Origin of the sequence: Pandoraea pnomenusa (assembly GCF_040391475.1) — a bacterium.
GTDB classification, from domain to species: domain Bacteria; phylum Pseudomonadota; class Gammaproteobacteria; order Burkholderiales; family Burkholderiaceae; genus Pandoraea; species Pandoraea pnomenusa_C.
Window position 1 is genome coordinate 173,015 of sequence record NZ_JBEBXS010000006.1, and the last position, 57,671, is coordinate 230,685.

45 protein-coding genes (2 of these 45 running past the window's edge) are annotated in these 57,671 nt (G+C 64.1%); 12 read left to right on the forward strand and 33 right to left on the reverse strand.

Translation table 11 applies throughout. The features are described 5' to 3' along the window. The 3 genes from ABWO90_RS09040 to ABWO90_RS09050 all read right to left on the reverse strand — a co-directional run. A protein-coding gene (locus ABWO90_RS09040) for a hypothetical protein (RefSeq protein WP_353190876.1) crosses the window boundary here: on the reverse strand, positions 1-961 show its 5' portion. Its footprint begins 62 nt before the window's first position; the window shows 961 of its 1,023 coding nt (coding positions 1-961); it begins with the start codon at positions 959-961; its stop codon lies off the left edge, out of view. Between the two features lie 454 nt (positions 962-1,415). Next, on the reverse strand, positions 1,416-4,433 hold the full coding sequence (locus ABWO90_RS09045) for a putative bifunctional diguanylate cyclase/phosphodiesterase (protein WP_353190877.1): 3,018 nt from the start codon (positions 4,431-4,433) through the stop codon (positions 1,416-1,418). Positions 4,434-4,651: 218 nt separating this feature from the next. Next, on the reverse strand, positions 4,652-5,536 hold the full coding sequence (locus ABWO90_RS09050; protein ID WP_353190878.1) for an N-acyl amino acid synthase FeeM domain-containing protein: 885 nt from the start codon (positions 5,534-5,536) through the stop codon (positions 4,652-4,654). Between the two features lie 365 nt (positions 5,537-5,901). Between ABWO90_RS09050 and ABWO90_RS09055 the strand changes: the two genes are divergently transcribed. Beyond that, a complete protein-coding gene (locus tag ABWO90_RS09055; RefSeq protein WP_353190879.1) occupies positions 5,902-6,390 on the forward strand; it encodes a MarR family winged helix-turn-helix transcriptional regulator in 489 nt (162 codons plus the stop codon). Between the two features lie 177 nt (positions 6,391-6,567). Next, positions 6,568-8,052, forward strand: coding sequence for a DHA2 family efflux MFS transporter permease subunit (locus ABWO90_RS09060; RefSeq protein WP_353190952.1), 1,485 nt, complete (start codon positions 6,568-6,570; stop codon positions 8,050-8,052). A gap of 57 nt (positions 8,053-8,109) precedes the next feature. On the opposite strand, the gene ABWO90_RS09065 is transcribed toward ABWO90_RS09060, so the two are convergent. From ABWO90_RS09065 to ABWO90_RS09075, 3 genes are all read right to left on the reverse strand, one after another. After that, on the reverse strand, positions 8,110-8,511 hold the full coding sequence (locus tag ABWO90_RS09065; protein WP_353190880.1) for a hypothetical protein: 402 nt from the start codon (positions 8,509-8,511) through the stop codon (positions 8,110-8,112). A gap of 96 nt (positions 8,512-8,607) precedes the next feature. After that, positions 8,608-10,128 carry a DUF1254 domain-containing protein gene (locus ABWO90_RS09070; RefSeq protein WP_353190881.1) on the reverse strand — a complete coding sequence of 507 codons (1,521 nt, stop codon included), beginning with the start codon at positions 10,126-10,128 and terminating at the stop codon, positions 8,608-8,610. Between the two features lie 72 nt (positions 10,129-10,200). Continuing rightward, a complete protein-coding gene (locus ABWO90_RS09075) occupies positions 10,201-11,646 on the reverse strand; it encodes a DUF1254 domain-containing protein (protein ID WP_353190882.1) in 1,446 nt (481 codons plus the stop codon). A gap of 523 nt (positions 11,647-12,169) precedes the next feature. Here ABWO90_RS09075 and ABWO90_RS09080 point away from each other — a divergent pair. Further along, the gene (locus ABWO90_RS09080) at positions 12,170-12,946 is read left to right on the forward strand and encodes a hypothetical protein (RefSeq protein WP_353190883.1); all 777 of its coding nucleotides are present in this window, start codon (positions 12,170-12,172) and stop codon (positions 12,944-12,946) included. A 54-nt stretch (positions 12,947-13,000) separates the two neighbouring features. On the opposite strand, the gene ABWO90_RS09085 is transcribed toward ABWO90_RS09080, so the two are convergent. The 11 genes from ABWO90_RS09085 to ABWO90_RS09135 all read right to left on the reverse strand — a co-directional run bounded on the left by ABWO90_RS09085 (position 13,001) and on the right by ABWO90_RS09135 (position 26,606). Continuing rightward, complete coding sequence (locus tag ABWO90_RS09085) at positions 13,001-14,242, reverse strand: GGDEF domain-containing protein (protein ID WP_353190884.1); 1,242 nt, start codon at positions 14,240-14,242, stop codon at positions 13,001-13,003. Positions 14,243-14,619: 377 nt separating this feature from the next. Further along, positions 14,620-15,468, reverse strand: a complete 849-nt coding sequence (locus ABWO90_RS09090) for an IclR family transcriptional regulator (RefSeq protein ID WP_353190885.1) — start codon at positions 15,466-15,468, stop codon at positions 14,620-14,622. A gap of 226 nt (positions 15,469-15,694) precedes the next feature. Continuing rightward, entirely contained in the window at positions 15,695-17,311 is a 1,617-nt protein-coding gene (locus ABWO90_RS09095) for an AMP-binding protein (protein WP_353190886.1), read from the reverse strand. Positions 17,312-17,326: 15 nt separating this feature from the next. Further along, positions 17,327-19,078 carry an ABC transporter permease subunit gene (locus ABWO90_RS09100; protein ID WP_353190887.1) on the reverse strand — a complete coding sequence of 584 codons (1,752 nt, stop codon included), beginning with the start codon at positions 19,076-19,078 and terminating at the stop codon, positions 17,327-17,329. Between the two features lie 69 nt (positions 19,079-19,147). Then, entirely contained in the window at positions 19,148-20,236 is a 1,089-nt protein-coding gene (locus ABWO90_RS09105; protein ID WP_353190888.1) for an ABC transporter ATP-binding protein, read from the reverse strand. Between the two features lie 34 nt (positions 20,237-20,270). Then, positions 20,271-21,353: an ABC transporter substrate-binding protein gene (locus ABWO90_RS09110; RefSeq protein WP_353190889.1), complete on the reverse strand. Its 1,083-nt coding sequence runs from the start codon at positions 21,351-21,353 to the stop codon at positions 20,271-20,273. Positions 21,354-21,489: 136 nt separating this feature from the next. Further along, positions 21,490-22,290: an enoyl-CoA hydratase/isomerase family protein gene (locus ABWO90_RS09115; RefSeq protein ID WP_353190890.1), complete on the reverse strand. Its 801-nt coding sequence runs from the start codon at positions 22,288-22,290 to the stop codon at positions 21,490-21,492. Positions 22,291-22,644: 354 nt separating this feature from the next. Further along, on the reverse strand, positions 22,645-23,070 hold the full coding sequence (locus ABWO90_RS09120; RefSeq protein ID WP_353190891.1) for a F0F1 ATP synthase subunit epsilon: 426 nt from the start codon (positions 23,068-23,070) through the stop codon (positions 22,645-22,647). Positions 23,071-23,206: 136 nt separating this feature from the next. Then, complete coding sequence (locus tag ABWO90_RS09125) at positions 23,207-24,259, reverse strand: Ldh family oxidoreductase (RefSeq protein ID WP_353190892.1); 1,053 nt, start codon at positions 24,257-24,259, stop codon at positions 23,207-23,209. Positions 24,260-24,286: 27 nt separating this feature from the next. Next, positions 24,287-25,777: a DASS family sodium-coupled anion symporter gene (locus tag ABWO90_RS09130; RefSeq protein WP_353190893.1), complete on the reverse strand. Its 1,491-nt coding sequence runs from the start codon at positions 25,775-25,777 to the stop codon at positions 24,287-24,289. A gap of 316 nt (positions 25,778-26,093) precedes the next feature. Then, entirely contained in the window at positions 26,094-26,606 is a 513-nt protein-coding gene (locus ABWO90_RS09135; RefSeq protein WP_353190894.1) for a hypothetical protein, read from the reverse strand. Between the two features lie 547 nt (positions 26,607-27,153). Between ABWO90_RS09135 and gor the strand changes: the two genes are divergently transcribed. Next, positions 27,154-28,515, forward strand: a complete 1,362-nt coding sequence (gene gor, locus ABWO90_RS09140; protein WP_353190895.1) for a glutathione-disulfide reductase — start codon at positions 27,154-27,156, stop codon at positions 28,513-28,515. Positions 28,516-28,520: 5 nt separating this feature from the next. Here the strand turns inward: gor and ABWO90_RS09145 are convergent, their stop codons facing one another. The 10 genes from ABWO90_RS09145 to ABWO90_RS09190 all read right to left on the reverse strand — a co-directional run bounded on the left by ABWO90_RS09145 (position 28,521) and on the right by ABWO90_RS09190 (position 39,624). After that, positions 28,521-29,912: a sodium-dependent transporter gene (locus tag ABWO90_RS09145; RefSeq protein ID WP_353190896.1), complete on the reverse strand. Its 1,392-nt coding sequence runs from the start codon at positions 29,910-29,912 to the stop codon at positions 28,521-28,523. Between the two features lie 135 nt (positions 29,913-30,047). Then, complete coding sequence (locus ABWO90_RS09150) at positions 30,048-30,809, reverse strand: phytanoyl-CoA dioxygenase family protein (protein WP_353190897.1); 762 nt, start codon at positions 30,807-30,809, stop codon at positions 30,048-30,050. A gap of 121 nt (positions 30,810-30,930) precedes the next feature. Continuing rightward, the gene (locus tag ABWO90_RS09155; RefSeq protein ID WP_353190898.1) at positions 30,931-31,299 is read right to left on the reverse strand and encodes a hypothetical protein; all 369 of its coding nucleotides are present in this window, start codon (positions 31,297-31,299) and stop codon (positions 30,931-30,933) included. 224 nt (positions 31,300-31,523) lie between these two features. Then, a complete protein-coding gene (locus ABWO90_RS09160; protein ID WP_353190899.1) occupies positions 31,524-31,775 on the reverse strand; it encodes a hypothetical protein in 252 nt (83 codons plus the stop codon). A 192-nt stretch (positions 31,776-31,967) separates the two neighbouring features. Beyond that, a complete protein-coding gene (locus ABWO90_RS09165; protein WP_353190900.1) occupies positions 31,968-32,201 on the reverse strand; it encodes a formate dehydrogenase subunit delta in 234 nt (77 codons plus the stop codon). Positions 32,202-32,228: 27 nt separating this feature from the next. Next, positions 32,229-33,167 (reverse strand): formate dehydrogenase accessory sulfurtransferase FdhD, encoded by a 939-nt coding sequence (gene fdhD / locus ABWO90_RS09170; RefSeq protein ID WP_353190901.1) that lies wholly within the window; start codon positions 33,165-33,167, stop codon positions 32,229-32,231. Positions 33,168-33,208: 41 nt separating this feature from the next. Next, entirely contained in the window at positions 33,209-36,112 is a 2,904-nt protein-coding gene (gene fdhF / locus ABWO90_RS09175; RefSeq protein ID WP_353190902.1) for a formate dehydrogenase subunit alpha, read from the reverse strand. 56 nt (positions 36,113-36,168) lie between these two features. Next, positions 36,169-37,809, reverse strand: coding sequence for an NADH-ubiquinone oxidoreductase-F iron-sulfur binding region domain-containing protein (locus ABWO90_RS09180; RefSeq protein WP_353190903.1), 1,641 nt, complete (start codon positions 37,807-37,809; stop codon positions 36,169-36,171). Beyond that, positions 37,802-38,293, reverse strand: a complete 492-nt coding sequence (locus ABWO90_RS09185; protein ID WP_353190904.1) for an NAD(P)H-dependent oxidoreductase subunit E — start codon at positions 38,291-38,293, stop codon at positions 37,802-37,804. Before ABWO90_RS09185 ends, ABWO90_RS09180 begins: the two co-directional genes overlap by 8 nt. Before the next feature lie 257 nt (positions 38,294-38,550). Beyond that, a complete protein-coding gene (locus tag ABWO90_RS09190) occupies positions 38,551-39,624 on the reverse strand; it encodes a substrate-binding domain-containing protein (RefSeq protein WP_353190905.1) in 1,074 nt (357 codons plus the stop codon). A 235-nt stretch (positions 39,625-39,859) separates the two neighbouring features. On the opposite strand from ABWO90_RS09190, the gene ABWO90_RS09195 reads away from it, so the two are divergent. The 7 genes from ABWO90_RS09195 to ABWO90_RS09225 all read left to right on the forward strand — a co-directional run bounded on the left by ABWO90_RS09195 (position 39,860) and on the right by ABWO90_RS09225 (position 48,624). Further along, positions 39,860-42,172 (forward strand): FdhF/YdeP family oxidoreductase, encoded by a 2,313-nt coding sequence (locus tag ABWO90_RS09195; RefSeq protein ID WP_353190906.1) that lies wholly within the window; start codon positions 39,860-39,862, stop codon positions 42,170-42,172. Beyond that, the gene (locus ABWO90_RS09200; RefSeq protein ID WP_353190907.1) at positions 42,165-42,482 is read left to right on the forward strand and encodes a helix-turn-helix domain-containing protein; all 318 of its coding nucleotides are present in this window, start codon (positions 42,165-42,167) and stop codon (positions 42,480-42,482) included. The genes ABWO90_RS09195 and ABWO90_RS09200 overlap by 8 nt, the downstream gene beginning before the upstream one ends. A gap of 200 nt (positions 42,483-42,682) precedes the next feature. Beyond that, on the forward strand, positions 42,683-43,765 hold the full coding sequence (locus ABWO90_RS09205) for a fatty acid desaturase family protein (RefSeq protein WP_353190908.1): 1,083 nt from the start codon (positions 42,683-42,685) through the stop codon (positions 43,763-43,765). 307 nt (positions 43,766-44,072) lie between these two features. Next, entirely contained in the window at positions 44,073-44,351 is a 279-nt protein-coding gene (locus ABWO90_RS09210; protein ID WP_353190909.1) for a hypothetical protein, read from the forward strand. After that, on the forward strand, positions 44,341-44,595 hold the full coding sequence (locus ABWO90_RS09215) for a hypothetical protein (RefSeq protein WP_353190910.1): 255 nt from the start codon (positions 44,341-44,343) through the stop codon (positions 44,593-44,595). Before ABWO90_RS09210 ends, ABWO90_RS09215 begins: the two co-directional genes overlap by 11 nt. A gap of 10 nt (positions 44,596-44,605) precedes the next feature. Then, positions 44,606-46,195 (forward strand): PepSY-associated TM helix domain-containing protein, encoded by a 1,590-nt coding sequence (locus tag ABWO90_RS09220; protein WP_353190911.1) that lies wholly within the window; start codon positions 44,606-44,608, stop codon positions 46,193-46,195. A gap of 278 nt (positions 46,196-46,473) precedes the next feature. Next, positions 46,474-48,624, forward strand: coding sequence for a TonB-dependent siderophore receptor (locus ABWO90_RS09225; RefSeq protein WP_353190912.1), 2,151 nt, complete (start codon positions 46,474-46,476; stop codon positions 48,622-48,624). 109 nt (positions 48,625-48,733) lie between these two features. Here the strand turns inward: ABWO90_RS09225 and ABWO90_RS09230 are convergent, their stop codons facing one another. Then, entirely contained in the window at positions 48,734-49,912 is a 1,179-nt protein-coding gene (locus tag ABWO90_RS09230) for an MFS transporter (RefSeq protein ID WP_353190913.1), read from the reverse strand. Positions 49,913-50,038: 126 nt separating this feature from the next. On the opposite strand from ABWO90_RS09230, the gene ABWO90_RS09235 reads away from it, so the two are divergent. Next, a complete protein-coding gene (locus ABWO90_RS09235; RefSeq protein WP_353190914.1) occupies positions 50,039-50,935 on the forward strand; it encodes a LysR family transcriptional regulator in 897 nt (298 codons plus the stop codon). Positions 50,936-51,076: 141 nt separating this feature from the next. Here ABWO90_RS09235 and ABWO90_RS09240 read toward each other — a convergent pair whose 3' ends face one another. The 5 genes from ABWO90_RS09240 to ABWO90_RS09260 all read right to left on the reverse strand — a co-directional run. Then, a complete protein-coding gene (locus ABWO90_RS09240; protein ID WP_353190915.1) occupies positions 51,077-51,847 on the reverse strand; it encodes a ferredoxin--NADP reductase in 771 nt (256 codons plus the stop codon). A gap of 236 nt (positions 51,848-52,083) precedes the next feature. Continuing rightward, complete coding sequence (galE, locus tag ABWO90_RS09245; protein ID WP_353190953.1) at positions 52,084-53,106, reverse strand: UDP-glucose 4-epimerase GalE; 1,023 nt, start codon at positions 53,104-53,106, stop codon at positions 52,084-52,086. Between the two features lie 306 nt (positions 53,107-53,412). Beyond that, complete coding sequence (pelG, locus tag ABWO90_RS09250; RefSeq protein WP_353190916.1) at positions 53,413-54,789, reverse strand: exopolysaccharide Pel transporter PelG; 1,377 nt, start codon at positions 54,787-54,789, stop codon at positions 53,413-53,415. Continuing rightward, a complete protein-coding gene (gene pelF, locus ABWO90_RS09255) occupies positions 54,789-56,546 on the reverse strand; it encodes a GT4 family glycosyltransferase PelF (protein ID WP_353190917.1) in 1,758 nt (585 codons plus the stop codon). Before pelF ends, pelG begins: the two co-directional genes overlap by 1 nt. Before the next feature lie 3 nt (positions 56,547-56,549). Further along, positions 56,550-57,671 carry the 3' portion of a lipopolysaccharide N-acetylglucosaminyl transferase gene (locus tag ABWO90_RS09260; RefSeq protein WP_353190918.1) on the reverse strand. 12 nt of this gene lie beyond the right edge of the window, so only the last 1,122 of its 1,134 coding nucleotides appear in the window; its start codon lies off the right edge, out of view; it ends in the stop codon at positions 56,550-56,552.

Here is a 57,671-nt window from a genome sequence, read left to right on the forward strand (position 1 = left end):
CGACCGTGGCGTTCGACACCGCTTCGTCCGGCTGGACGAGGCTCAGGTTGCGACGGCGCAGCGAGCGCCAGTCGACCTTCGCGAAGATGTCCTCACCGAGCGCGCTGACACTCGAGAGGTTCTCGACGCTCACGCCGCGAGCGCGCAAGACGCCCGCTGCGTGACGGAAGGACGGCTCGATGAGATCGGCGAATTCGGCGTCGAGGCGCGTCGGCGCCCGCGACTGCATGGTCTCGTAGAAGCGCGGCGTTTGCGATGCGTCGCGCAGATCCACGCCATGCAAATAAAGTTCGGTGAAACCCAGCCACGTTGCGACCTGCAGTGCGAAGTACGCCACCGTACCGCCGTGGAAGAAACCGTTGTCGATATCAAAGCTGAAGCCCAGCCGACCCTCGTCACCCAGGAACGCCGAACTCGCGGCGATTCGGCCATTGGCCCGCAGCGAGGCAGGCGTGCTGGCGGCCTCCATGCCACGCTTGAAGATGTCGTCCACCAGATAGAAACGGCAGCCGAACGCCGACATCGGGAACATCTCGAGCAAGCGAGCGAGTACCACGGGCGTCACGAACAGCACCAGGTCACGCGACACGATCCGACGTGCGAGATCCGGGCGCTGACGCACGAAGCCCGCGTCGAGAATGCAGTAGTAGTTGAACTTGACCGGTGCGCGATCGGTCAGCGCGATGGCCCCGTTCACCCCCATGACGTGGTGCATCGGCAGCGCATCGTAATCGATGTCCGCGATCGAGGGGCCGCTGGCAATAACGTGGCAGGCGAAGCGGCGCAAGCGCTGCAGCTCGGCACGACGCGCCAACGGCACGTCGCGACCACGCCACGTGAAACGTTCGATGACGCCCGTGGCATCGCGCTGGATGCGCGCGTACGGCCACAGCCGTTCGTTATGCCGCCACTTTGCCGAATGGCTATGGCGGTAAACGAGTTTCAGAAGGGTCGAGATCATTGTCTTTGTTCTGGTTAGGTCATCTGGTTCCGCCGCGCCCATCGTGTCGATGTCGTCGGTCCTAACCCCGTTGCTCTTCGCATGCCGGTCTTTCGCCGGGCGTGCAGCAAGCCTTGTCGAATCTCGTGTTTCCCCCCGTACGTGGAAACGGCTCGCTGAGGCATGGAGACTTTCCTCCATCACGTCGATGGTCAGATTCTGCCACCCGAGCTTCGCTGCGGACAAGATTTATTCCAAATGGAATTCTTACTTCGAGTTACGTCCCGATGACAGAAAAAAAGAAAATCCTTGACGCCGAAACGCCCTATCCATGCGGGTTTTCAGCGAATCACACGCTATCGGGAGGTGTCGGAATGGAAATCTGAAGGGAAATACAGCATTGCGGAAAATGCCCACAATTCGCGGCCAGATTGCCGATTGATGTGGCCTGCGAGCAGAAGCGCAACCTTGCGCGTCAGTGCAACGCGGTACTGCCGCCCGGACGGGAATAGAAGGACTGCCCCAACTGCACGAGCAACGAGGCCAGTTGCGGATCGCGAACGAAACTCGCCGCCGAATCGGCCGCAAGAATCGCTTCGGGTGTCTGCGGACGCGCAATCAGGAAGCCCTGAACGTAGTCGACGCCAAGCTCCGAGAGCGCTTCGAGCGTAGCCGCATCCTCCACCCACTCGGCCACACTGCGAATTCCCAGATTCTTCGCCAACGCCACGATCGCTTCGACGATCGCCAGATTGGCGGGATGCGCGGCCATGCTCTTGACGAACGCGCCGTCGATCTTGATCGCGTCGACCGCGAGATCCTTGAGATAGGAAAACGAACTGAATCCGGCACCGAAGTCGTCGAGCGCGATGCGGCCGCCCAGCTGGTGGATGCGATCGACAAAGCGTCGCGTGTTGTCCAGATCGTGCAACGCCACGGTTTCCGTGATCTCGATGCACAGCAACCCGACCGCACGCTCGTGCGCCGCCAGCGTGGCAAAGATGTCCCGCACGAAGTGCTCGTCGTTGAGCGAGGCGCCCGAGAGATTCACGCACACGAAACGCGTCTTCGTCAGGCGGTCGCGATGCGTATCGATCCAGGTGAGCGTATTCGTGAGCACCCATTTGTCGATCATGCCGATGGTGCCGTTCTCCTCGGCTGCACTGATGATGCGCGAGGCCGGCACGATGTTGCCATCCGAATCGCGCATGCGCAGCAGCACCTCGAAGTTCAGCGAATCGCCAGGCGACGCCATCTCCATGATCGGCTGCATCTCGAGAAACAGCGTGTTGGGCGTGAGCCCGGCATCGAGCGCGTCGATCAGACGCAACTCGGCCAACCGCTCGCGGAATGCCGCCGCCCCCCGCTCGTACACCACCAGTTCGCGACGTCCCTTCTTCGCCTCACGGCACGCCCGGTCGGCCGACGAAATCGCGTCCGGCACGCGCATGTCGGTCGTCAATTCGATCACCCCGGCCGACGCGCGCACCTGAAACGCACGCTCGCCAATCTGATACGGCTCCCCGGCAATCGCGTCGACCAGACGCCGCGTCACGGCGGCCGCCTCCTTGATCGTCGCGTCACGGAACACCACGATGAATTCGTCGCCGCCAGTGCGCCCCACACTCTGATCGGTCGACAGACGCGCGCGCATCCGGTCGCACGCCTGACGCAGGACTTCGTCGCCGGCGGCATGCCCGAACAGGTCGTTCACCAGCTTGAATCGATCCAGATCGAGGTAGGCAAGCGCCGCCGGCCGCGAGTCCGAAAGCGTGCGGATCGCCTCGGCGAGGGCCTTCTCGATGCCGCGCCGGTTCGAAACGCCCGTCAGCGGATCGTTCTCCGCCAGATAGCGCAACTGCTCCATCGTGCGTGCACGCTCGGTGATGTCCTGCAACGACCCTTCGATGCGTCCGTCGGAGAAGATCGCCTTGACGAGATAGCGGCTCACCCGACCGTCGTCGCGCGGCAGCGAAAGGATTTCGAGCTCGGATTCGTCGCTGTGCTGGGCGACGTCGAGCAGCATGCGCCAGGTGCTCTGCCCGAAGTATTGGTCCCAGCGATAGGTGCGCCCTTCGGTATTGGGAATGCCCAGCATGGTATGCAGCGCCGCATTGCCGCGCACGAACACCCCCTGGTCGTTGAGGGTGAACAACCCGACCGGCGTCACGTCATAGGCGTTGCGCAGTTCGGTCTGCGCCTCCAGCTTGCCCTGATGCTCCACGCGCATCTGCTCGGCAATGGCCAGCGCCGCCATCAGGCTCGAGAACAGCGCGGCCGTCACGCTGTTCAGCGCGGACGACAGCGCCCGCGCATTGAACGCGGCCGCAATGACTTCGGAGAACGTGGCGAACAGCACGATGGCGAGCGACGCGCTGTACCAGATGGCCACACGCGAGCGCGTGAGCACGAGGATCCGGACCAGCAGCACGAGCACGATCGCGATGCCCAGCGCCGCCACAGCCCAGAGCACAGGGATGAAATGCGCATAAGGCAGCGCCACGGCCGCACAGCACAGCACGATCCCGGCCCATTGCAGCACCATCACCATCCAGCGCAGGCCGATGACACGCAACTCCCGCTTGAAGAGCTGCGTGAACAACGAATACGTCAGCACGTAGTAAATGGCGAAGGTCGCCTTGCGCACCAGGGCGTCCCAGTCGGTCGGGATCGCGCGCTCGAGCCATTGCGTATCGGCGCCGAGCGAGTTGGCCGCGAGACGCAGATTGCCGATCAGCCACGCGGCGAACAACACGTACAGCCATTCCTTGTTGATGATGGCGGTCACGAGCACGAAGGCCGAAAGCGTCAGCAGTCCGCCCTCCAACAGCCCGTTGCTCCGATGGAACTCTCTCTCGGAGATCCGCAGTTGCGATGCGGGCCAGGCCGTGAGCGTCAGGTGCGCAGGACCGGAAAATGTGCCTTCGCAAAGCAGTGTGACCGGCGCGACAAGATGTCCGAGATCGATGGCAAACCCCGCCTTCGAGACGCGGACCGCCCCACTCACTTCGCTGCGGTCTGCGCGACCGATCGGTGCGGCATCGGGGTTGCGCCAGCAGGCCAGCGTCTGCGCATGACGCGACGGGAATTCGATGACCGTGGTCTCGGCGTCACCCACGGGCGGCACGGTCACACGGAACCACACCGGCGCCTCGGACAAATGCGTACTGAATTGATGCACGGCAGGGATGCGCTCGAGCGAGCCCTGAACCATCGGCGGGCCGAACGTCGCGGGCACATCGCCGAGCGCCTGGAAGCTCAACGGCGTTGCGCCGCGCACGGCGTATTGACTCTCCTGGAAGAACAGCACGATTCCCGAGAGCAACATGATGGCTGCGGGAACGGCATACAGGGAAATGCTGCGGAAGAGTTCGTCGAGCCGCGCAGTGATACGCCAACGGCGTCGCGTACCGGTCAGCTCAGCCAACTCGTCGGCGAATTCGTTTGTGTTACGGCCGTGATCGTCACGCTGGTTGCCGAGTTCCCCCGCCATATGACTCTTGTGCCCTTATCTCATAGGTAGCCCCCGATTTGGCTCCCGGGCAAGGCGCGAAACTCGGCTCGCCTTGCCGGCCGGGCCTGCCCTGTCCCGTGCCGCCGGAGGCCCGGCCGGCACGGGCAGGTGTCTCTCGCCCGTACTGCGCGTTACCTCCGTCACCGCGAAATGCATGGCTCGCGAGCGACGGGATAACGTTAGTTCGAATAACGGCATTACACAGCCAGGCTGTAGCCTGTTGTTACGCATCGTACCTCGTCGGCACCAAAAGATAAATCCCGCAAATGCGCGCCAACACTAGCTTCAACCGGCGATACCCCGTCGCCATCCGTTCCTTTGCGTACGTCACCCATGTCCGGCAACCCGAGTCGCAGGTCGGGGTGATGTGTGAGGCACATATAGGCGAACAACGGATGCCCTGCGGCTTGCCAGCGCGTGCGAGCCTGTGCAACGTCGAGTGCCAGCACCCGGTGCCCGATGCCGCCGACATGTGCCATCGGGATCAGCGACTGTGAAGGGAAAACGTCGACGAACATCAGCGCTTCGTACTGCCGATGCAACGGCGGGCGCGCAGTGATGACCATCCAGTCGATGCCGGACAGCAGGCAGTACTGATAGAACGCCTTGAACAGCGCGGTCTTCACCACACGCCCGACGGGGCCGGCCACGACACCCAGACGCGTTGCCTCTGCCAGCGCGGCGCTGTCCAGCCATGCGGGCAGCGGCACCGAATCCTCGAGATGCAACGGCGCGAACCGATTGGTCTGAATGCGCATGGTGCCCAGTACTGCGCCGTCGAGTCGCGCACGGGCCACGAGCACGACGGCGCCCGGCTCGCGGTCACTGTCTTCGGGCTCGCTCAGCGTGGCGGCGAGTTCCGGCAGGTGACGCCCATAGGCGGCCTGACGCATGGACACGGCGTCGCGCAACGCTGCCTCGTCGCTCGCAATCGTGACGGTGAACGGCAGACGCTCCTCGTGCAAGGTGGCGAGATCCGGTGCCGCAATGGGGGTCGTCGAGGGAGGAAAATGGCCATCGCCGACCGGCCGGTCGGCTTCCGTAATGGAAAGGACGTCGGAGGCTTTTGCAAGGTCAAACATGATTGACACTCCTTAAGGTCAATAGAGGGCTGGTGCCATGTCCGGGCGTTCCCGCCGGTGCATCGCACAATGCCTTTCTTGATCCGCCGAAGCGAAGTGTCAAGTGCTTATTTTTGCTAGCTTTTTCACAATTTCATGGGGCGCTATCCGAGTCGTGCAAGACCGTTCGCCGCCAGCACCCGGGAACCCTTGTCGCGCCGTGCGAAACGGTCCTCACGGGCGTTGTTCACGGCGCGGCGCCGCCAGCCGGTGTCACCAATTTGAGACAGTTGCCGTCCGAAGAAAGACTCTGGCAAAATGATAAACCTGTTTATCAATTACCCCTGCCGGGACGATGCCGACATCGCCCGGCATTTCGTTTCGTCATGCCGAAAATCGACTGGTCTTCCCGCTTCGGTACGCTGGTGCACGACGTGGCGCGAGTGCATTCGCGCCTGTTCGACCGGCGCGCGCGCGGCAACTTCGATCTCACGCGCGCCCAGTGCCGGGTTCTCGTCATGCTGCATCGCTACGGGGTTCAGACCCAGGCCGAACTGGCCGAACGCATGGAGTTGACGCCGATGGCGCTAGTCAGACTGCTGGACCGCCTCCGGGAAAAGGGGCTCGTGCGCCGTGAGCGCGATCCGAACGACAAACGCGCCCATCTCCTTTATCTGACGGAAGCCTCGGAAGCGAAGATCGACACCATCGTTGCGTTCGCCAATGTGACCGAACGTGAAGCGCTTGCCGATCTCAGCCCGGCCGAGCGCGTCGAACTGTCGCGTTTGCTCGGCAAGGTGCTGGCCAATCTGACGCGCGCCGAAGCGGCGTGTCCGGCGCCGGTGCGCCGTCACGACGAGGCCGAGCCGGAGTAATCGGAACGAACGGAAGACCCGCACGAGACAGACGACCGCAAAGCCGGTGCAGGAGACATGGCGCAAAGGCCCATCGGGTGCGCCAGACAATCATAAGAATGACGAACTACCAGAGGAATTACCGTGGCATCCCCCAAAAAGGTTGACGATCCGGGCAAGCACCGGGCGCTCGTCAGCATGTCGGTCATGCTCGCAACGATCTTGCAGACGCTCGACAGCACCATCGCCAACGTGGCGCTCCCCCACATGCAAGGCAGCCTGGGTGCCTCACAGGACTCGATTACCTGGGTATTGACGTCGTACATCGTGGCCGCCGCCATTGCCACGCCGCTGACCGGCACGCTGTGCGCGCGCTTCGGGCGCCGGCGCGTCTTCCTCTGGTCCGTGGCGGGGTTCACCATTGCGTCGGCGTTGTGCGGCATGGCGCATTCGCTCACGGAAATCGTCGCGGCGCGGCTGTTTCAGGGGGTCTGCGGTGCGGCGCTCGTACCGCTCTCGCAGGCCACCATGCTCGACATCAACCCGCCGCACAAACACGGTTCGGCGATGGCGATTTTCGGCATGGGGGTGATGGTCGGTCCGATTCTCGGTCCGTCGCTTGGCGGCTGGCTCACCGACAGCTACAACTGGCGCTGGGTGTTCTACATCAACCTGCCTATCGGCCTGATCGCCTTTCTGGGCATTGCGGCCTATCTGCAGGAACCGCCCGAACAGAAAGCCGGAAAATTCGACGTGATGGGCTTCGTCACCCTAAGTCTGGCCATCGGCTTACTGCAGTTGCTGCTGGACCGGGGCGAACAACAGGACTGGCTCAATTCGACCGAGATCTGGCTGGAGATGCTCGGTGCCATCATCTGTTTCGCGTACTTCATCGTCCATACATGGACGGCCGGCGAAAACTCATTCTTCAATCGCGCCTTGTTGCGAGACCGGAACTTCAACACCGGGGTCGTCTACATTTTCGTGGTCGGCATCATCCTTTACGCCACCCGCGCCCTGCTTCCGCCGATGCTGCAAAGCCTGTTCGGCTATCCGGCGATCCTGACCGGACTGGTGACGGCGCCCTCCGGGGCCGGCACGATGGCGGCCATGCTGATCGTCGGGCGGATGGTCGGCAAGGTCGACGTGCGGTATCTGCTCGGCTTCGGCTTTGCGCTCACCGCCTATTCCCTCCATATGATGGCGGCCTATTCGCTCACGCTCAGTCCGTCGGATATCGTGTGGCCTGGTGTCATCCAGGGCTTCGGTCTCGGGTTCGTGTTCGTGCCGCTGACCACCGTCACCTTCGCCACCCTTCCCGGCCAACTCCGTGCCGACGGCGCGGCCATCTACAGCCTGTCGCGCAACATCGGCAGCAGTATCGGCATCTCCGTCGTGCAGACGCTGCTCACGCAAAACACGCAGGTCAATCATGCCGTGCTGTCGGAGCGCATCACACCGTTTACCCAAGGGCTTGAGAAATACGCGCAGACCTATGGTGACGCAGCGATGGCGGCGATCAATGCCGAAGTCACACGTCAGGCCGCAATGATCGCGTACCTCGACGACTTCCGGCTGATGATGATGCTCACGCTGATCGTCATGCCGCTGCTGCTGTTCATTCGCATGAAGAAGACGGCCCCCGGCGAAACCGAAGAGATGGTGCACATCGCCGCCGACTGAGATGTCGACAGGCCCCGCCGGTGCATCAATACCGGCGGGCACCGCATGTGCCCAGGCCTATGGAAGTCCGATCGATCGCTTTGCCGCGGCCTTGTGCGGCTTACGTGGCTTACGTGGCTTCGGCTCGATGCCGATGCGCGGATCCCCCGCCAGCACCAGTTGGACCACACGCTTGGCGACAGCCTCGAAGTCGGCATCCGACTCCGGCACGTAGAGCCACTTCCCCAGCACCGGATGCGGGCGCAACGCCGGTATTTCCTGCTGCAGTGACGCGTGGTGCTCGTGCGACGTACAGACGAGCAGGCCATCCCACGGGGCGTCACGGTCAATGACGCCCAGACACTGCATGCCATTCACATACGCAGCCTCAGACCCGAACATGCGCTTGCGCAGGTAGGTTTCGTTACGCTCCAGCGGCTCGAAGATCCAGAGCAGCGAATTACCGATGGTGGATGGCATGGCAGAAATCGTCGACGTCGGCGTGCAGGAATCACCGACTTTACACGACGCGCGAAAGGCCTGCCGGACGCGGTGCTCCTACGATGAAACCGGTCGCTAGCCCTGCGCAGCGACAATATCCTCGAGCTTCCAGCTACGGTCGAACCAGGCTGGCAGCGGGCCATAGAGCCGGAAGATCGTGAACCACGCTTTGCCGGGGATCGTCTGCACCCAGTTCTTTTCCTTGCCCGGTGGCGCAGTTGGGCCGAAATACACATCGACCGATCCGTCTGCGTTGCGCAACAAATCCTTTTCGCTCGACAGGCTCGGGAATTGCTGATCGGTCTGCAGCATCGAACGTGTCTGTGTGTCGTAGACCACGACGGACCAGAAATCCTTCGCCGGCACATTGGGTGGAACACGAAGCACGTACTGCCGGGCCCCGTCAAACGGCTGACCGGCGCGATCCGTGTTCGTCGCGGCGTACTGCGAGCCAATGCCCGGCATGGCAACGGCCATCGCCGGCGTGTCGATGGTCGCGGCATAGAAGAACATCGTGCGCGCGTCGAAGTTGCGGGCGCCGTTATTCAGCCACTCATAGCTCCCGCCAATGAACGGCGTCGTCCAGCGGCGATCGGGATAAATGTATGCCGCCGGATTACGATTGGCGAAGTCGATCGAGCGCGCCGTCGCGTTGCCGACAGCCACCGCATCCGTCAGGATTTTCTGCATGCGTGCGTCGGGCGCGAACGGCTTGCCCTTCTCCATGCCGATCGACGCCATCAAACCCGTCATGTCGGGACCATAAGCACCGGCCGGTTCCTCCTGAACGATCTGGTTGATCTCCTGGTAGAAGTCGATGTTGTTCGCATGCACGGTATTCATCACCCTGCCCGAGAGGTCGATGAAGGTTGTGGCCGGCGGATTGGCCGCCTGCGAAAGCGGGTAGACGCGCAAACCCGCTTTGAGCGCGGCGACACCCGGCTTCGGATCGCCGTGCTGCATGAACGCGCGGCCAAACAGAAGATTGCCGAATGTCGGCGACTTCACCACGTAGTAGCCGCTCGCCGGTAACGCCCCGGCGTAACCGGGTGGAACGAAGAGATACTTACCACCCTTGCCCTTGTCAGGTCCGGCATTCCCCATGTCGGTGACATAGCGGAACCAGAAGTCATCGACCACACCGAGAATATTCGGTGGTGTTTCCACCACAACCGGTCCGTTTCTCAGATCCATCCAGTTCCAGAAATAGACGGTCTCGCTATTTGCCGTAAGGAACAGCGACTTCGAATCCATGAGCGACTCGAATACGCCAACCGTACTTCCCGTGGCTCCCGCGTCACGCAGGCCCGTACGAATTCCGACCATCGATGCACCCGGCACACCATTCAGGAACACCTCGACGCCACGAAGGAAATCGAGATTGTCGTAGACACGCTCGGCCGTTTGCGATGTCGGCACGCCATCGAAATACGTCAGCATGCCAATACGCGTGTCGACCGACGCCGGCGTGGTGATCTGCGCAGGGATCGGCGTCGTCATCCGGTAGTGGTTGCCGGATGGCGTACCGGCGCAGGCGCCGAGAAGCAAGCTGACGAGTCCTGCGGAAACCCCCAACCACATCTTGTGCGTCGGCATAGTTGGTCCTTTTGGCATTGGCGGATAGGAAACGAGACGGGCACACCCTATCGGCGTGCCCCGTCGAGAGGGTTACTGGCGCACGATGTCTCCCGGCTTCCACGTCTTGTCGAACGCGGCCGCTTCCGGACCGTAGATGCGGAAGTAAGCAAACCATCCGCGTCCGGGCACGGTCTTGATCCAATGCGTGGTATCGCCGCCCTTCGGCGGATTCGGTCCAAACGACAACACCACCGGCTTGGTGGTATCGATGTCCTTGAGCTCGAACAGCGAGCGCAGTGCCGCCTTGTCCTGATCGGTCTGCACCTGCGAGCGGGTCTGCGCGTCGTACAACGTGACCGACCAGAACAGTTTGCCCGGCACGGGCTGCGGCACCGTCAGCGTGTACTGCTTGCCGCCATCAAGGAAATTCCCCTGACCGTCGCGCGCACTCAACCAATAGAGCGAGCCGGCCCCGGCGTCACGGCGGAACATGGCGGGTGACGTCACGATCGCCTGCGCAAACCAGCGATCGCGCGCGTCCAGATCGACACCGGCAGGGGTCTCGAACTGCGCGCTACCCGGCACCAGACCGACCCACTCCCAATGCCTGTCCGGCCAGTTCCGGATTCCCGGGCGGTCGCTGTCAAACGCCGACACCAGCATCTGGTCGCGGCCCAGGCGCGCGGCCTTCGTCAGCACCGCCTTGAGCTTTTCATCCGGGGCAAACGTTTGACCTTTCTGGATACCGAGCTCGGCTAACAGGCCGTACATCGGCAAATAGGCCGGTTGCAGCGGCTCCTCCTGAATGACCTTGTCCAGCTTTTGCCAGAACTGGAAATTGTCCTCCCACTTCAACGACGAACTATCAAGCGGGAGTTTCGTCGTATCGACGGCCTGCAATGCCGGGCCGGTGGCGCCCTGCTCAGACCATCGTTGAATCTTCACGTTCTGGAAGGCGGCCATCGCTTTCGCAACATCGCCGCCCACAGGCATCGAACGCAACGCCAGCAGATTTTTGAGCGAAGGCGACTGTGACACGTAGTAGCCTTCGGACTTCGCGGGCACTTTACCTTGGTAGCCCGGCGGCAGGATGAGATGCTTGCCGCCCTTGCCAGCCTCAGGCCCCGGCAGTCCCATGTCGGCGACCCAGCCTTGATTGTGATCGTTGATCAGTCCGATGAACGGTCCCGGCGGCAGATCGATCACGACCGGTCCGTCGGTGAGATCCAGCACGCCCGACCCATAGGGCGTATCCGAGTTCAGCGTGAACCCGACCTGCCTCGGACCGGCAGCAGCAATGCCCCACTGCTTCCCGTCCTCTATCCCTACGGCTCGATTGCCGTTGAAGATGCCTTCGAGCGATACGGTCGGGTACCAGAATCGATACGCAACGATGGCGCGCTGCAAGGTCTCGTCGGCACGCGCGTGCTGCGATGCCGTTGCCGTCGGGAAACCCTGTTTGAACGGGTACGGATTGGCGTCGGCCGCCTGAACCGCACTCCCTCCCGTACCGAACAGTCCGATTGCGGTAAGCAAACAAAAACGACGCGTCATTCGATTCATGTTCGGCACCCTCCGGTTTTACTCGGCGTCAGGAAATGTAATTTTAATTACAGCTGAATTATCGATTTATTTTTCATGTTCATTTGGCAATCAATAAAAGTCAAATGGTTATTTCAACCAATATTCATTGACAATGATTGCACGATCGGACGAATCACCGCCCTCCCTCACTGCCACTTCGTTTGCAAGACCTGGCGCTCATTCCCCACCTGCGCCAGCAATTCACCACGCAGCATGTTTTTCGCAGTATCCAGGATGGGAACTGACGAATTCAAACCACGACACATCGCGATAACCATTGATACGAAAAGTTATTTAAATTATCAAAACCTATTTACGACAAAAATAGAATCGCAATTCATTAACAACAAATCTAGAATCGGACGCAACCTCGCGCTTGCGCATCGCTCACAGGCGATCGCAAAGGCGCACCGAATGTCCACTGGATTGCGGAGCCGAAATGACGAAATGCACTCTGCGCGCCACATGCGCACGCATGTCTCTGACGATCGGATTGCTGCTTGGCGCGGTTTCGGCTTCGCATGCGCAGACGTCCGCCGACGACGCGAACAAGAGCAACAACCCGCTCAACCTCGCGGCTTCGTTCAACGTGCAGAACTACTACACGCCGTCGCTCTTCGGCGTCGATTCGCATACGAACGACTTTCTGTTGCGGCCGACCATGCCGTTCGGTCCCAACGGCGTCGTGCCGGTGCCGCAGATCTTGCGGGCGACGATTCCCATCAGTACGCGTCCGGACGCAAGCGGTAGCGGCTACAAGACCGGCCTCGGCGACATCAACCTGTTCGATATTTTCCTGCTCAAGCCCGTCGCGGGCGTGGAGTTCGGCGTCGGGCCGCTGCTGACCGTGCCGACGGCCACCGACAAATCGTTGGGAACAGGGAAATGGCAGGCGGGTCTCGCCGCCGTGGCGATACATTCGAGCAAAGCGGGTCTGCTCGGTGCGCTGCTTCAGTGGCAGCATTCGTTCGCCGGTCAGGGCGACCGGCCGACGGTGCAGACCCTCACGGGTCAGCCGTTCGTCATCTACAACCTGCCCGAAGGCTGGTACCTGCGCTCCACGGGTATCTGGACGTTCGACCTACAACACGGCAATTACTACATTCCCGTTGGCTTCGGCGCGGGCAAGGCATGGAAGATGGGCACGACCATCGTGAACGCGTTCATCGAGCCGCAGTATTCGGTAGCGCATTCCGGCAACGTGCCGAAGTGGCAGATCTTCGCAGGGCTGAACTTCACGTTCGGGCATTGATGGCGCGCGACGTCCGGGTTCACGCCTCTGGCGCCCGCCGAACGCAAGCGCGCCTTATCCGCCCGCTGCCGCACGTAGCGGCTTGACCTCGACGCGCGACTCCACCACCGGCATGGCCGTCTCCGGCGTGTATCGCACGCACCGGTTCCGGCCGGCAGCCTTGGCCTGATAGAGCGCGCGGTCCGCCCGCTGCACCAGCGACGAGAGCTCGCCGCGCGAGCGTTCGTCGCAAGCAATGCCGATACTCACCGTGGCCGACACGGACTCGCCCTGCACCAGGCGCCCGGCCCGTTCGAACGCTTCGCGCACGCGTTCGGCAATCGTCTGCGCCTCGGTGGCACCCACGCCCGGCAGGAACAGCGCAAACTCCTCGCCGCCGTAGCGGCCGAAAATGTCGTCGGCACGGAGTTGCTGCGAGGCCGTGCGGGCAAACAGCAACAACACCGTGTCTCCGAACGGATGCCCATAGGTGTCGTTGATCCGCTTGAAGTGATCGAGATCGAGCAACAGGAGCGCAACCGGCGCACGTGCCGCGCCGTGCCGCCGCATCTGCTCGCGCGCGAGTCGCGTGAACTCGGGACGATTGAACGCCTGGGTCAGGCCGTCGCGGGTGGCCGCGCGGTGCAACGCGATTTCGGAACGCTCTTTGCCGAGGGAAACCATAAGAAAGCTCGCCACCACGATCAGCACGAGCATTTCGGTCGTCGACACTTGCGGGCCGAACCACGCGAGGAACTGCGGATCGGTAGGGCCAAGCCACACAAGGGCAACGGCGCGGCCCGTGTAGAACACCCCGTGCAACACCGCAACGACCGCCAGCACGACACTGCTCGGCAATCGCAGGCCCGATGCCTGCCAGAACTCTTTCGCAGCCATCAGGCTGTAGAACGCGAGCAACGAGAAGAACAGCACGCCGCCGCTCCAGGCATCGAGTGGCCGGGCGAACAGCCACGTCCCCCAAAGCAGCACGGCCGGTCCACCGAACACCGCGACCCATTGCACATTGCGTGCGTAGAAGCGCCGCGCCCCGCTCCACACCATCGCAAAGGCGAGCGTGGCCACGGCGTTACCCAATGGATAGAGGATCGCGAGGCGAGAACTTCGCGCGGCAAGCAGGTAGAGCACCGGAGAGAAGGTCGCGAGCAGGAAGGCGAGGCTCCACCAGCGCGGCGATTCGGCTTCGTCGCGACGCAACGCGTCGAGCATGAACAGGATGCCTGTCGCGATGCTGAGCAGGAAGGTCACGAACTGTAATGTCGGCAGGTCCAGCGCCGGCAACGACAAACCAAGAGCCATAGCTCCGTCCCCCGTACGCACCGCCGTATATCAGGTCAGAAGCCCGGCACGCGATGCGCAGTGTGTAGTACGGGGAATGAGAACCATTCTGAAAGATCAGCGGTCCGCGATTGGGATGGACGATCCGGCAGTAGCTTGCGCGAAATACGGCGCACCGTGTGGCCGCCCCGGTCCGGCCATCGGTATCTCTAAGGAATCCGGCACATGTGCCTGACAGCGCGTCTTCCCTGCACCTCTGGTCGGGGTGCCGCTACGCGCAATGCCGGAATTCCCGGAATTCAGCTCTGCTCCATACCCATGGGGCGGGATTCTAGCACGCCAGTTTGAGAGGACAACCGGTCGACCGGCCGAGCCGGGTCATGGTGCGGAAACCCGCCTTACATTTCCTGTCGACGTCGCGCAGACAACGCGCCCGCGGTCTGGATGACGAGATCGGCAAAGCGTCGCTCGTCGCGCTCGGCATTCCACCGCACGCGAGGCACCGCAATGTTGATGGCGCCAATGGCACGCCCGTCCTGATTGACGACGGCGGCGGCCGTCGAAATATCGCCCATGAAGAATTCGTCTTCGGTATGTGCGTAGCCCTGTTTGCGAATGCGTGCCAGTCGCTCCTTGATCTTGCGCGGCTGCGCAACGGTCGCAGGGGTGAACTGAACAAGGTTGGTACGCGCCAGAATGTCGTCGATCTCCGCGTCGTCGAGCGTGGCCAGCATCGCCAGCCCCGGCGCCGTGCAATACGCCGGCAGACGCGAACCCACGATGACGTTGGCATTGAACACGCTTCGGCTCACGATACGCAGCACGAAGACGATGTCGGTGTCCAGACGCACCGTCAGGTTGGTCGCCTCCTCCGTCTCTGCAGCCAACTGCTGAAGATACGGTGCCGCACGGCTGACCAGCTCGTTGGAGACGAGATAGTGATAGGTGAAGTCCAGCAGCTTCGGCGAAAGCTCGTACTTCTTGCTCTGCGGATCCTTGAGCAGGTATCCCAGCGCCGAGAGCGTGAACGTGAAGCGCTGCGCCGCGCTGATGTCGAAACCCGTGGCCGACGCAATTTCGGACAGCGAAAGGTGTCGCTTCGAACCGTCGAACGCCGTCAGGACTTTCATCGCTTTCTCTACCGACTGGACGTAGAGCGTCGATTCGGTCGACGGGGCCGCAGCCGCCGTCTCGGTCGCAGTCGCCGCTTTGGCTCGCGTGCGGGGTGTCTTGTTTGTGGTGGCCACAGTCTCTGAAGATTAAGGCAGGCAGATGCGGATTATCTCATAAAAATAACTATCTATTTTCATACGATAACTCTGGAATCGCCGGTTTTCCTCTCGTCTTTCGGCTCCGGCTCATCCCCCGACGGACCGTGGCCCCTTTCCGCCTCTCAGACATCAACCCAACTCGATTCAGAAAGGGGCCACGGTCCGTCTCCATCCTTCATTGCCCCCCTCCAACCGTCCGCGCTTATCTCGTTGCCGGTGGCTCCCACGCGCCAAGCGTTTCGCGTGACAACAAGTGCTTCCGGATTCTCTCCGATGGCGTCGTCTCGAATCGCAACGCCTCGCGATAGTAGCGCGGGCGCTGATAGCTGGCGAGCTTGTCCGCAGCCCAACCCGACAACACGTCCCACTCGAGCGCCTCTCCCTCCTTGAACTGGACGTACAACATGATGTCCTGCTCACCAATCTCACTCGCCACACCAATCGCCGCACAGGCCACCACCGCCGGATGCCGCGCGAAGACTCGCTCGATCTCCCACGCCGACACGTTCTCCCCCCTCACCCGCATGCTGTCCGTGCGACGGCCGATGAACACCAGACCGCCATCCGCGCCACGCCTCGCACTGTCCCCCGTGAACAACTTGCCGTCTCGCAATGCCTTCGACGTTGCCTCAGGATTGTCGAGATATCCCGGCAGGAACACGCCCTCCACGTCACTCGATAAAACGATCTCGCCCGGCTCGCCCTCCGCCACCGGACACCCCTCGTCGTCAAGCAGCTCCAACGTCAGCCACGGCAGCGCCTTGCCGATGGACCCGGGCTGGTCAGCGTCGTTGAGCGTTGCGAAGCTCGAACACTCGGTCATGCCGTAACACTCACGCAATGCGCACCCCAAGCGTTCGCGTGTCGCCTGCCATGCACTTGCCGACACACCCGCGCCCCACGCCACCCGCAAGGAGTTCTGCGCCGGCTGCGCATCGCGCGGCAACTGCATCAGGATGTCGAGAATGCCCCCGAGATAGTGCAGATGCGTCGCCTGCGAATCCTCGCATTGCTGCCAGAACCGACTCGCCGAAAACCGCTCGACGACATGCATCTCGACATCGACCAGGAACGGCAACAGGAGCATCTGCGCCCCCCCAATGTGACACAGCGGCTCCCACAGGAACAATCGATCGCCGTCATGGGCGTCGGCCACACGAAGCGCCGCCTCGCTGGCAATTCGCATCATGCGATGCGTGAACAACACCCCCTTGGGCGCACCCGTCGTGCCCGAGGTGTAGATGATGCACAGCACCGACTCAGGTGTGACAGCCGCCGGGGCCGGCGACGCGCCCGTGTAGTCGGCGGCCTGCGTCATGACGGTGGACAGCCAGTGACGCACGACTTGCGTACCGTGATGCCCCGGCTGCTGCGCGGCAAGCGCAACGCCGGCGTCGATGACCTCACCGAAGGCCGGCTCGGCGATGAGCAGCCTGGGTTTCGCGTGGCCGAGCAGATATTCGACCCCGTCGCCCTTCAGTCGTGTATTGACGGGCACCCACACGAGACCGGACAACATCAGCGCATAGATCAGTGCGATTTGCGCGGCGCTATTGCCGAGCATGACGGCCACGCGGTCGCCGGGCACGAGGCCTTGCGCCGCGAACCATGCCTGCATGGCCCCCACGCGCGCCGCCATCTGCCCACGGTCAATGGCCTGACCTTCGAAGACGACGGCCGGCCTGGCCGACGCGCTGCGAAGCCCCGCCAGCAACAGGGGCACGACATCGAGCCGGTCGCCCTCGGCCCGCTGGGGAAAGTACTGGGTGTACGGATGCGCATTCACCGGCGCAATTCGGGCAACGTTGGACTTGGACATACGGGAATCGCGTTATCAATAGCTCTTGCGTTTGAAGATGGAAGACAGCCAGACGATGAACACCATCAGGAACACGAGCGACGTCGCCACGGCAGCCAGCGTCGGCGTGACCGCCAACTGGATGTCGTCCCACATCTGCTTGGGCAGCGTGGTGTTGATACCGCCGGACACGAAGATGGCAATCGTCAGGTCGTCGAACGACACGATGAAAGCGAACAGGAATGCCGAACCGAGGCTCGCCGCCAGCAACGGCAACAGCACGGTGCGCACGCGCGTGAAGGCGGAGGCGCCGAGCATCTTGGCGGCATCGTCCAGTCGCCAGTCGAAACGCTTGAAGCTCGCCGACAGGGTGACCACGACGTACGGAATCGCCAGCACGGTATGACCGATGACGAGGCCCGCGTTGGTGCCCGCAAGCTCCCATCGCGCAAACAGATACAGCAGTCCGACCGCCACGACAATGCGCGGCACGATCAGCGGCGCAATGAAGACCGCGAACAGCGGCTTGCGCCAACGCGACGGCAAGCGCACGAGCGCGAGACTCGCCCCGAAACCCAGCACGAGTGCCAGCGTCGCGGTAGCGAAGCCGACTCCCAGCGAACGCAGCAACGCCGCCTGCCAGACGCTCGACTCCAGGAACGCCACGAACCATTTGAACGTGAAGAGCTCGGGCGGGAAGGCCACGAAGGACTGCTTCGTGAACGCCAGCGGCACGACAAAAGCGATCGGCAGCACGAGCGCCAGAACCACGGCCCAGGTGTACGCCTTCAGGCCGAAACCACCCTCGGCACGCTCTGGTCCGCGCGAGAACGACAGCTTGCCCGCCAGACGTCCGATCCCGATGAGCACAGGCAAGGTGCGCCCGCCTGCCCCGCTGCGTCGCTCCGGCGCCTCTCCCGCGAGCGACGACAGCCCCACGACCCGGTCGTAAATGTAGAACACGACGATGGAACACAGCAGCAGCACGGTCGAGAGCGCACCGGCAAAGCGCAGGTCGAACAGTTCGAGCACCGACGAGATGACGAGCTGGGCAACCATCGACTCGCGCGGCGACCCGAGCAGGGCCGGCACGATGAAGAAGCCGAGACTGGAGATGAAGACAAGCAGCCCGGCGGCTGCCGCGCCCGGCCCCGACAGCGGCAGGAAGACGGTGAAGAAGCCGGTGGCGCGATCCGCACCGAGGGTTTGCGCAGCCTGCACGAGTTGCATGTTGATGCCGCGCATGATCGGCAGCATGGTCATGACCGCGAGCGGCAACATGGCGTGCACCATGCCGATCAGCACGCCGGTGAGCGACGGTGCAAGCGTTCCAGCGCTATCGATCAGCCCGAGATGCGTTGCCACGACGGTGAGCAGACCGGTCTTCGACAGCAGCAGCATCCACGCATAGGTCTTGACGAGGTAGCTCGTCCAGAACGGCAACACGATCCACAGCAGCCAGCGCTCGCGCGAGCGCGCGGAGAGCCGGGCCAGCAGGTAGGCCACGGGATAGCCGAGCAGCACGGAGAGTGCCGCCGTGAGAAAGGCAATCCAGAAGGTCGACGCCAGCACTTTGACGTAGACCGCCGAGTGCGTCATGCGGGCGAATTGGGCGACGGAAAGCACACCGTCGCCATCGTAGAGTCCGCCTTGCAGAATCTCGACGACCGGCACGATGAAGAACACGGCGAGGAACAGCAACGCGGGCAAGGCCGGGAGCCACCGGGCCAGATGCCGCGGCGAGGCAATACGTGCCCCCGCCTGAGGCAGGCGTTGAACTAGCCACATGGCAAATACTCCTGAAGCGGATAACTTGCGTCGAACGCCTGGGGCTGTCGACGGCGTCGATGGATCGGCTCAGCGCGTGAGCAACGTGGCGCGCCCGTGATCCCAGGCGAGCCCCACGCGCTCGCCCACGCGCGGGGTCAGGTCACGGGGGCAGCGCACGGTGAAGTCGGTAGCGCCGCTGGGGGTGCCGTCCGGATGCCCGGCGCCCTGCCCCAGCGACACGATGGCGCGCGTGTCGGAACCGAGGAAGACGACCTCCCGGATGGTGCCCGCCAGCGCGCCGTCCTCAGGTGACGTGAGTCGCGCCGCTTCCGGGCGCACGAGCAAGCTCGCCGAGCCGGCCGCTGGCAGATCGGGACTCGGGCCGATGGGCACGAGCCGACTGCCGACACGCAACGCGACGCGCCCGTCGATCAGCCGCTCGACCACGCCGTCGAGCAAGTTGGAGTGGCCGAGGAAGTCGGCGGCGAAACGCGTGGCCGGACGATCGTACAACTGCGCAGGTGTGCCGATCTGTTCGATCCGCGCCTGATTCATCAGGCAGATCCGGTCGGAGAGCGTGAGCGCTTCGTCCTGATCGTGGGTCACGTAGATGAACGTTGCGCCCAACTCCTGATGCAGGCGACGGATTTCCATTTGCATGTGCTCGCGCAACTTCTTGTCGAGGGCGCCGAGCGGCTCGTCGAGCAGAATGATCGACGGACGGAACGCAAAGCAGCGCGCCAGCGCGATGCGTTGCTGCTGGCCGCCCGACAGCTCCGACGGCAGACGCTGCGCGAAGGCCTGCATCTTGACCATCGCGAGCGCCGCGTCGACGGCCGGGGCCAGCTCGGCACGCGGCAGCTTGCGCATGCGCAGGCCGTACGCCACGTTCTCCCAGACGGTCATGTGCGGGAAGAGCGCGTAGCTCTGGAAGACCATCCCGATACCCCGTTTGCCCGGCGCGTCATGCGTGGCATCGCGGCCGTCGATCAGCAGTTGACCGGCACTGGGCTCGACGAGCCCGGAGATCATCTGCAGCAACGTGGTCTTGCCCGAGCCGGATGGCCCGAGCAACGTGAGGAATTCCCCTGCCGCGACCCGGAGGTCGGTCGGCAGAAGCGCGGGGGTCTCGCGGTACGTCTTGGCAAGACCGATGGTTTCCAGTTTGGTACTCATGTTCGACGCTTCCTGCTCCTTGGTTCCGGACGCCTTACGACAACAGCCATGCGTTGAAACGCTCGGTGGCCTTGGTGCGGTTCTCGGCCCACCACTGCGGGCTGGGCAAGCGCATGCCCTTGAGGTTGGCCGGTGCCGTGGGCAGCAACGGTGCGCGCTCTTTCGGAATGCCTTCGAATGCCTTGAGGTTGGTCGGGCCGTAGGCCAGGTCCTGCGTGATGAGCGCCTGACGCGCCGGATCGCCGCAGAAGCGCACGAACTGCTTCGCGAACTCGGCGCGCGGCGTGCCCTTCGGAATGCCCCACCCTTCGATGGAATACAGCCCCTGGTTCCAGACGATCTTCACCGGCGCCTTGTTGTCGATGGCAGCCTGCGCACGACCGTTCCACGTCGACATCATGTCGACGTCGCCGCTCTGGATCGCCTGCATGGCTTGCGCACCCGAGGTCCACCAGAGATTGATGTGCGGCTTGATCTTGTCGAGCGATTTGAATGCGCGATCGAGGTCGAGCGGGTACAGCTTGTCGATGGGCACGCCGTCGGCCATGAGCGCTTGCTCGAGTGTGTCGAGCGGGCTGCGGCGCAGCGAACGGCGGCCCGGGAAGCGCTTCACGTCCCAGAAGTCGGCCCATGTCTGCGGCGCCTCTTTCGGGAATTTATCGGCGCGATAGGCCAGCACGGTCGAGTAGACGTCGACCCCCAGCCAGTCGGGCGTGACGGCCTCGGGCATGATGCCCGGGAAGTCGGCAGCCTTCATGCCGATGGGCTCGAGGAAGCCCTTCGACTCGAGATAGGGAATGTCGGCCGAGAGCGTGAGCGTCGTGACGTCCCACACGAAGTTCTTCGTCTGCACCATCGCCGCGAACTGGGCGACCGGCTGCGAATCGCGCGCCACGCTCACCACCTTGATACCGGTGGCTTTCTCGAACGGATCGTAGAACGCGCGGCGGTAGGCTGCCGTGTACGGACCCCCCGGATCGGAGACGATCAACTGGCGGGCCTGTGCGAAGGCCGTACGCGACGCGGCGAGCGGCAACGCGCTCGCAAGTGCAGTGGCGCCTGCCATTTGCATCAGGCGGCGGCGGGACGGATTTTGCGGGTCGTGCGGGTGAGACATGGAAAACTCCGCTAGCGTGTGGACAGACGCGACGCGCATGTCCTGTTCTGGTGGCCGACCGGCGTCACGATGCGCGAGGCTGCGAACGATTCGTGACGCCGGACGGCGAACGTCTTCAGACGATGCCGCTGAAGCCTCAGGCCTTCGCGGCCTCCGCCTTGGCTGCGCGCTTGGCAAAGAACGCGGCCATCATGCGTGCCGGCTCTCCCGATTCGTACGATTCGCGCTGGATACGCATGCCGGCTTCGATGGCATCCTGGAACGTGCCTTCGGTCATCTCACGGAAACGCTGCTTGTCGAGACGCATCGCCACAGGCGGCTTTTCGGCGAGTTCCGACGCGATTTCCAGTGCCTTGTCGAACACTTTCTCCTCAGGCACGAGGTGGTGAATGAGGCCGAGGCGGTGGCACTCGTCGGCTTCCATCAGACGGCCCGTGAGCGTGAGCTCGATCGTGCGCGACAGGCCCAGCATGTGATTCATGATCCACGGGCCCGTGGTGCTGGCGATACCGGCGTTGATCTCGGGCTGCCCCATGCGCACGCCCGGATGACCGACGCGAATGTCGCCGAGCAGCGAGACCTGGAACGCCGATCCTGCGGCGGTGCCGTTGAGCGCCATGACCAGCGGCTTCTTCAGGCTACGGATCACGTCGTAGTAATGCTCCCAGCCCTTGATCCATTCGATGGCCGTGTCGCCGTCGAAATGCTTGGCCTCCGCAAGATCCTGACCGGCCGAGAACGCGCGCCCCGCGCCGGTCATGATGACGGCCGCCACGTTGTCGTCGGCGTTGAACCGCTCAAGCGCCGCGATGATCAGTTCGCGCATGGCGATGGTCCAGGCGTTGAGCGCCTGCGGACGGTTCAACGTAATCACGGCGACCTTGCCGACCTGCGTGAACAGAACTTCCTGCTCCGTTTGCTTACCTGTCTCGCTCATTTCAACTCCAAGGGCGCGCACGCGTGACATCACGCATGCATTGAGTGGATGACGATGTCCGCCGGTATACCGACGTCACACCCCCAACGATTCACCACTAAACAGTTATTTCACTGCGATAACTGTTATCTGAGTGAAATATAGTTATTTCAAAAAAATGGCGCAAGTCGAATCGCTTCAGGGTTTACCTCAAGCGGTTGCACCTTTGGTGTCGGCGTCACGACGTCGATCGACGTGTCCGACAGACGAAAAAAAAGCAGCCCGTCGGGGCTGCTTGTCGTTTGAGAATCGGCAACGATCACACGGGATCGCTGGTGGTTTGCGGCAGGGGCACCGCGCGACGGTTGCGCCGCGTCAGCGTCCCTCTTTGCGCTTGCGCATGCGCCGTATCGCCTGCAACTGCGCCACGGCTTCGGCGAGTTCGGCTTGCGCCTTGGCGTAATCGATGTCGCCCGTCTGCTGGTCGAGCAACGCTTGCGCTTCCTCGCGCGCGCGTTCGGCGCGGGCCTGATCGAGGCTGTCGGCCCGCATGGCCGTGTCGGCCAGCACCGTCACGCGGTCGGGCTGGATCTCCACGAAGCCGCCTGCGATGTACAGATAGGTTTCGGCGCCGTCGGGCGATTCAATGCGCACCGTGCCCGGACGCACCCCGGTCAACAACGGCGTGTGGCCGGGCAACACGCCCAGCTCGCCCTGCGCCCCGGGGACCTCCACGAAACGGGCTTCCCCCGAAAAGATCGAGCGCTCAGTGCTCACGACGTCCACCATGAGTAATGGCATGGATGACTTTTCTCCCTGTGATACCGCGCAATACGGGGCAACTCAGCCCGTATCGCAAAACATTTCCGGGCGCTGTCGTCGCGCCCTATCCATCGAGTCGAGGTCGAGGCACGCGCACCGTCATGCCTCGCCGACATCACAACGTCCGTGGCGGCGCCACGCCCAGATCGCCGGCCATCTTCATGAGCGACTCCCAGATCGGCGTCGTCAGGTCGACGTGATCGTGATGCTTCTTGCGATTATCCGCTTCGTACTCGCCCGGATACTGCACCCGATCGAAGCCCGGCTGCGGCGGACACGACGTCAGGTAATCGATGAACGCCTCCACTTCGTGGGAACGCCACGTGGCCGCGAAGTCGACCTGCGGATTGAGCACGATGGCGAACATGTTGTTCGTCGCCACCCCCGCACGCGGATGTTCCGGCTGGATCGTGCCGCCGCCCGACAGCACGCCCGCGAGCAACTCCGTCACGATGCCCAGCGCGTACCCCTTGTGCGCACCGAACGGCAGCAATGCCCCGAACGGCTCGGTGAAGAGCACATTCGGATCGGTGGACGGATGGCCGTAGCCGTCGATCAACGATCCCGGCGGCGCCTGCTTGCCTTCGGCCGCCAGCACGCGTGCCTTGTTGATGGCGATCGCGCTGGTCGCCATGTCCACCACGAGCGGCGGACGGTTGTTCGGCAGCGGCCCCGCGAAGCACAACGGATTGGTCGTCAGGCGCGGCTCGGACCCGCCATACGGCGCGACCATCGGCTGACGGTTCGTCACGTTCGTGAACGCCATGAATACCAGCCCCTGATGCGCGCACATCTCGCCATACTGCCCCATGCGACCGAGGTGATGGCTGTTGCGCAAGGTCAGAATGGCGACGCCTTTGTCGAAAGCCCGCGCGATGGCATGCTCCAGCACGAACTTGCCCACGTGCTGGCCAAAGCCGCGGTTGCCTTCGTACAGCAACAGGTTGCCGTGATCGGTGAGCACGGTCGGCCGACCGGTCGGATTGACCTGTCCGTCGTCGAGCACCTTGCGGTACGTCGGCAGAATCGAGAGCCCGTGGCTCGCATAGCCCACGCGGTCGGACTCGACCAGATGCTGCGCCACGTCGAACGCGATGTCATCGGGCACACCTTGCGCGAGCAATAGCTGCTTGCCGAAGCCGACGGCGTCTTTCAGAGGGATTCGCATGTTGACTCCTTGTTCGGGCACACCGGATTACAACCAGCCCAGCCAGCGCCAGTAGGTCGCGGCGAAGAGCAGGAGCAACGCGTAGCCGACGATGGTAATCACGACGCCCACCCGCGCGAATTGCTTCGCGGTGAAGGTGTCGGTACCCAGACACACCATGTTCTGCGGCGCGTTGATCGGCAGGATGAAACCGAAACTCACCGTGAAGCCGAGCAGCATCGTCATGCCCAACCGGTTGAAATCGCCCGGCAGGGTTTGCAGGACCGCAATCAGAATCGGCAGCATGGCCGACGTCAACGCCGTGGCGCTCGCGAAGCCGAGGTGAATCAGGATCAGGAAGGCCGCGAGAATGGCGAACACCCAGAGCGTCGGGAGCGAATCGAGGCCCGTGGCGGCGACGACATGATTCCCCAGCCACTGCCCGGCCTGCGTGGTCAGCAATGCCGTACCGAGACTGATCCCCACCCCGAACACGATGACCGTGCCCCAGGGAATGCGCGTCTGCACTTCCTTCCACGTCATGACACCGAAGCGCGGCAGCATCAGCACCACCAGACCGACATACGTGACCGAAGTGGTATCGAAGCGGTGCAACTTGCCTTCCGTCGCCCAGAACAGCAGCAGGCCGATCGACACGGCGAGCAAGCGCTTCTGCGCACTCGTCATCGGGCCCATCTCCCGCAGTTGCGCTTCGACGGCCTCCTTGCCGCCGGCGATGGCGTCGGCCTCGGGCGGCATCATCTTGAGCACGAGCACCACCAGAATCACCGACATGATGATGGCCCACGGCGCACCGGCGACGAGCCATTCGGCCCACGTGATACGGTCGCCCAACATCTTGTCCATGAAGCCGACAGTGAGCAGGTTCTGCGCCGCTGCGGTCTGAATACCGACGTTCCAGATACTCGTTGCCTGCGCCACGATGATCATCACGCCCGCAGCGATGTTCGAGCGCTTGTCCACACCGAACGCGGCGATCACGCCCATCATGATCGGCACCACGCAGGCGCTACGTGCAGTGGCACTCGGCACGACGAGCGAGAGCAGGATGGTCACGGCAATGGCACCGACCATGACGCGTCGCGTGCTGGTGCCGATCCTGGACAGCGTGACGAGCGCGATGCGGCGGTCGAGCCCGGTCAGGGTCATGGCCGCAGCGATGAACAAGGCGCCGGCCACCAGCGCGAGTGCGGAGTTCGAAAAACCCGCGAGCGCCATGCTGATGGCCCGCGATGTGCCGTATTCGACACTGGGGTCCTGGATGGTAGGTGCCGTGCCCACGAGGAAGGCCATCAACGACGTGATGATGATGGCACTGGCTTCGTAGGAGACGGCTTCGGTGATCCACACGACCACCGCGAAGGCGAGAATCGCCAGCATGCGGTGTCCCGCGACAGGCAAGTCGTCGGGCATGGGGATCAGGAGCACGGCGATCATCACGATCACAGCGGCAATCAAACCGATGGGAATCGCTTTTTTCTGGGGAGGGCTTTGCACAGAAACTTCAGGCGTGCTCATAGGGGGCTCCAGAACGGAATGGCATGCCGGTAGCCGGCATGTCGTGAGGAAATGCCACGCTTGAACTGCGGGTTAATCCTACCCGCATTGATCTTGGCGAGGCAAGCGCGAGAGAAAGACATACGCCGCCGAGCGCAGGCGCACGTGGCGTGGCGTGCTGCCAGTCGGGGCGTAGTCGAAAGCGTGCTGCACCGGTCCGTGCGTGCGGGGCACACCGACGGGCGCTCAACGCGGCAATGCGCGCAGCGGATACACCGGCCTGACCGGGAGTCGGGATTCGAGTGCCGGCATGCGACGCGGGGGTGCGTCGCCCGGCCTAGAAGTGAAGTCCGAAGTATTCGGGAGAACCAACGAAAAGCTGTGTGCTCAATACCGGGCTGGAGAGCGCACGATGCCAGACAGTCTGATAGAGCCCTGTCAGCCCCGCCCGCGGACCGGTAATGATGCCGTCCGTGGACGCCGTCACACCGGCGTTGCCGAGTGTGTTCCCAAGCATCTTGCCGCTCACGATGATCGGCTCGGATGCCCAGGCACCGGCTTCCTCGAACACGTCGTGCCACGGTAACGGCGCCACATTGACGAGCGCAGCAGGCGGCGACCCCGGTGGGGAGAAGGCCGGCGGTCGGGCCGCACGCTTCGCGCGCGCGGCCCGCGACGGCCGGGTGCCGTGCCGGGAACTCGCTGTCGTGGCTGTCTTGCTTGCCGAGGCACCGGATTGCAGCCCGGTACCCGGCGAATTCGCAGCATGTGCCGATGCCGGAATCCAGAAGCAACACCACAACGCCAGCGCCAGTGCGGCGCCCAAGGGGCGGAAGAGCGACTTCGTCATGACATCCTCGCGTGCCGGCGGTAAGTCCCGCCTGTCCTGACCTAGTTAGAGCAACTTTCGGACCACGAGCAACAACTTGTTGATTCTTATGCACTTCCATTTCCACCGTTCGCGTAACGCCGAGTTCATTTCCGAGAAGTGTTTCATTTCAGAAACACCCGGCAGCCGCGATTGCGTCGTCGGTGACACGCGATGAATGACCTCATGGGCCAGTCTTCGCCTTCGCCGGTGAAGCGTTGATCGACTTTCGACGCCTTCGATTTTCATCCCGCGTTTCGTCTGGCGCATTGACATGCATCAAGCAAAGTGCACGACCGTGCGAAAACCCGAATTGACGGCCAACATTCCTTATGGGGCATGAATCCAGGCGGATATCGCCGAGCGCGATGTCGGACACGTCCGAAAAAACAGGCAAAGCGAGCGCACGGCCGACGAGGTCGCGACGTCTCTGGCACAATCGTTCAACCCAATTTGACGACCTTCATCGTCGGTGCACGCATGGTGATGCGAACCGGCAAGTGCGTCGCCCGACTTACAGGAGTCAGCAATGCCCCAGTTCGATGTGGATCTTTTCGTGATCGGTGCCGGTTCGGGCGGTGTGCGTGCCGCACGCGTCGCAGCGCAATACGGTGCCCGCGTGAAAGTGGCTGAAGAGTTCCGCGTCGGCGGCACCTGCGTGATTCGCGGCTGTGTGCCGAAGAAGTTGCTGGTTTATGCAAGCCGGTTCGCGGATGAATTCGAAGACGCCGCCGGGTATGGCTGGCAAGTGCCCTCGCCCCGCTTCGACTGGACCACACTCATCGAGCGCAAGGACAGCGAAATCGCGCGCCTCGAGAACATCTACCGAACCAACCTCGAACGTGCCGGCGCCGAGCTCGTTGAAGCGCGCGCCGTCGTGGAAGGGCCGCACACGGTGGTATTACCCGCCACGGGCGAGCGTATTACCGCACGCAATATCTTGATTGCCACCGGTGGCAAACCGGCAGACCAGCCGCATTTCGTCGGACGCGAACACGCGATCTCATCCAACGAGGTCTTTCATCTCGAGTCGCTGCCGAAGCGCATCACGGTGATCGGCGGCGGCTACATCGCACTGGAATTTGCCGGCGTGTTTGCCGGTCTCGGATCGAAAGTCACCGTGGTCCACCGTGGCCCGCACCTGCTTCGCGGGTTCGATGAAGAGGTACGAACGACGCTGGAGGCAGCGTACCGCGAGCGCGGCATCGAGGTGGTGCTCGAACGCACGGTGGAACGCGCTGACAAGGTGGGGGATCAGCTGCTCATCACGCTGTCTGACGGCAGCAAGCATGAGACCGACGTGCTGTTGAGCGCCGCCGGCCGCGTGCCGTACACGCAAGGCCTCGGGCTGGCGGCGAGCGGTGTGGCGCTCAACGACAAGGGCGCCGTCATCGTCGACGAATTCTCGCGCACCAACGTGCCGTCGATCTTCGCAGTGGGCGACGTGACCGATCGCGTCAACCTCACGCCGATGGCGATTCGCGAGGGACAAGCCTTTGCCGACACCGTGTTCGGCGAACGCACGACACGCGTCGACCACAAGTTGATCCCGACGGCCGTCTTCAGCACGCCGGAAATCGGCGTCGTCGGCCTGACCGAAAGCGACGCGCGCGCGCAGTATCCGCAGCTCAAAGTCTTCAAGGCATCGTTCCGCCCGCTGAAGGCGACACTCTCCGGACGCGCCGAGAAGATCCTGATGAAATTGCTGGTGGATGGCGCAACCGACAAGATCGTCGGTGCGCACATGGTGGGCGATCACGCGGGCGAGCAAGTGCAACTCCTCGGTGTGGCCTTGTCGATGGGTGCCACGAAGGCCGATTTCGATCGCACCCTCGCGGTTCACCCGACCGCCGCCGAGGAATGGGTGACGATGCGCACGCCGGTGGCCTGATCGCCTTACAGCCCGTGATACCAGACGCCGAAGATCGCGATGGGTGTGAGCGCAAGCAGCAGCACGCGCCACACGGGGGCGAACCATCGCGAGCGCGGCGCGTCGAGCACCGTACGCGCCTTCGGCCAGATGCATCCCCCGACAAAAAGCGCCACACACAGCCCGCCCGCCGGCATCATCAGATTCACGGTCACGTAGTCCATGAGATCGAAGATCGTGCGGTCGAAAAGGCGCACGTCGCGCCATAGGCCGAAGGAAAGTGCCGACGGCACGCCAAGGCCGAAGGTGGCCGCGAAAACGGTGGTGACCGCCGGACCACGACGCCATTGATACTCGTCGATCAGGAAGGCCGTCACCGGTTCGAACAGGGATACCGCAGATGTGAGCGCGGCGAACAGAAGCAGCAGGAAGAACGCCACCGCTACGGCGTGACCGAGCGGCATCTGGGCGAAGATGGCGGGCATGGTGATGAAAGTCAGACCAGGCCCCGCGTCAGGCGCGACGCCGAAGGCAAAGACCGCAGGGAGAATCATCAGGCCCGCAAGACAACATGCCAGCGTGGCAAGCGTTGCCACCCAGACGGCCGAACTCGCCAGACGCGCATCTTTCGGCAGATACGAGCCGTAGGCGACGATCATGCCGGCGCCAAGCGACAGCGAAAAGAACGCCAGCCCCAGCGCCTCGAGCAAGGTGTCGCCAGAGATCGGCGAGAAATCCGGGGTGAGGAACCACGCCACACCGGCCATTGCGCCGGGCAGCGTCAGTGCCCGCGCGATGACCAGAAGCATCAGGACGAATAGCGCCGGCATGAGCCATTTGCCGGCACGTTCGATGCCCTTCTGCACGCCGGCGGCAACGATGGCGGCCGTCAAGGCGAGAAATACCGCCATGCTGACGAGCGACGCCACGGGATCGCCGATGAACGACGAGAAGTCGCTGACAAGCCGTGTGGTGTCGTCAGTCAGCAGCGCGCCGGTGACCGCGCGCCACAAATACGCCACGGTCCAGCCACCGACCACCACGTAAAAGGACAGGATAGCGAAGGCATTGAACGTGGCGATGCGCCCAATCCACGCCCAGCGGCGTCCGCCCAACATCCGCAGTGCCGTGGTGATGGACTTGCCCGTCAAGCGGCCGACGGTCATCTCGGCAAGCAGCAGCGCCACGCCGAGGGTGAGTACACAGCCGAGATAAACGGCGAGAAATGCGCCGCCCCCCTGTTGGCCCACCACGTAAGGAAACTTCCACACCGCGCCAAGGCCGACGGCGGATCCGGCGGCGGCCAGTACGAAGCCCAGCCGCGAGCCCCAGGTGCCCCGGGGCGCAGTGCCGGCCGGGTCGGCGGAATCGGCACCTGCCACGCGTGCCGGGTTGGATGAATTGGGTCGAAGAGACACGGACTTCCTCCGGAAATTGGCCGGAAAGTCTACGTGTGAAACGGGCTTATTTCCTTGGGAAAGCGCTCAAACTGATCGGGAGCTTCGAGGGGAACGGGGCAACCAAGGTCCCGAACCCTGACCGACACCAGGCGCTCAATGACCGAGCGCCACCTCACCCGCGGACGCAGAACGACTACCGGGCGTGGGCGGATTGCTCTCACCGCGATAGGCGAACACCACCGAGAACTTTGTCGTGTCGCCTTCGTTGCGACCTGCTGCGTGGAACAGGCCACTATGAAACAGGACGACGTCGCCCTGCGCCAGTTCCACCTGTTTGCCACGAGCGACAAGTGGTTGATTGTCCGGCTCGTCGGGACGCAGGAAATCCAGCGAATCGAGCTGGTGCGGCTTGAGGTGCTCGCGATGCGAGCCAGGGATGAAGCGAAGTGCGCCGTTCGCACGCGTTTCCGGACCCAAGGCGAGCCAAACCGAAATCAGCGAATTCTGCGGGAACGACCAGTAGCGGATATCGCGGTGCCAACCGGTTGCCGTGCCGAAATGCGGATGCTTGGTCATCACGCAGTTATGGTGTGCCAGCGTAAGCACCACGTCTTCACCGAAGATTTGCGCCAGCGACTCGATCAGATCCGGGCGCGTGGCCCAGTGACGCAAGGCATCGCCCCGATCATAGGCCTTGAGCAGGCGGCGCACCGTCTGACCGCCCTCGGCGTCTCGCGACTGCGGAGCGCCGGCGTAGCCGACATCGGCCTCGAACTCGAGCGGCAGCGTTGCCGACGCCAGTTGCGCTCGAGCATCGGCCAGAATCGCCTCGCAGTCGGCCTGCGCCACATAGTGCGGGAGAATCAGATAACCGTCGTTACGGAAGGTTTCGAGTTGCGATGCGGTAAGCGCCATGATGGTCGGCGAAGCAAGCAGGATTCTGAGCGTTGAGGGGAAATTCGTTGACGTTACTACAAATTCGGTAGAACCGATGCGACGTTGGCGGGACACCGGGCCATGGCAATGCGCGCGGGCGTCAGGCGGCGCGTTTGCGTCGTCGTGGCGGTAATTCGGCGGCGGGGTTGCGTTCGGGCTTCGGCTCGGGCTGAGGCACGTCGGTGCCGGGCAGCGAGGCTTGTGGATTGCCCATGGGGCGCGGCGTATCGACTACGCTGCGCAGGCGATCGAGTTCGCGCGTGAGCTTCGCCAGTTGGTACTCGAGCTGGCAGTTTCGGCGGTAAAGCGTACGCATCTTCTGGCTAAGTGCCTGCGTCTGCGTCCAATACTCCGGATACATGACGAAGCGCCCATCCGGACGCTCGACGACGCCCAGCCCGCTCTGTCCCATCACATCGATGGTCTCCAGCGCGTAGCGTCGAACCTTTTTTACCGTACCTGCCGCCATTTATTTCCTACAGTCCCAGCCTGAGAGAGTCAGGCGCGGCATTTTGCCATGAATTCGGTCTGACCGGGCGGCAAACCCCTCCCCGGCCGGACATTTATTTTCGCCCGACGCCCCCGCCACACGGGGCTGTGCGTCAAATCTGCCGGGATCGGAGCGTATTCCACGGGGATAACACGGCCAAACCACCACAAACGTCGTGCCGCCTTGCCGACACAACGGGTGCGTCAATGCTTCGGCGTCTTGCCCGTATCGATCGACACCGGATCACTGGCAGGAAAGGTCTCCTCCAGGCCCTTGTCGAGTCGCTTCGACTCCGCAGGCCGGGACGCCGGAACACGCTTGGGCTTGTCGATCTCGATGGAAACGGGGTCGCTCGCCGGAAACGTCTCCTCGAGCGCTTCGTCGAGGTCGCGTTCCACAGCGTCCTCCTTGTGGGGATGCCGTGAGCCGGGCTTGCGCGTTGGGGTATCGCTCATCAAGTCCTCCGCTGGTGAAGGCCGCACCGAAGCGCAGTCGATGCCCCTACTATACCGCGAGCCGCGTACCTCGGGGCCGAAGCGGCATTCAGCATCGCACGGACTCGAGCCAGGCCATCACCGTCCGCCGTCGTCCGCCCCGACTCGCCCGCCGCCAGGCGCGCCGTGACTCTCCCACGGTACGTCCCTGCGTCACGCAGCGGGTGTGAGACGCTCGCGGTGCCGCACCAGTGCCTCGCGCACGAGCGCGTGCATGTCGTCGGCCGCCGGCGTGTCCGTCATCGCCAGAATCTGGGCACGCATGCGCGGATCCCAGAACTTGTGCAGATGCGCGGCCACTTCGCCGAGCGCTTCTTCGCGATCGGGCAACGATTCGAAGAAATCGGCCACGCGATTGGCCATGCGCACCAGGTTATTGCCATCCATCTGAAGTCTCCCGCGCCAACATGGCGGTCAGAGGCGCTCGTCGAGCGCCGCCCCGCCGGTATAAATCACGCACTGTTCACCTCGCACGAAGCCCACGAGCGCCACCCCCGCCGCCGCCGCCGTGCGCACGGCCAGCGCCGTTGCCGCCGAGACGGCCGCCACCATCGGAATACCCACCTGCGCCGCCTTCTGCACGATCTCCACGCTCGCCCGGCTGGTCATGAGCACGAACCCGCTGTCGAACGCCCGCCCCTCGCGCGCGAGCGCGCCAATGAGCTTGTCGAGCGCGTTGTGTCGACCAACGTCTTCGCGAAGGCAGAGAATGTCGCCCTGCGGCGAACACCAGGCCGCACCATGCACCGCGCCCGTGACTTCGTTGAGCGCCTGATGGCGGCCAAGTCCGTCGTATGCCGCAGCCAGCGCGGCATGCGTCACCCGCAGCGGCTCGCCAGCACTGGGCAGCGGACGCAGCACCTGATCCAGACTCTCCGTGCCGCACAGTCCGCAACCGGTACGTCCCGTGAGGTTGCGGCGACGCTCCTTGAGCCCCGCGAATGCGCGCGACGACACTTCCAGATGCGCGGTAATTCCCAGCGCTGTCGCCGACACATCCACTCCATAGCATTCGCGCCGGTCGTTCAGAATGCCTTCCGACAGCGCGAACCCCAGCGCGAAATCCTCGATATCGGCCGGGGTCGCGAGCATCACGACATGGGAGATGCCATTGAATTCCAGCGCGACGGGGACCTCTTCAGCGAGGGCATCGTCCGCCTGCTCCCACGCGCCACGGCGAAAACGCCGCACAGTGAAACTGGCGTGCGGCGCGAGGCTTTCAGGATCGATGGCCGTCGGGGCCACATCGCACACCGGGGCGGCCACATCGCTGTCGGCCGGCGCACCGGTGCGCTCCGCCAAGGCGCTGCTACGATCGCCCACGACGCTGGATGGATCGGACGGGTTGGACATCGTCAAACGTTGACTCCACTTCTCTGTTCACTCGTCACCCCCTACTTCGCCGGTACCGGCTGGGAAGTTCCAGGGGTGCCAGGGGTGCCACGGGCCGCATCGAGCAGTTCCAGCTGCGTGCGGTTGAAGGTCGAATACTTTGCCTGCCACGCCGAGGGCTGCACCACCGGCATCACCTGGACGGCCGTCACCTTGTACTCGGGACAATTGGTCGCCCAGTCCGAGTTGTCGGTCGTGATCACGTTCGCCCCCGACTCCGGGAAATGGAACGTGGTGTACACGACGCCCGGTTGCATGCGCTCGCTGATCACCGCGCGCAGCACCGTCTCGCCCGCCCGGCTCTGGATGCCGACCCAATCGTCGTCCTTGATGCCCCGCTCCTGGGCGTCGTGCGGATGAATCTCGAGCCGGTCTTCGTCGTGCCAGTGAACGTTGTGCGTGCGGCGTGTCTGCGCCCCGACATTGTATTGCGAGAGGATACGCCCCGTGGTGAGCAGCAGCGGGTAGCGCGGTGTCACCTTCTCGTCCGTCGCCACGTAGCGCGTGATGATGAACCGTCCCTTGCCGCGCACGAAGGCGTCCACGTGCATGATGGGCGTGCCGTCCGGCGCCTCGTCGTTGCACGGCCATTGCAGGCTGCCCGCTTCGTCGAGACGCGCATAGCTCACGCCGTGGAAGGTCGGGGTGAGCCGCGCGATCTCGTCCATGATCTCGGACGGATGCGCGTATGGCATGTCGTACCCGAGACGCTTGGCCAGCGCGATCGTCACTTCCCAGTCCGCCATGCCCGGCAGCGGCGCCATCACCCGGCGCACGCGCGAGATACGGCGCTCGGCATTGGTGAAGGTGCCGTCCTTTTCGAGGAAGGTCGTGCCCGGCAGCAGTACGTGGGCGTACTTCGCCGTTTCGTTCAGGAAGATGTCCTGCACGACGATGCACTCCATCGCCTCCATCGCTGCCGCCACATGCTGGGTATTCGGATCGGACTGAACAATATCCTCCCCCTGGCAATACAACCCCTTGAAGCTGCCGTGAATGGCCGCGTCGAACATGTTCGGGATTCGCAGCCCCGGTTCGGCCTGCAGCGCCACGCCCCATGCGTCTTCGAATTGCGCACGCACCAGCGTGTCGGACACATGCCGGTAACCCGGCAACTCGTGCGGGAACGACCCCATGTCGCACGACCCCTGCACGTTGTTCTGTCCACGCAACGGGTTCACGCCCACGCCTTCGCGCCCGACGTTGCCCGTGGCCATCGCCAGGTTGGCAATGCCCATGACCGTCGTCGATCCTTGCGCATGCTCTGTTACGCCAAGGCCGTAATAGATCGCCGCATTGCCGCCCGTCGCGTACAGGCGAGCCGCACCGCGAATCTGATCGGCGGGCACACCGGTCACGATCGACACGGCTTCCGGCGAATTCTCCGGCAGCGCCACGAAGTCGCGCCACTGGGCGAACGCACGGTCTTCGCAGCGCTCGGCGATGAACGCGTCGGCCAGCAACCCCTCGGTCACGATCACATGCGCAATGGCATTGACCATCGCCACGTTGGTGCCCGGGCGCAACGGCAGGTGATACGCCGCCTTCACGTGCGGCCCGTCGACGATGTCGATCCGGCGTGGATCGATCACGATCAGCTTCGCCCCTTCACGCACCCGACGCTTGAGCCGCGAGGCGAAGACCGGATGGCCGTCGGTCGGATTCGCGCCCATCACGAGAATGACGTCGGCATGCTCGATCGATTTGAACGTCTGCGTGCCGGCGGACTCGCCGAGCGTCTGCTTCAGTCCGTAGCCGGTCGGTGAATGACACACGCGCGCGCAGGTGTCGACGTTGTTGTTGCCGAACGCCGCACGCACGAGCTTCTGCACGAGATACGTTTCCTCGTTGGTACAGCGCGACGACGTAATGCCGCCGATCGCGTCGCGCCCGTATTTGGCCTGAAGGCGACGGAATTCCGAAGCCGCATAGTCGAGCGCCTCGTCCCACGACACCTCGCGCCACGGATCGGTGATCTTGCTGCGGATCATCGGCTTCGTGATGCGTTCCTTGTGTGTGGCATAGCCCCAGGCAAAGCGCCCCTTCACGCAGGCATGGCCTTCGTTCGCACGACCGTCCTTGTACGGCGTCATGCGCACGACGTCTCCGCCCTTCATCTCCGCCTTGAACGCACACCCCACGCCGCAGTACGCACACGTCGTCACCACGGCGTGCTCGGGCTGCCCCATCTCGATGACGGTCTTCTCCTGCAGCGTCGCCGTCGGACACGCACTCACGCACGCGCCGCACGACACACACTCCGAATCCATGAACGGCTGGTCCTGCCCGGGCGAGACACGCGCTTCGAAGCCGCGTCCGGAGATCGTGAGCGCAAAGGTGCCCTGCGTCTCCTCGCAAGCGCGCACGCAGCGATTGCAGACGATGCACTTCGACGGGTCATACGTGAAATACGGATTCGATTCGTCCTTCGCGCTGTGGATGTGATTCTCGCCGTCGAAGCCGTAGCGCACTTCGCGCAGCCCCGTCACGCCGGCCATGTCCTGCAATTCGCAGTCGCCATTGGCGGCGCAGGTCAGGCAATCGAGCGGGTGATCGGAGATGTAGAGCTCCATCACGTTGCGGCGCAGGTCCTGCAGTTTGGGCGACTGCGTGCGCACCTTCATGCCCGCCTCGACAGGCGTGGTGCAAGACGCCGGAAACCCTCGGCGCCCTTCGATCTCGACCAGACACAAGCGGCACGACCCGAAGGGTTCGAGCGAATCGGTGGCACACAGCTTCGGGATGTTGACGTCGTTACCGGCGGCCGCCCGCATGATCGACGTGCCCGCCGGCACGCTCACGGACTGGCCGTCGATTTCCAGCGTGACCTCGACCTGGCTTTCTCGCCGCGGTGTGCCCATGTCCGGACCGTGCCCCGGGGTGACTTGTGCGTTGGGATGGATCATCTGTCGTCCTCCTCGTTGTCTGCCTGCGCCGTGCGTCGTGCGACGTCAACGGGCAATCAGGCAGCTTCGGCGCGCCCGGCGCCATCGGGCAGACCGAAGTCCGCCGGGAAATGTTCAAGTGCGGAGCGCACCGGAAACGGCGTCATGCCGCCCATCGCGCACAGCGACCCCGAGACCATCGTGTCGCACAGGTCGTGAAGCAGCTTCACCTGCCGCGCAGACGTATCGCCGCGCCGGATTCGCTCGATCACTTCCACGCCACGCGTCGACCCGATACGGCACGGCGTGCATTTGCCGCACGACTCGATGGCGCAGAATTCCATCGCGTAGCTGGCAAGCCCCGCCATGTCGGCCGTGTCGTCGTGCACGACCACGCCGCCGTGCCCGACCACCGCGCCCAGCGCGGCGTAGGCCTCGTAGTCCATCGGCACGTCCCACTGGGCTTCGGGCAGATAGGCGCCGAGCGGTCCGCCGACCTGAATGGCCTTGGCGGGACGTCCGCTCGCGGTGCCGCCGCCGAAGTCGTCGAGCAGTGTCCGCAGCGTCACGCCGAACGCCAGTTCGATGAGGCCGCCGCGACGCACGTTGCCCGCGAGCTGTACGGGCAGCGTGCCCTGCGATCGGCCCATGCCATACGCCCGGTAGGCGGCGGCCCCGTTCGCGAAGATGAACGGCACACTCGCCAGCGTGATGACGTTGTTGATGAGCGTCGGTTGCCCGAAGAGTCCCGAGAGCGCCGGAATCGGCGGCTTTGCACGCACCACGCCGCGCTTGCCTTCGAGACTTTCGAGCAGCGCCGTTTCTTCTCCGCAGATGTACGCGCCTGCCGCCTTCGCCACCCGCAATTCGCAGGCGCGACCCGAGCCGAGCACATCGGGGCCGAGCCAGCCCTCGCGCCGCGCCACGGCAATCGCTGCCTCCAGCGCCGCAATGGCGTGGGGATACTCGCTGCGCACGTAGACGATGCCCTCGCTCGCGCCCACGCTCAGCGCCGCAATGATCATCCCCTCGATGAGCAGGAACGGATCGCTCTCCATGACGAGCCGATCGGCGAATGTGCCGGAATCGCCTTCGTCCGCATTGCAGACGACGAACTTGCGCGCCGATTGCGCGCGGCTGACCGTCTGCCATTTGATCCCGGCGGGAAACGCTGCGCCGCCACGCCCTCTCAAGCCGGAATCGAGCACCGTCTGGCACGCGGCCGGCACATCGAGCGCGAGACAGGCGCGCAGCCCGGCGAGTCCGCCGTGGGCCTCGTAGTCCGCCGGATCGAGCGGGTCGGTTACGCCGATGCGCGAGAACGTCAGACGTTGCTGGCGCGCGAGATAGGGAATGGCGTCGACACTTCCGACACACTCGGGCATCGCCGCGTCCCAACTGCCGTCCGGGTCGCCGGTCAGCTTGACGCGTGCGCCGTCTTGCGCCGCACAGGCGGGCCAGCCGCTGTCGAAGAGCGCTGCCACTTGTGCCGCTGTCACATTGCCGTACCCGATGCGCCCCGTCGATGTCTGCACTTCGATCAGCGGTTCGAGCCAGAACAGGCCGCGCGAACCGTTGCGAACGATCTCGACGGCGATGCCTCGCCGCGAGGCTTCCGCAGCGACTGCCGCAGCAACCCGGTCGGCGCCCAGCGCCAGTGCCGAGGAGTCTCGCGGGATGTAGATGCGGCATGAGGTCGGGCTTGCCCTATCAGCCATGACGCCCCTCCTCTTGCCCGGCCGTATTGCCGGCTTGCGCGAGTAAGGCATCGAATCGTGCCGGACTCACCCGGGCATGCAATTCGCCGTTGATCGTCACCGCAGGGGACAGCGCACACTGACCGAGACAGTAGACCGATTCGACGCCCACGCCGTGGCACGATTCGCCATCGATGCGGGCGCCGGTGCACGCCTCGACATGCGCGACGAGCGACTCACCGCCGCGACTTCGGCACGCTTCCGCACGACAGACCTGAACGATGGTCGCCGGTGGCGGCGCACTGCGAAAGTGGTGATAGAACGTGATGACGCCGTGGACTTCGGCGCGGGAGAGGTTCAGGGCCGTGGCGATGGCCGGCACATGCGCCGGATCGACATAGCCTTCGCTGTCCTGCAAGGCATGCAGCAGCGGCAACAACTCGTGTGCGCGGCCGGCGTGGCGAGCCAGCAGCGGCGCGAGCGTCGCATGAGGTGTGGGCACCATCTCGAATGTCTCCTGGGGCAAACGGTGCCTCATATGTTCTTTTGTGCATATGATGACAACGCGTTTCTGGGGGCTCAACAGTTAGGACATTAGTCCAAACGGCTTACCCCAACAAGCCTCGTGGAAACACCGATGGCCGGATTCCGCGATCTTCGCTGCACAGCAACATGCCGTATCGGCGCAGGCCGCATGGATCGGGCATTCGCTTGCGGCATTCGATGTGCACATCATATGCACATCGATACATATGAATGTCGTCAGCCGAGGGAGGGAAACGCCTCCGACAGAGGTGTGACCCGCCCGGTCTCGGCCTCGCTGTATCCGGGAATGGCGTGCACCGCCTGGCGATAGGCCCCACTCTGGAGGATGTCCAACAGCCCCTGCAAATGCGGCGAATCGCTACCGCTCTCGGGGAACATGAGGCAGTAGCGCTCCGTGAGGATGGGCAGGAAGTCGAGACCGAACTGACTTGCAGCAGCTTCGATGGCGAGTCCGGCGTCGGCGCGTCCGCTCGCAATGTAGGCCGCCACGGCAGCGTGCGTGAACTCGATGTTCTCCGCGCCCGCGATGGCGCCCGGATCGATCCCTTCGCGCGCGAGCAGGAGATCGAAGATGATGCGCGTACCCGATCCGCGTTCGCGGTTGGCAAATCGCGCACCGGTACGCGGCAAATCGGCGAGCGAGTGAATCCCCATCGGGTTACCGCGCGCCACGATCAGGCCAAGACGCCGCGACGCGACATCCGCCACCCGATATGCCTTGCCCTTGAGCAACGGCCCGTAGTGATCCAGCACCGGCTCCGCCAGCGCGCCGATCGGCACGTGAAAGCTCGCCACCTCGCATTCGTGCTTCGCCAGCGCCGCAATGGCCTCGATGCTGCCGCGATAGCTCACGTCGATGGGCAATCCCGCCCGCCCTGCGAATTCCACCAGCGCCGCCACGGCCAGCCCGTGACTGGCAAACAACCGCAACTGATCGCTGTGCTGCATCAACAGGTCGTCGAGCTCGGTCTGCAATTCCGACGCCATCGTCTCCAGCAGCGGCCCGAGCCGCGCCTGCAAGCGCTTCTGGCCCCACAGCAGCCGCTGCGCCAGCGGCGTGAGCACGGCGCCGCGTCCGCGCGCCATGGTCAGCAACGGCGCGCCCATCAGCGTCTCGATCTCCTTCACATGCCCCCAGGCCCCGCGATACGACTGGCCGAGCGCCTGGCTGGCGGCCTGCAAATTGCCGTGCGCCTGCACTTCCGTAAGCAACGTGAGCACCTTGTCGAGCGGCAGATCGTTGCCGTCATGACGGAATCGCAACTGCGGGGCGATGGAAATGCGCTTCATTGGGTCACCTTATATGCTATTCATTGCATAAATCTATCTATGCAAAATCCTGATAAGATGCAAACAAACGTCGAATTCATAGGGATTTTCACTTCGACATCGATGTGAAAACTGCATCTGGATGCCACGATATTATGCATCAATTTGCCTATTTCGACGCTCATCGTTTGCCCTGACGCGCGACGTTCCCCCGATGTCGACGCCGCGCGTCAACCACTTCTGCCCAACACGCGTCATGTCTGCCCCGAAAATTGCCCCGTATGACCGCCCCGCCGGTGGTTGGGGTGCACTGAAGAACGTTGCCATCCAACTCGTCACGCAAGGTATTCCGCTCAAAGGCGCCCGAACGCTGCTGAGCGCGAACCAGCCCAGTGGCTTCGACTGCCCGGGCTGCGCCTGGCCGGACCGCGAGCACGCGTCGACGTTCGAATTCTGTGAGAACGGGGCCAAGGCGGTCGCTGCCGAAGCCACCCAGCGCCGTGTCACACCGGCCTTCTTTGCCGAGCATCGCGTCACCGACCTGCTTGCGATGGACGATTACACGCTTGAAGGTTACGGTCGTCTCACGCATCCGATGCGCTACGACGCGGCGACCGATCGCTATGCGCCCGTCGCGTGGGACGACGCCTTCGCGCTCATCGGCGAGCATCTGCGCGCACTGCCTGATCCGGATCAGGCGGCGTTCTACACCTCCGGTCGCACAAGCAACGAGGCCGCATTCCTCTATCAGTTGTTCGTTCGTCAATACGGGACGAACAACTTCCCCGACTGCTCGAACATGTGCCATGAGCCGACGAGCGTCGGTCTGCCGCCGGTCGTCGGCCTCGGCAAGGGCACCGTGACCCTCGAGGACTTCGAGCAGGCCGACACGCTGTTGCTGTTCGGCCAGAACCCGGGCACCAATCACCCGCGCATGCTCGGCGAGTTGCGCGAGGCCGCACGACGCGGCGCGACCATCGTGTCCATCAACCTGCTTCACGAACGCGGACTCGAACGCTTTGCCGACCCCCAAAGCCCGGCCGAGATGCTGAGCATGGGGGGCACCGCCATCAGCGGCCATTACGTCACGCCCGCAAGCGGCGGCGACTTTGCATTCGTCAAAGGCGTCATCAAGCACGTGCTGGCGCGCGACGCACAAGCCCGCAGCAACGGCGAGCCCGCGTTGCTCGACGACGCCTTCATCGCCGAACACACGCACGGCTTCGACGCCTTCGCGGCCGACGTTCGCGCCGAAAGCTGGGACGATCTCGAACGCGCCTCGGGCGTCTCGCAGGCGCAGATGTGCCAGATCGCCGACGTCTATCTGCGCGGCGAGCGTGTGATCGCCACGTGGGGCATGGGTATCACGCAACACAAGCAGGCCGTGGCGACGATCCAGATGATCGTCAACCTGATGCTCCTGCGCGGCAACATCGGACGCCCCGGCGCCGGACTGTGCCCCGTGCGCGGCCACAGCAACGTACAGGGCGACCGCACCGTCGGCATCAACGAAAAGCCGTCGGCGGCTTTCCTCGACCGGCTCGGCAAGGTGTTTGACTTCACCCCGCCGCAGCGCGAAGGCCTGGGCGTGGTCGATACGATTTCGGCCATGCTCGATGGGCGCATCAAGGTCTTCATCGGCATGGGCGGCAACTTCGCGATGGCCACGCCCGACACGCCGCGCACCTGGGAAGGGCTGCGGCAATGCGACCTGACAGTCCACGTGGCGACCAAGCTCAACCGCAGTCATCTCGTGCATGGACGTGACGCACTGATCCTGCCCTGTCTGGGCCGCACGGAGATCGACCGGCAAGGCGACGCCGTGCAAGGCGTGACGGTGGAGGATTCGATGAGCATGGTGCATCTGTCGTACGGGATCAATACGCCGGCGTCCGAACACCTGCGCTCCGAGCCCGCGATCGTCGCCGGCATGGCGCAAGCGACGATGGGTCACGCCCTCGGCGGCCACGACGACTGGCACTGGTACATCGAAGACTACGACCGCATTCGCGACGCCATCGCCGCCACCTTCGACGACTTCGCCGACTTCAATCGCCGGGTGCGCCACCCGGGGGGCTTCCGCCTGCCCGTGCCGCCGTCGCAGCGTCAGTGGCTGACGCCAACCGGCCGCGCACACTTCACCACGCACCCGCTGCCGCAAGAATTGCCGGTCGACGTGGCGCGACGCCTGGCAGGCGAGCGCGGTGCAGACGTGCTGCAACTCGCCACGATCCGCTCGCACGACCAGTACAACACAACGATCTACGGCCTGAACGACCGCTATCGCGGCGTGTTCGGACAGCGGCGCGTGGTCTTCGCCAATCTTGAAGATCTGGATCGTCTGGGTTTGCGCGCCGGCGAGCGTGTGGATCTGGTGGGCGTCTGGCACGACGGCATTGCGCGACGTGCCGACGACTTCCTGCTCGTCGCCTACGACATTCCGCGCGGCTGTATCGCCGCCTACTACCCGGAAACCAATGGGCTGGTGCCGCTCGACGCCGTAGCGGACGGCGCAGGCACGCCTACATCCAAGTCGATTCCGGTATTGCTGGAGCGCCGCGTTGGCTGACGAGGCCGGCGCCCTCGCCCACGATGCCTGCGCCGATCCGCTCACGCAGGCCGAACGGGACATGGCGCGCCTGCTCGTCACGCTCGCCGACGGCCGTCGCGAAGGACGCGAGTCGCTTTCGCTCGCCCGCCTGGCCAAGCGCGGCGCGCTGCCGATGAGCACGATGCTGCGCTACCTGAGCGCGCTCACCGATGCGGGCTGGATCGCCGTCGAGGACGGTGAGCGCGGTCTGAAGCTCGCCCGACTGACGCCCGCAGGTATCGCGCAGTACGACAGTCTCATGACAACCAGCTCGAATAACATCCCGTAACGGCGGCGGGAAGTCCGCGGGGCGGGACGCGACGCAGGGTTACGGAAAGATGGCAAAAAGATTGCGAAAGTAAGGCGCCGCAATACGATTGACATATTTCCATCCCATGACGCGACATACACTCTCGTCGCTGCCGTGACGAGCCATACTCGATTTGCGTAATATGGCGTCCAGCACGGCCCTCATGTCACGGAGACCTCATGGAGAATGTCGTTGCGCGTCCGGCAGAGATCGACACCGCTACGTCCCCCGCTGTTTCTGTTGCGCCCGGATCGATAGACGCCTCGGCTTCGCTCGCAGGCGAGACAACCGCTTCCCCGGCGCTGTGGCGCCACGCGCGCCCGTCGCGCTGGAATCCGTGGCTCATCGGCATCACGGGGCTGACCGGGCTCTGGCAATGGCTGGGACTCGGCTGGGCACTGCGCCACTGGGGCGACGTAGCCGCCTGGTCACTGCTTCCCGTCCTGCTCCTGACGCCCATGCACTGGGGGCTGATCCACGAATCGATTCACGGCCAGTTGCGCCTCAAGGCGCGTGCCAATGAACGTTCGGGCCGCGCGCTCTCGCTGCTGCTCGGCCTGCCGTTCGAGATCATGCGTTTCGGCCACCTCATGCACCACCGCTTCACGCGCCAGCCGTACGACCGCCCCGACATCTCGACGCTGCCCGCAGAGGCGTCGATGACGCTTCGCGCCAGCCATTGGCTCGGCTACCAGTCGCGTCTGTTGGGCGGCATGTGGCTCGCCGAACTCTTTGCGCCACTCATTGCGTGGATCCCGGTGCGCCGGTTGCCCGCGCTTGCGGTGCGTGCGCTCGGTGGCGACTCGCAGGACGAAGACGTACGTCGCCGCACCGTGATGTTCGCCTCCGATCCCGTTCGACGTCGGCGGATTCAGCGCGACTTCCTCGTATTGCTCGTCGCGCTTGGACTTGCCTTGTGGGCCTATGGCCCGTGGTGGCCGGTGTTCGTGGCGACGTTTGTGGCGCGAGGCGTCTGGCTCTCGATTGCCGACAACCTGCCGCACTACGGCGTGGCGCTCGATGAGCCCGCCCGCGCGCGCAATTTCCACGCCACCGCACCGGGCCGTGTGCTGGTGCTCAATCACCACCTGCACCGCATCCATCATCAGTACCCGACCGCGCCATGGCACCTGTTGCCGGAAATCAACGCCGCGCAGCCGACGCCAGGTCCGGTGGCGCCCTACTGGCGTGCCGTGTTGCGCCAATTCGGCGGCCCGCTGCCGGCCGCCTCGCTTGCAAGCGGCACGGGCGGCGGGTCCTAGGCACCACACCGGATCACGGCGACTTCCTCGGCCCTCGCGCCCCGGACAACGGCAGATTGCGCGCCGTTGTCCGCATACCACGCACTTCGCGCACCGACTATCGAGATGCGGCCAGATAACTTCGGGATTTGTCAGAATCGTGATATAAATGCGAATCGTTTTCGTTAACGTTTGCGTTAGTGGTCTTGCCGGACTGCCCGAACGTAGCGACTGACAGGCACCGAGTCTCTGCTGCGAAGCCGCGTCACCCGAATGGGTGACGCTTTCGCTTGGGTGTCGCATCGTCACCTCTCACCGATTCACGAGCATGTTGATTGCATTGGCCATTGCACTGGCATGGCTGGCAGGCGGCGCCTGCTACCTCACTTCGGAACACCAACGCCTGCGTACACGGCGCCTGGCCGCACAACCCACACGCGCGCTCTCGCTGGCTGCGGCCGTCGCCTGCCTCGTGTGCTGGTGGCTTGCCGCCGGCCCATCGGCCGGCATCGCGGCAGCCTTCATGTCGGTATGCTTCGGCCTGCTGTTCTGGCCGTATGCGGCGGGCGGCTGGCACTGGCTGCGTGGAGATGCCCATGTGGAGTAGAACCCTCGCGGGCGCCGTGCTCGGCTTCTTCGCCGCCATGGCCCTTTGCGGCGCCATCGCCTATCTTGCGCCCGCCGGATGGCACACCGCGGTGGTGCCGGTCATGGCCCTCTTCCCGCTCCTGTGGCTCGGCCTGTTCGCCGTGGTCTACGCGAGCCGCACTGCTACGCGCGCGTGGATCGGCCTCGGGGCCACCACCGTCGTCTCCTGGATCGCGCTGCTGCTCGCGCGCGCCGTCTGGTAAGGATCATCCGATGCGCGCCCAAACCCTGCGTCAATATCTGAGCGTCCATACGTGGGCCGGCATCGTGGCCGGTTTCGCCTTGTTCGTCGCCATGCTCGGCGGCGCCCTGACTGTCTTTCATCACGAGATCGAACGCTGGGAGCAACCGGTAACCCGCCATGCACCGCTCTCGCTCGCGCAAACGGAACAGCTCGCCGACATGGTGCGCGCGCAGTATCCGGCCGCGCGCGAGCAGATGGGTGTCGTGTTGCCGAACCACTCGCCCACGCCCTTTGCCTACTGGCAGCAACCCAATGGTGAGTGGATGCAGGCACGCCTGCACCTGAGGGCCGACGGTGGCGCGCCGTCGCTTGTCACGGGCGACGCTCGCCCCGGCCTGTCGGGCACCATCAACGCGTTGCACTACTCGCTGTCGATTCCGACATACGGCCTCTATCTGATGGGCGTGGTGTCGCTGTTCTACGGCATGGCCCTGATTTCGGGCGTGATCGTGCATCTGCCCCGTGTCACGCGCGACATCTTCGCGCTGCGCCCGGGACGCAATCTCAAGCGATTCTGGCAAGACGCGCACAACGCCATCGGTGTGCTGAGTCTGCCGTTTCACATCGTGTTCGCCCTGACCGGCGCGCTGCTCTGCCTCAGCCTGCCGCTGATGATGGCGTTCAACGTGGTGACGTTTGAGAACAAGCTCATGTCGCAGATTCCTCAGATCACCGGCGCGGTGCCTGCAAAGGTCGCGCCGGTCGACGGCAAGCCGCTCGATATGCAGGCGATTCTCGCGCGCGCCGAACATGCGGCCCCCGACATGGAGACGACAGCCGTTGCGTGGTCGCGCTACGGCAAGCCGGATGCGGTCGCCGAAGTCTACGGCGAAGCGAACGACTCGCTCGGCGTCTTCGCGGCCGTTGCCGTGCGACTGAACGACGGCAAGATCGTCGGCCAGCACAGCCCCGGCGCGCGCGACGTCAACCACGCGGTGCTCAGCATGATTTACGGCGCCCACTTCGGCAATTTTGCGGGCGACGCCATGCGCTGGGTGTACTTCGTGCTCGGCCTGATGGGCGCGGTGCTCGTGTACAGCGGCAACCTGCTCTGGCTCGAATCGCGCCGCAAACGCAATGCGTCGCTTCAGCCCGCAAACCTGCGCTGGATGGCCAAGGCCACCGCCGGCGTGTTCCTCGGCACGTGTCTGGGGATCGCGGCGGCGTTCGTGGGCGCGGTGATCGCACCGGGTGTGACGTCGCTGTCGATCTTCGTTGCCACGCTCGCGGTCTCGCTGGTGTTCGCCGCTGTCACCGCACCGGCCGTAGCGGCCACCGGGTTGCTCGTGACCACCGCACTCGTGTGCTTCGCGATTCCTGTTGTCGACGCTGCACTGACGCCCGACAACGTGATGCACTCCATCGCGGCAGGCGACTGGGTACTGGCCGGTGTCGATCTCGTTGCCATCGTGTGCGCCGTGATCTTCGCGCTGTTCGCACGCGCGACGTGGCGGCGCGCGCGTCACGGCGACCCGAACAGTGTCTGGGCGCACCCTGGCGCGACAAGCGTGCAGACGCCGCCCGCCACCGGCGCCACGAACAAGACCGCCACGCCCTGATTCGCACGCTGGCACGGGCGCTGGCCCGTGCCGCAATATAACAACCACAGCGCTGCCCGAGCAGCCGCCCCCCGCGCCAACGTCGACCGTTCGCGCCTCCCCACAAGAAAAGATTCGTTTTTCAGACGAAACCGTCGGCACACGACGCACAACAAACCGGGAGATTCACGCTGATGTCGCACCACCGCCCCCTCGCAGGGCGCGAACTCGCTCGTTCGCGCGCCCTGTCACGTCCTGCTACGCCCCATCTGCCACCGTCGCGCTCATCGACGACCTCGATGACCTCGCTGACCTCAATGTCGCGCGCTATCGCCGGCGTGTTCGCCGTCTGCGCTACGTCGCTGACGCTCGCCTCCGGCAACGTCTTCGCGCAACAGGCGCCGGTCGCCCAGGACGCCGCGCAAAACACTGCCGCCCTGCCCGCCACGACGGTGTCGGCCGGACGTGACGACGACATCAGGGTGGAGCGCGTGACCAGCGGTGCACTCGGCACGCGACGCGCGGTCGATACGCCGTTCTCGATCATTGGCGTGAACAGCGAGCAGATCAAGAACCAGATGGCGCAGACGGCGACCGACGCTTTCAAGTGGGACCCCGCCGTCACCACGCTCTCGGAGAACAAGCGCAACGAGAACTCATACTTCGCGGTGCGCGGCATTCGCGTCGACATGCTCGACGGCACCAAGATCGACGGACAGAACTTTGTGTCCTGGCAGGCCGACATTCCGCTCGAGCCCTTCGAGCAGGTCGAGCTTCTGAAAGGTCTCTCGGGCTTCATGTACGGCTTCGGTGCGCCCGGCGGTATCGTGAACTATGTGCTCAAGCGCCCCACGGACGAGCCCCTGCGCCAGTTCTCGGTCGGCTATGAAGCGAATAACGTGTGGAGCCAGAAGCTCGATCTCGGCGGGCGCTTCGGCCCGGACAATCGATTCGGCTATCGCCTGAACCTCGTGAACGAGGAAGGCAACACCGCCGAGCCGAACAACCATGTACGCCGCAAGACGATCTCGTTCGCCACGGACTTCCGCATCACGCCGGACCTGACGTGGTCGGCCGACGTGGCGTACTGGAAACGCAAGACGACGGGCACGCTGTTCGGCATGAGCTTCGCCGGCGCAGGCGCCGTGGCCGACGCCAACAAGGTCGCGCGCAATCTCGCCCAACCCTTCACGTACTACGAAACGGATGCGCTGACCGCCGGCACCGCGCTCGACTACCGCATCAACGATCAGTGGAAAGCGAACTTCAAGTACCGCTTCGCGCGACAGAATCGTCTGAACGGCGACAGCTTCCTGTATGTGATGAACCCGGCGGGCGACTTCGCCGACACGCAATACAAATGGAAGACCGCCTACTACTACCAGGCCTGGGACGGCATGGTGCAAGGCAAGTTCGATACCGGCCCGCTCAAGCACGACGTGGTCTTCGGTGTGTCGTACCAGAGCCAGGTGAAGAACAACGACAACGGCATCGGCGGCAACGGCATTTCGCTGGGCACGAGCAATATTTACAACCCGTCGCTGCTGCCGAATCAGGACATCGGGCTGGACTACGAGCCGTATCGCAGCGAGAAGATCTCGCAGCGCGCCATCTTCGCGAGCGACACCGTGGGTATCACGTCGCGCATCTCCGCGCTGGTCGGCTTGCGTTACACGCAGTTCAACGACGACCTGTACAACCCCGCTGCCGAGACAACGGCCTCGTATCGCGCGAAGCCCGTCACGCCGACGATCGCGCTGATGTACAAGACCGACAACGACTCGACGGCCTACGCGAGTTACGTGGAATCGCTGGAACCGGGCGGCTCGGCGAGCATCACGGACAACAACTATCCGCAGACTTACGGCCCGCTGCGCAGCAAGCAGTACGAAGTGGGCTGGAAGGCCGACAAGCAGACGTGGGGGGCGAATCTCGCGCTGTTCCGCGTGGAGCGCGGCTATGCGTACACGAACCAGGCGAATGACTTTGTTCAGGACGGCACGCAACGCTTCCAGGGGCTCGATGCCAGTGGCTGGGTGCGTCTCGCACACGATTGGCGCGTGATGGGTGGCGTACTGCTGCTCAACACGAAGGCGGTCGACGTGGATGACCCGAACGTCGCGGGCAAGCGCATCTTCGCGACACCGAAGTATGTCGTGACCGCACGTGTCGAGTACGACACGCCGTTCGTGCGCGGGTTGACCGTGGCCGCTGGCGTGAAGGTCACGGGCCAGCAGGAAGTCGATGCCGCCAATACGTTGTCGGTGCCGTCGTACACGACGATCGACCTGTCGGCGAAGTACGCCGCACGCATTGCCGGCAAGTCGGTCGTGTTCCGCGCCGCCATCAACAACCTGATGGACAAACGCTACTGGACAACGACCTACAACGGCTTCGTGCTGCCGGGCTCGACCCGCACGTTCCTCGCAAGCGCCACCGTCGACTTCTAAGCAAGGCGCAACGCCTCGCTGCGAAATCTCGAAACCTGCGCGCCGGCCCGCCCGGGCTAGCGCCGCGCTTCGACAGTTCGACGCGTCGCCACGCCTGGCCCGCCCGACGTCACACTTCCGGCTGCACCGCAGGAAAGCCACGATGCCGGGCGGTCCACACGACTATCAACGTCACACCCAGCAGCGCCAGCAATGCCGGAGAAAACGCCGACACACCAACGCGTTCGAGCAAGATCCCGCCGATGATGCCCCCGCCTGCGATCGCCACATTCCACGCGGTGACCAGCATGGATTGCGCCACGTCGGCGGCGTCGCCCGCCGCCTTGGCGATGGCCGTCTGAAACAGCGTGGCCGCACCACCGAAGCCCAGCCCCCATACCCCCACCGCGCCGTACACCACCCCGGGCGTGTCGCCGCCGACGCCGAGCGCCAACGCTGCCAGTCCGAACAACGTCGCACTCGCGAGCGTGAGCGCGCGCAGGTGACGATCGATCAGCACGCCGACGATCCAGATACCGAGCAGCGAGGTGATGCCGAATACCAGCAGCACGATGTCGGTGCGCTGCGCCATCTCCGCGCGCACGAGGAACGGCGCAATGTAGGTGTAAAGAATGTTGTGCGCGAGCACGAACGCGAGCACCACGAACAGCACCGGACGCACACCAGGCAGCGTAAACACGCGCCCGAGCGTCAGGCGCCGCCCATCGCGATTCCCGGCGAAATCGGGCAACCGGGTGCGTGCCCACAGCACGAGCACCAGCGCCATCGCACTCATGATGGCAAAGCCCATCCGCCACCCCACCCAGTGCCCCAGGAATGTCCCGGCCGGCACGCCAAGCGAGAACGCGACCGGCACGCCTGCCATCGCGATGGCGATTGCCCGCCCTTTCTGATGCTCAGGCACCAGACGCGCGGCGTAACCGGCCAGCAGCGCCCACAGCATGCCGGCCGAGACACCCGCGAGCGCACGCGCCACCATCGTCAGCGCATAGCTGTGAGATACCGCAGTAACGCTGTTTGCGATCGCAAAGCCCGCGATGGCGCTCAACAGCAACGGGCGGCGCCGCACGCCCTGCGTTGCGGCCGTCAACGGGATCGCGGAAATCAACGATCCGAGTGCATAGATCGTGACGGTCTGCCCGACCCACGCTTCGGAGACGCCCAGTCCTTGCGCCATCTGCGGCAGCAATCCGGCGGGCAATGCCTCGGTCAGTACGGTCACGAATGCCGCCACGGCCAGTGCGAGTAGCGAGGTCATCGGCAAACGCGCTTTTGCAGGTGTCGTCATGGAAAAGTCCTTTCGAAGTTGTCAGTCCCATCACGATAGAAAGCCTGCGATTAAAGAAAAAGTGGGCTAGAGTTCCCGTTTATGCGGACATTTACGTCCGCAATTGACGTATTCGCGGAGGGAAACGTGGAGAGCCTGAACGGCTTCGTGGTGTTCGTGCAGGTCGCGGAGACACGCAGTTTCGTCGCCGCCGGACGGCTACTGGGGATATCGGCGTCGGCGGTTGGCAAGGCCGTTGCTCGGCTGGAGGACAAGCTGGGGGTACGGCTATTCCATCGAAGCACCCGCAGTGTGACGTTGACCGCGGAGGGGACGTTGTTTCTGGAGCGCAGTCGCCGAATCCTCTCGGAGATCGAGGCGGCGGAACTGGAGCTGTCCCAGGCGAGCCAGGTGCCACGCGGGCGGCTCAAGGTGAGCCTGCCGCTGGTCAGTTCATTGGTACTGCCAGTGCTCGGTGACTTCATGCGCCAATATCCGGACATCGCACTGGATCTGGACTTCAGCGACCGCATTGTGGACGTGATCGAAGAAGGTTTCGATGCCGTGGTGCGCACGGGCGAGCCCACTGATTCGCGACTGACCGCGCGGCGCCTGGGTGCCTTCCGGTCACAGCTGGTGGCGTCGCCCGACTACCTCGCACGGCGCGGCACGCCGCAGCGGCCTGCCGATCTCGTGCATCACACCTGCCTGCACTACCGATTTCCCAACAGCGGGAAGCTCGAACCGTGGCAACTGCGTCAGGCGCCCGGTGAAGACGAGGTGGCGATCCCCGTCTCGATGGTCTGCAACAACATCGAGACGCGCATGTGTTTTGCCATTCGCGGGCTGGGCATCGCGCACCTGCCGGACTTTTCGGTGCGAGCGGCGATCGCCGCAGGGCAGCTCCAGACGGTACTTCCCGGAGATACATTGCGCACCGGTGTCTTCAATGTCCTGTGGCCGGCGAGCAAGCATCCGTCGCCCAAGGTCCGTGCGCTGGTCGACTTCCTCTGCGCAAACGTCTTCCCTGCCCGGCCTGATTGAACGGCCACGTGATAAACGCAGAAGCAAAAAGCCCCCGCAGGCGGGACTTTCGTCCAGCCTGCGGGGGCTTTCGAATGCGATTCACTACGGCGCGGCCCGGTAACGTCTCACGTGACCGGGCGAAACATCGAGGGCGATGCCTTAGCCGACGAACGCGCGCTCGACCAGATAGTGACCCGGTGCGTGATTGTGACCTTCGACGAAGCCACGCTTTTCCAGCAACTCGCGGGTGTCCTTGAGCATGGCCGGGCTGCCGCACAGCATGACGCGGTCGTTTTCCGGCGAGAACTCCGGCAGACCGATGTCCGCGAACATCTTGCCCGACTCGACCAGTTCCGTGATACGGCCCTGGTTTTCGAACTCTTCGCGCGTGACGGTCGGGTAGTAGATCAGCTTGTCGCGGATGTACTCGCCCAGATACTCGTGCTCCGGCAGATGCTGCGTGATCAGGTCGCGGTAGGCCAGTTCGCTGGCGAAACGGCAGCCGTGCACCAGGATGATGTGTTCATAGCGATCGTAGACTTCCGGATCGCGGATGATACTCATGAACGGCGCCAGCCCCGTGCCCGTCGAGAGCAGGTACAGGTTCTTGCCCGGCAGCAGGTTGTCGTTGATAAGGGTGCCGGTCGGCTTGCGGCCGACGATGACCTTGTCGCCCGGCTTCAGGTGTTGCAAACGCGAGGTCAGCGGGCCGTCCTGCACCTTGATGCTCAGGAATTCCAGCTCTTCCTCGTAATTCGCGCTCGCCATGCTGTAGGCGCGCAGCAGCGGTTTGCCTTCCACTTCCAGCCCGATCATCGTGAACTGGCCATTGACGTAACGGAACGAAGCGTCGCGAGTGGTCTTGAAGCTGAACAACGTATCAGTCCAGTGATGGACTTCCAGCACGGTCTGTTGATTCTGAGTGCTCATATTGGCTTGACGTTAGACGGAGGGCGGCGCGGCGCATCGGCAAAATCGTCGGCCCGAACGGCCGGGAATGCCTCAAATACGTATGCGCGAGCCATCCTTGATGGCCCCGATGCCCGGACTGCCGGCGCGTCGGGTAGACGCACTTTCGGTTTTGGGCGGGAAAACCCGACTATTTTACCTTAATTGGGAATTGCTTTCATTTGTCCCCCGCGTGTTTGCGGGGGCTTTGACAGGGATCAACGAAAGCCGTCCGGATTCTGACGCTGCCAGCGCCAGTGATCGGCGCACATGCGGGCCAGATCGTACTGCGCGCGCCAGCCCAGCAACGATTCCGCGCGGGACGGATCGGCGTAAGACACCCCGATATCTCCCGAGCGGCGCTCAACGACGTCGTAAGGCACCGCACGGCCGCTGGCGGCCTCGAAAGCATGGATCACCTCGAGCACGCTATGCCCGTGGCCGGACCCCAGATTGACAGTAAAGCCGGTGTCGAGTCCACGCAGCCCCGCGAGCGCGGCCAAATGGCCTCGCGCGAGATCGACCACGTGGATGTAGTCGCGTACGCCAGTGCCGTCCACCGTCGGCCAGTCGCCGCCGTACACCTTCAGGCGCGGCAGTTTGCCCACGGCGACCTGCGCAACAAACGGCATCAGATTGTTCGGCACCCCCCCCGGATCCTCGCCGATCAGCCCGCTTTCGTGCGCGCCCACAGGATTGAAGTAGCGCAACACCCCGATGCGCCAGCGCGGATCGGAGTCTGCCGTGTCGGCGAGCATCTGCTCGGCCATCAGCTTCGTGTGGCCATACGGATTGGCCGTCGCACGCATGGCGGACTCGACAACCGGCACCGGCGCCTGGCCGCCATACACGGCCGCCGACGAACTGAAGACCAGATGACGCACGTCGTGGCGCGCCATCGCTTCGAGCAGCGTGATCAGGCTACCCAGGTTGTTCCGATAATAGAGAAGCGGCTTCTCGAGCGACTCGCCAATGGACTTCAGCGCAGCGAAGTGGATAACGCCGTCGATCTTGTGACGGGCGAAAACGTCGTTCATGACATCGGCTGAACAGACATCACCTTCGATGAACACCGGTGCACGCCCGGCGATCTGCCCGATCCGGTTGACCGCTTCGCGATGGCCGTTGCACAGGTTATCGACGACAACCACGTCGTAGCCGCTCGACAAAAGCTCAACACACGTATGCGAGCCAATATAGCCGGCCCCGCCGGTAACGAGAATGGTGCCCAGATTGTTCATGAAGATGTCGTGACGACGGCCGGGTGAGTGCCGCCGGGTGAGTGCCGGATACTTACCACATTCGCGCGTGCGAAACCCGGCATCATACCCCAGGGTCTGCTGGAATTGCAGGTTCGCATCGATGTGTTGTGCCTGCATGCCGGAGGCACCCTGCGCCGGATCGGTCGGGCACGGCCGAATCTTCGAGCACTGCGCACGCACTGCAGACGAGTTATTGAGTGCGCCGCGCGATATCGCGATCCTGCACGGCGACATCCATCAACTTCGGGCCAACGCCTGCGGCGCGTCCTCGGGCACTCGGCCGGTTCATGTCCCCTGCCCCATATACGTGTCGTATTCGAGCGCGGCAAGCCGTCGACGCAACCGGAGCGCGCCCAGCACCAGCACGCACAGCAACGCCGCCGCAAAGCCGAATCCGTAGGCTGACGGCCCGTATTGCAGGCTCGCCCACGTGAGTCCTGCGTTCAGTGCCACGAGCAGCGCCGTCAGCATCAGCACGTCGCGCCGCCGGTCGAGGTAGAACAATACGTTCAGCACCCCCAGCAACAGGACCTGCAGGCCTGCCGAAACGACGTCGATGCGCAACAGCGGCTGCCAGGCGTCGGGCACGCCAACGATTCTCAACATGTCGTCGCCAAAGGCAAAGACGAGCAATGTGACGACCGCCTGCACCTTGAGAATCTCGTACAGGCCTGTGCGCACCGCACGCACCATCATGACGCGCGCCGACGAGATCTGGCGTAACGTGCCGCCGTGGCGCACCGCATCGAAGAACGCCGTGTACGCCTGCGCGAAGTCCGTCTCGATACGCAGCAGAAACACCGCCATACCCGGAATCAGGCAGAGATACGAGAGGAAGACCGGCAGGTCGTAGAGCGGCGCCGCCCGCAACGGCCCGATCACTGCGATGCCTGTGGCGGGCGACGCCCAGAACATCAGTTTGTCGATCCAGACGCCGAGCGCGAAGCAGACCCCTACGCCAATCAGCGAAAGACGCAGATTGCGCGGCACGAACACCGCCCATGACAGCCACGTGGATGTCCGGTAATGCCGCACGACGATCGCCGTCAGCCCGAGCAGCAAACAGGTGTGACCGATGACGAAGCCCGCAAGCAAGCCCGACAGGCCGAAGCGACCCAACAGCACGGCGCCCACCACGCTAAGGCTGTACCCCGCGCAGAACACGCCGAGGATCGCCCGATACTGTTTCACGCTCGTCAGGAACAGCACCACGATCCACAGATTGCCGAGCAGCACGAAGCCGATCCACATCAGCCAGCGATACGTGAGCGGCAGACCCGCGAAACACGTCTGTGACAGCACGAGGCCGATCGTGCCGAGCACCACGGTGGTGACCAGCGACACCGCATTGAACGACGGCATCACCGCTTGCGGCTCCCCCGCGAACAGACGGTCGCTGAGGTATCGCGTGAACGCCAGTTGGATCAACCCGGTCGCGATCGCGCTAGCGGCAATCAGATACGTGACCGACACCTGAAACTGCGTGAGAACTTCGCGCGGATGCACATGCGCCACGCTCATTAATCCGACCAGCACCACGCCGACCATCGACAACACCAGCGGCCCCGCGCTGATGATGCCTGCGTAGCTGTACGCGGCGAACGTGCCCGATAGCGTGTCGCTACGCAGCAACCGCCGCAGCTCAAATCCGATACCCGCCATCAGTCACGGCCCCCCGTGCCCGGTGTCCGCACTGGCCACGCTTCACCCCGTTCGATCGCGCTCACCTCGCCCTCACCTCGTGCGTCCATCGTGTGTGCATTGCCCATCCATCGCTCATAGAGCGCCCGGTATTCATCTCGCATGGTGTCCAGCCGATAGTGACGCTCGACCCGCGCAATGCCCGTCCGGCTCGAGGCATGCCACTCCGCGGGCTCCAGCACTTCGACAACGGCGGCGGCCAGCGCTTCGGGATCGGCCATGGGCACGATGCGCCCGGCGCGTCCCAGGGCGCGATCGGCCACGCCTCGGCCCTCCACGAGCTGGCGGCACGCACCGACGTCTGTCGCCACCACCGGCACACCGGCCGCCGCCGCCTCGAGCATGACCAGCGGCAGCGCTTCCGAGACGGACGACAGCACCAGCACACCGATTTTCGGCAACACGGTCTCGACCGCCTGATACCCCATGAACCGCACCTGATACTCCATGCCGAGACTGGCAGCGAGATCGCGACACTCCTGCGCATAGGCGGGGTCTTCCGTGTCCGGCCCGACGATCCAGCCCTGCACGTCCGGCCGTGCGCGGTAGGCGATGAAGATCGCGCGCAGGAACGTCTTGATGTCCTTGACCGGCACCACGCGACCGATCAGCGCCACGACGGGCGCGATCTCCGCCAGTTCCGTCTGCGCATCGGTTTCGCGACGCGGCACGCGCAAGGCGCCGAAACGTGCGATGTCCACACCGTTGGCGATACACCGCGTCTTGTGCGCGGGTGCCCCGTCGCTGACCTGACGTTGCCGGTTGCCCTCGTAGAGCGACACGATCTCGTCGGCCGAGTCGTAACAGATGCGCCCGATCGCCTCGAAGAAGCGCATCCAGAGATTCTGGAAGTAGCCCACGCGCGAGATGTCCCGCTCGAACGGCCCGCGATTGTCGCGCAGCCACTCGCTTTGCAGAAGATCGAGCTTGCGCTCCTTCGTATAGCTGCCGTGTTCCGTGACGAGCAACGGGCGCCCCGTGGCCGTGCGCAGCATCGCCCCGAGCAAGCCGGCATACCCCGTCGACACGGTGTGATACATGCGCGCCGGCGGCAGCAACGACGCGATGCGCGCCAGTTGCCAGATCGGCTTGTGCATGGCGCGGATCGACCAGAAGTAATCGGTAAACGAAGGATCGTGGCAGAACCGTTCGTACCGGTCGGTGATGAAACGCCAGGCACGCTCGCCATGCAGGAATTCGGGCTGCGCCAGGGCCCTGCCGTCACGCAGCATCGGCAGGATGGCGGCGAGCATCGCGCGCAAATCCTCGACGCCGATGTCGGACGCCGCGTCGTTGCGCCCTTCGTGGCGTTGCCGAAACCGATCGTGCAGCCGGTGAACCTGCGCGAACGCAGCGTCGTCGTCGGGACCAGGCCGCGTACGCGTTCTCGCTGCTTCGGGAGCGTCGCCACCGGCGTGCGCCGTCGACTCGTAAAGATAGTGGGCTTCGAAGTGGACAACATTCGCGGGCATCGCGTAGACCGCTTCGCCGTAGTCGTCGCGCCGGCTACCGATGAACACCACCGAAAACGCCAGGTCCGGGAACGCCCGAATGACTTGATCAACCCAGGATGACACGCCGCCTCGCACGTACGGGAACGTGCCTTCGAGCAACAGGGCGACGTCGACACCACGCGTCGTGGCGCGCCCGTCCGTCAATGACGGCGACGGCGACCCTGAAGTTGACGCGGGCGCATTGCCGGGAATGTGCGTCGACATTCGCTAGCGAGCCCAGAAGCGCACGGCGGGCTGCACCGCCGGCGATGTCGTCGGCATGGCTTGCGGTCCGCTCTTGCCGCTCGCACCCAGGCCTTCCAGCAACTGCGCAACGCGGTCGAAGCGCCGCTGCTGAAACGCCGCCTCGGCCAGCCACGGCAACAGGCGTTCGGTCGGAAAACTGTGGAACTGTGCGTGGCGCAGGTACATCTCGGCAACGTCCGGCGACTCGCGCATCAACGCACAGCGGCCGAGCAGATACCACATCGAGGCGTCGTCCTCGTACTGCTCCAGCGTGTCGCGCGCGAATTGCTCCACGCGCTCCAGCGTATAGCGCAAGACTTCGCCGCGCACCAGATTCTGATAGATCAGCTCCCAATAGAGTTGGGCGAGCCTGCGACTGGCGAAGGCTCGCTCGTCGTCGTCCTGTGCCGCCTCGCGGCGATCACGCATCGCGAAGATCTGCTGCATGATGCGCTTCTCCATACCGTCGAGAATGCCGTAGGCCAGCAGGCGCACCTCCTCCACGGGATCGGCCAACAGGTCGCGCGCAATCTCGCTCGTGACCCGGGACGGCAAGGCCTGCACCGAAATCAGCGCCGCCACGCGGTCGTCGCGCTCGCCATGCACATTGCGCAGCCGCGCCCGCAATCGCATCCCTGCCCCGTGTCGCACCTTCGCCACCAGATGCGCAACGAACCCGGGCGCCGCAACACGCTCCGCAGCGAGCGCCTCCCGTGGTGGCGGGAACACGTAGCCGATCAGCAGCAGCCCCAACACGACGGTCAGTCCGGCCGCCGGCAAGAAGAAGGCGATCAGCGCGACATGCCAGAACACGCCCCGACGCTCACGGTAGCTCGCACTCAGCACACGCGCGACAAACGCACTGGCAAACAGCGCCGAGGCAGCCTGCCAGGCCAGCGCCGTCACCATGGCGGAAGATGTCGGCTCGGCGCTCGACAACGTCGTCCGGAGCACGATCTGCATGACCTGCCATTGCGTCGCCACGGCAAACGCCAGCAGCCCCAGTGTGACCATTGCGCGCAGCACGCGCACGCCACGCATCACGTCGCGACGGCGCTGTCGCCGGCCCTTCGGGTCCGGCACCGAGCGTGCGTCCGGCGACGC

Excerpts from the sequence above, each read along its gene's own strand:
- ABWO90_RS09045 (WP_353190877.1), bottom strand. The coding sequence starts at position 4,433 with ATGGCGGGGGAACTCGGCAACCAGCGTGACGATCACGGCCGTAACACA.
- ABWO90_RS09085 (WP_353190884.1), bottom strand. The coding sequence starts at position 14,242 with ATGGCTCTTGGTTTGTCGTTGCCGGCGCTGGACCTGCCGACATTACAG.
- ABWO90_RS09095 (WP_353190886.1), bottom strand. The coding sequence starts at position 17,311 with ATGTCCAAGTCCAACGTTGCCCGAATTGCGCCGGTGAATGCGCATCCG.
- ABWO90_RS09165 (WP_353190900.1), bottom strand. The coding sequence starts at position 32,201 with ATGGATGGCAATAACCTGGTGCGCATGGCCAATCGCGTGGCCGATTTC.
- ABWO90_RS09210 (WP_353190909.1), top strand. The coding sequence starts at position 44,073 with ATGTTGATTGCATTGGCCATTGCACTGGCATGGCTGGCAGGCGGCGCC.
- ABWO90_RS09185 (WP_353190904.1), bottom strand. The coding sequence starts at position 38,293 with ATGGTGCCCACACCTCATGCGACGCTCGCGCCGCTGCTGGCTCGCCAC.
- ABWO90_RS09055 (WP_353190879.1), top strand. The coding sequence starts at position 5,902 with ATGCCGAAAATCGACTGGTCTTCCCGCTTCGGTACGCTGGTGCACGAC.
- ABWO90_RS09225 (WP_353190912.1), top strand. The coding sequence starts at position 46,474 with ATGACCTCGCTGACCTCAATGTCGCGCGCTATCGCCGGCGTGTTCGCC.
- ABWO90_RS09110 (WP_353190889.1), bottom strand. The coding sequence starts at position 21,353 with ATGTCTCACCCGCACGACCCGCAAAATCCGTCCCGCCGCCGCCTGATG.
- ABWO90_RS09125 (WP_353190892.1), bottom strand. The coding sequence starts at position 24,259 with ATGCGAATCCCTCTGAAAGACGCCGTCGGCTTCGGCAAGCAGCTATTG.
- fdhD (WP_353190901.1), bottom strand. The coding sequence starts at position 33,167 with ATGTCCAACCCGTCCGATCCATCCAGCGTCGTGGGCGATCGTAGCAGC.
- ABWO90_RS09080 (WP_353190883.1), top strand. The coding sequence starts at position 12,170 with ATGTCTCTGACGATCGGATTGCTGCTTGGCGCGGTTTCGGCTTCGCAT.
- ABWO90_RS09050 (WP_353190878.1), bottom strand. The coding sequence starts at position 5,536 with ATGTTTGACCTTGCAAAAGCCTCCGACGTCCTTTCCATTACGGAAGCC.
- galE (WP_353190953.1), bottom strand. The coding sequence starts at position 53,106 with ATGAACAATCTGGGCACCATTCTCGTTACCGGCGGGGCCGGCTATATT.
- ABWO90_RS09060 (WP_353190952.1), top strand. The coding sequence starts at position 6,568 with ATGTCGGTCATGCTCGCAACGATCTTGCAGACGCTCGACAGCACCATC.
- ABWO90_RS09155 (WP_353190898.1), bottom strand. The coding sequence starts at position 31,299 with ATGGCGGCAGGTACGGTAAAAAAGGTTCGACGCTACGCGCTGGAGACC.
- ABWO90_RS09205 (WP_353190908.1), top strand. The coding sequence starts at position 42,683 with ATGGAGAATGTCGTTGCGCGTCCGGCAGAGATCGACACCGCTACGTCC.
- pelG (WP_353190916.1), bottom strand. The coding sequence starts at position 54,789 with ATGGCGGGTATCGGATTTGAGCTGCGGCGGTTGCTGCGTAGCGACACG.
- ABWO90_RS09150 (WP_353190897.1), bottom strand. The coding sequence starts at position 30,809 with ATGGCGCTTACCGCATCGCAACTCGAAACCTTCCGTAACGACGGTTAT.
- ABWO90_RS09195 (WP_353190906.1), top strand. The coding sequence starts at position 39,860 with ATGTCTGCCCCGAAAATTGCCCCGTATGACCGCCCCGCCGGTGGTTGG.
- ABWO90_RS09160 (WP_353190899.1), bottom strand. The coding sequence starts at position 31,775 with ATGAGCGATACCCCAACGCGCAAGCCCGGCTCACGGCATCCCCACAAG.
- ABWO90_RS09215 (WP_353190910.1), top strand. The coding sequence starts at position 44,341 with ATGTGGAGTAGAACCCTCGCGGGCGCCGTGCTCGGCTTCTTCGCCGCC.
- ABWO90_RS09230 (WP_353190913.1), bottom strand. The coding sequence starts at position 49,912 with ATGACGACACCTGCAAAAGCGCGTTTGCCGATGACCTCGCTACTCGCA.
- ABWO90_RS09115 (WP_353190890.1), bottom strand. The coding sequence starts at position 22,290 with ATGAGCGAGACAGGTAAGCAAACGGAGCAGGAAGTTCTGTTCACGCAG.
- ABWO90_RS09130 (WP_353190893.1), bottom strand. The coding sequence starts at position 25,777 with ATGAGCACGCCTGAAGTTTCTGTGCAAAGCCCTCCCCAGAAAAAAGCG.
- ABWO90_RS09100 (WP_353190887.1), bottom strand. The coding sequence starts at position 19,078 with ATGTGGCTAGTTCAACGCCTGCCTCAGGCGGGGGCACGTATTGCCTCG.
- ABWO90_RS09180 (WP_353190903.1), bottom strand. The coding sequence starts at position 37,809 with ATGGCTGATAGGGCAAGCCCGACCTCATGCCGCATCTACATCCCGCGA.
- fdhF (WP_353190902.1), bottom strand. The coding sequence starts at position 36,112 with ATGATCCATCCCAACGCACAAGTCACCCCGGGGCACGGTCCGGACATG.
- ABWO90_RS09105 (WP_353190888.1), bottom strand. The coding sequence starts at position 20,236 with ATGAGTACCAAACTGGAAACCATCGGTCTTGCCAAGACGTACCGCGAG.
- ABWO90_RS09065 (WP_353190880.1), bottom strand. The coding sequence starts at position 8,511 with ATGCCATCCACCATCGGTAATTCGCTGCTCTGGATCTTCGAGCCGCTG.
- ABWO90_RS09135 (WP_353190894.1), bottom strand. The coding sequence starts at position 26,606 with ATGACGAAGTCGCTCTTCCGCCCCTTGGGCGCCGCACTGGCGCTGGCG.
- gor (WP_353190895.1), top strand. The coding sequence starts at position 27,154 with ATGCCCCAGTTCGATGTGGATCTTTTCGTGATCGGTGCCGGTTCGGGC.
- ABWO90_RS09120 (WP_353190891.1), bottom strand. The coding sequence starts at position 23,070 with ATGCCATTACTCATGGTGGACGTCGTGAGCACTGAGCGCTCGATCTTT.
- pelF (WP_353190917.1), bottom strand. The coding sequence starts at position 56,546 with ATGTCGACGCACATTCCCGGCAATGCGCCCGCGTCAACTTCAGGGTCG.
- ABWO90_RS09070 (WP_353190881.1), bottom strand. The coding sequence starts at position 10,128 with ATGCCGACGCACAAGATGTGGTTGGGGGTTTCCGCAGGACTCGTCAGC.
- ABWO90_RS09240 (WP_353190915.1), bottom strand. The coding sequence starts at position 51,847 with ATGAGCACTCAGAATCAACAGACCGTGCTGGAAGTCCATCACTGGACT.
- ABWO90_RS09190 (WP_353190905.1), bottom strand. The coding sequence starts at position 39,624 with ATGAAGCGCATTTCCATCGCCCCGCAGTTGCGATTCCGTCATGACGGC.
- ABWO90_RS09220 (WP_353190911.1), top strand. The coding sequence starts at position 44,606 with ATGCGCGCCCAAACCCTGCGTCAATATCTGAGCGTCCATACGTGGGCC.